Raw genomic sequence first — 57671 nt, 5'->3', positions numbered from 1 at the left:
GCAGCGACGCCCAGCGCCTGCGCCGCCTGCAGCGGCCAGTAAGGATTGCGCAGGATTTCGCGGCCGACCAGCACCAGGTCGGCCTCGCCGTTGGCGACAATGGCCTCGGCCTGCGCCGGTTCGGTAATCAGGCCGACGGCCGCCACCGGCAAACCGGCCTCCTGCCGGATGCGCGTGGCGAACGGCACCTGGAAGCCGGGCCCGGCGGGAATTTTTGCACTCGGAATCAGGCCGCCGGACGAGACATCGACCAGATCGACGCCGTCTTCCTTGAGCAGCCGGCACAGCGCCACCGTCTGCTCGATATCCCAGCCGCCCTCGACCCAGTCGGTCGCCGACAGGCGGATCAGCAACGGCAGTTCCTGCGGCCAGACGGCGCGTACGGCAGCCACCACCTCGCGCGTCAAGCGCACGCGATTGGCAAAGCTACCGCCGTATTCGTCGCCGCGCCGGTTGCTCAGCGGCGACAGGAACTGGTGCAGCAGATAACCGTGCGCGGCATGGATTTCGACCATCCGGAAACCCGCCGTCAACGCCCGCCCTGCCGCCGCGGCAAACGCTGCCACCACGGCGGTGATAGCGGCCGCATCCAGCGCCTGCGGTTCGGCATAGCCCTCGAAAGCGATGGCCGACGGCGCCACCGCCGTCCACCCGCCCGCTTCCGCGCTCAAGGTAGATTGTGCTTCCCAGCCGCGGCCAACGCTGGCCTTGCGCCCGGCGTGCGCCAGCTGGATCGCCGGCACCGCACCCTGGCTCTCGATCAGGCGGGCAAGGCGGGCCAGCGGCCCGATCTGGGCCTCGTTCCACAACCCCAGGTCGCCCGGGCTGATCCGCCCATCCGGCAGCACCGCGCTGGCCTCGACGATCAGCAAGCCGGCACCGCCGACGGCGCGGCAGCCGTAATGCTGCGCGTGCCAATCACCGGCCAGGCCATCGGTGGCGGAATACTGGCACATCGGCGGAATGCCGATGCGGTTGGGCAGGGTCAGGCTGCGCAGCGTCAGCGGTTCAAACAAGGCGGACATCAGGCTTTCCAAAAAATCACGATATACCGGCTCCCTGACCTTCAGCTGGCATTACGTTCCGGCGCCTGACCATTTCAAACAGACAGACTGCAGCGGCGGCACCGACATTGAGCGACTCAACCGCCCCGGGCATGGGAATCCGGACCCGGCGGGCAGCAATCTCGACTAGCGCCGGCCGCACACCGGTGCCTTCTGCGCCGAAGACCCAGGCCAGCGGACCATCAAGCGAGACATCGAACAAGGAGGTCGAATCTGCGAGACAAGTGACCACTGTAACACCGCAATACACGGTCATGAAATGTTCCAGATCAAGTTCTTCATGAACATTCACGACGAAATGCGCGCCCTGCCCCGCCCTCAACACCTTGGGCGACCATGCCGCCGCACAACCCGGAGAGAGCAGTATCTGCCGAACACCTGCCGCCGCCGCAGTGCGTATCAGACTGCCCAGGTTACCCGGATCCTGAACGCCATCGAGCAGAACGGCATCGGCGTGCACATCGGGAGACGCGGCCGGCACGGGGGTTTCGACGATGGCCAGCAGGCCGCTCGGGGTTTCGACGATACCCAGTTCCCGCATCAGGGAATCGGCCAGCACGGTGCAATCCCGTTGGCCGACATAGGCAGCGATCTCGCCACCCGCCAGCGCCGATTCGGCGACCACCAGTTGTTCGACCGGTGCCCGGTGGGTTTCCCAGGCTTCGACCAGATGCAGGCCGTCGAGCAGCGTCTGCCCGGCCTTGCGCCGCTCGCGACCGGACTCGGCCAGGCGCTTCAATTGCTTGAAGAAGGCGTTGTCGCGGGACTGGATCAGTTTCACAGCAGCGACAATTGCCGGGCGACCGGCCCGAAACTCTTGCGATGCACGGGCGAAGCGCCATGGGCTTCGAGCGCGGCGAAATGTGCGGCAGTCGGGTAGCCCATATGCCGGTCGAAGCCGTATTGCGGATAGGTCCGGTGCAATTCCAGCATGCCGGTGTCGCGCACGGTCTTGGCCAGGATCGAAGCAGCGGCAATCGAGGCGATCTTGCCGTCGCCCTGGACCACGGCTTCGGCCGGGATGGCCAGTTTCGGGCAGCGGTTGCCATCGACCATCGCCCGCTCGGGGCTGACCTGCAGGCCGGCGACGGCGCGGGTCATGGCGAGCATGGTGGCGTGCAGGATGTTCAGCGTATCGATTTCCTCGACACTGGCTTCAGCCACGCACCAGGCCAGCGCCTTTTCCCGGATTTCGACAGCCAGGGCAGCACGCTTCTTTTCCGAGAGCTTCTTGGAGTCGTTAAGGCCGTCGATCGGCCGACTCGGGTCAAGGATCACTGCCGCTGCGACGACCGGGCCGGCCAGTGGCCCCCGCCCGGCCTCGTCGATGCCGCAGACCAGGCCCTCGGGGATGATCAGCGCAGGCATTCGATCACCGCCTTGGCGGCTTTTTCGGCAGTGTTCTGGCGCAACTGCAGATGCAGGTCGGTGAACGCCGCCTCAATTGCCGCTGCGTTTTCCTTGTCCTCGTACAGTTTGACCAGCGCCTCGGCGAGATTTTCCGGTGTCGCCTCGTCCTGCAGGATTTCCGGCACCACGAAACGGCCGCACAGGACGTTGGGCAGCCCCACGTAAGGCAGGTAGGCCATACGCTTCATCAACCAGTACGAGAATTTGGCGATCTTGTAGGTGATCACCATCGGCCGTTTGACCAGCGCTGCCTCAAGGGTCGCCGTACCGCTGGCGATCAGCGCCACATCGGCCGCCCCGACAGCATCCTGGGCATGGCCGAAAAGCAGGCGGAACGGAATGTCGGCTGCGTGCTGGCGATAGATCGCGGCCTCGAACTGCAGGCGCGTCTCGCGCGTGGCCAGCGGCACGACAAATACCGCATCGGGTTGAAAGCGCTCGCGGATCAACTTGGCCGTCTGCACGAACAGGTCGCCCATGGCTTCAAGTTCACCGCGACGGCTGCCCGGCAACAGCGCGAAGGTCGGATAATCACGCGGCAACGCCAACTTTTCACGTACTTCCTGACGACTGGTCTTGAGCGGAATGATGTCAGCCAGCGGATGTCCGACATAGCTGACCGGAATACCCGCCTTTTGATACAGCGGCGGCTCCATCGGGAACAGGGCCAGCACGCGCTTGACCGCCTGCCCGATCTTCTTGATCCGCCCACCGCGCCAAGCCCAGATCGACGGACTGACATAGTGCACGGTCGGCACACCGGCCTGCTTCAAGGCGGTCTCGAGGCCGAGATTGAAATCCGGCGCATCGATACCGATGAAGATGTCAGGGCGCAGGTCGAGCAGGCGCTTCTTCAACTGGCGACGAATGCCGGAAATTTCCCGGTAATGCTTGAGCGCATCCCAGTAGCCCATGACCGACAGCTTGCCCATCGGCCACCAGCAATCCATACCCTGCGCCTGCATGCGCGGCCCGCCGATACCGTAGAAAACGGCACCGGGAAGCTGCTGCTTCAGCGCTGCGATCAGGTGGCCGCCCAGCAGGTCGCCGGAGGCTTCGCCCGCCACCAGGGCTATACGAACGGCAGCCGTCATGTCAGCGAATGATGCCCCGCTTGGAAACCGCCAGGAAATCGACGAAGCGCTGGAGGTCCGGTTGGGTCTTGGCTTCTTCGGTCAGCTTGGCCCGCGCTTCCTCAAGCAGCAGGCCGGATTTGTAGATGGTCCGGTAAGCGCGCTTGAGGGCGGTAATGCCATCCGGCGTGAACCCGCGACGCTTCAGACCCTCGACGTTGATGCCATAGGGTTGGGCGGTATTGCCGGCGGCCATCAGGTAAGGCGGCACGTCCTGCAGGATCACGGTACTGACCGCGGTCATCACATGAGCGCCAATCCGGCAGAACTGGTGAACCCCGGTAAAACCACCGAGGATGGCCCAGTCGTCGACGACGACATGGCCAGCCAGCGAGGCATTGTTGGCGAAGGTGCACTTGTTGCCGACCTGGCAATCATGGGCGATATGCACATAGGCCATGATCCAGTTGTCGTCGCCAACCCGGGTCACGCCGGCGTCCTGCACCGTACCGAGGTTGAAGGTACAGAATTCGCGGATGGTGTTGCGGTCACCGATTTCCAGCCGGGTCGGCTCGCCGGCGTATTTCTTGTCCTGCGGCGCTTCACCGAGCGAACAGAACTGGAAGATGCGGTTGTCGCGACCGATCCGGGTGTGCCCGGTGATCACCACATGCGGACCGACAACGGTGTTGTCACCGATCTCGACATTGGGGCCGATGATCGAATAGGCACCAATTTCGACATTGCTCCCCAGCCTGGCGCCGGGATCGACGATGGCGGTCGGATGGATCATCTTACAGGTCCCGCTTGGCGCACATCAGCTTGGCCGAAGCGGCCAGCTGACCATCGACCTTGGCTTCGGCTGTGTACTTCCAGATGCCGCGCATCTGGCGCTCGATGGTGACGAACAGGTCCAGCCTGTCTCCCGGCATCACCGGACGCTTGAAGCGTGCTTCGTCGATACCGGCAAAATAGAACACGTTATCCGGCGACGGTTTTTCTTCCAGCGTCTTGAACGACAGGATGCCAGCCGCCTGGGCCAGGGCTTCCATGATCAACACGCCGGGCATCACCGGGTGATGGGGAAAGTGACCGATGAAGAAAGGTTCGTTGATGGTGACGTTCTTGTAGGCGTGAATGCGCTCACCCGGAACCACCTCGACGACACGGTCGACCAGCAGAAAGGGGTAGCGATGCGGCAGGTGCTCAAGAATCTCATGAATATCCATTTAATCAGTCCCTTATTTCTATTTCTTTAAGTTTTTTCTCAAGTTCTGAAACGCGATCTGCCAACTTCCCCAGACGACGGATGTGCGCAGCATTGTGCACCCAATCGTCGTGAGTATCGAGCGGGAAGACCCCGGTGTACCGCTGCCCCGGTTCGTTGATGCTCTTCATCACCAGCGAACCGGCGGAGATGGTCGTTCCCTCGGCCAGCGAAAGGTGACCGGTGACCATGCCGGCCCCGCCAACCACGCAATGCTCGCCCATGGTCACACTGCCGGCGATACCGACACAACCGGCAAGCACGCTGTTCGGCCCGATCCGGCAATTGTGGGCAATCTGGACCAGGTTATCGATCTTGCAGCCATCGCCGATCAGCGTATCTTCCAGTGCCCCCCGGTCGATGGTGGTGTTGGCACCGATTTCGACGTCGTTACCGATGCGCACGATACCGATCTGGGGAATCTTGACCCAGGATTTACCCTCTGGTGCAAAACCGAAACCATCGGCGCCGATCACGGCACCGGAATGAATGATCACGCGTTCGCCAAGTTCGCAGCCATGATAGACGGTAACGTTCGGGTACAGCATGCTGCCGGCACCGATACGCACGCCATCACCGATCACGCAACCGGCATGGATGACGACACTGTCGCCGAGTTCGACGTTACGGCCGATACAGACCTGAGGCCCGATGGCAACGCTGTCCGGCACGACGGAATCGACAGTTGCGCCCGGATGGACACCACAGAACCCGGCCTGCACCGGATTCAGCAAACTGGCCACCCGCGCATAGTAGGCATAGGGATTGGCGGTAACGATACAGGCGCCGGCATATCCCGCCGCATCGGCTGGCGACAGCAGCACCGCCGCTGCCCGGGTCGTCTGCAACTGGCCGCGATACTTGCGATTGGCGAGAAAGGCGATCTCGCCCTCACCCGCCGCGGCCAGGGTCGACACCTGGAAAATGCGAATATCGCCGTCCCCAAGCACATCGCCGCCCAGCTGGGCGGCGATCTCGGCAAGCGTGAAGGAAATGACCTTCGCCGGTTGCTGCATCACTTACCGTCGGACAGCGCCTTGATGACGCGCTCGGTGATATCCAGACGCGGGCTGACCCAGACCACATCCTGCAGGATCAGGTCGAACTTGTCCGATTCTGCGATCTGCTTGATGGCACGGTTGGCCTTCTCGATCACCGCCGCGTTTTCCTCGTTCTGACGCAGGTTCAGGTCCTCGCGGAACTCGCGCTGACGGCGCTGGAATTCGCGCGACAGATCGCCGAATTCCTTTTCCTTGGCACGACGCTCGGATTCAGCCATCGTCACAGCGTTCTTCTCCAGGGACTCCTGCAGCCCCTGCAACTGCTTGGCCATGCGCTGAAGTTCCTGATCACGACGGGAAAACTCTGTCTCCAGCTTCTTGGCCGCACGCTGCGCTGCCGGAGCATCGCGGAAAATGCGCTGGGTATCAACATAACCCACCTTCAATTCGGCCGCGCTGACAGCCGTCAGGCTCATGGCGGACAACAGGGAGGCAAGAAGGAAAGTTTTGATTTTCAACATGAAACTCCTGATTTAAAAAGTAGTGCCCAACTGGAACTGAAAGGACTCAGTCTCATCGCTGCTCTTCTTGTTGAGCGGTCTGCCAATACTGAACTTCAAAGGCCCGATCGGCGAAATCCAGGCCGCACTCAACCCCGTCGAGTAGCGCAGATCGGATATCGCGAACTTGTCATTGGACGCATAAATCTGGCCAGCATCGAAGAAAACCCCGAGTCTGGCCGATTTTTCGAAGCCAGGCAGGGACCAGAGGAGTTCAGCATTGGCAACAAGTTTACGGTTACCCCCAACCCGATTGCCATCTTCATCAATCGTCTGGGTCGAGCCAAGAGAATTCCCCTTGTAACCGCGAACAGAACCCACACCACCGGCGTAGTAATTCTTGAAGAACGGCAAGCCTTTTCCGGCATAGCCTGATGCATAACCAAGATCGCCGCCCAGCAGCAAGGTAAATTGCTTCGACAGGGGAATGAAATGCTGCAACTGGTAATTCGCCCGATAGTAAGTCAGGTCGCCCCCCGGCAGACCAACCTCCAGGCCTGCGCGTTGATACGTTCCCTTGGACGGGAAGAAGAAACTATTCTTGCTGTCACTGACCCAGGCCAGGGTCAACGGGAAAGAAATATTCGTCTTGCCAAAACTCTCGACATATTTCTCGTAATAATCCGGCGAGTTATCGAACAAATCGATCGTCGTCGTATCCGCTGCGATCCCGACCGACCATGACTGGAACTCATTGATCGGGAACCCGAAACGAATACCGCCACCGGTCGAAGTAGACTTGTAGTTGGCCGTACTCGAAAGCGTACTGGTATCCATCGTGCGGTGATAGATATCGAACCCCTGGCTGACCCCATCGGTCGTGAAATAGGGATTGGTGTACGACAAAGCATATGTCCGACCAGAACTTGCCGAATTGACCTGAATCGATACGTTGTTACCACTACCCATGAAATTGTTCTGAGCGATCGAGCCCGAGACAATGACCTTGTCGGTGCTTGAAGTACCGACACCCAGCATCAGGTTGCCGGTCGGCTTTTCCGTCACTTTGACATTGACATCAAGCTGATCGGATGTTCCCGGCACCGGCGGAGTTTCGACCGCGACATCGGAGAAAAATCCCAAACGGTCGATACGTTCCTTGGAGGCCGTTACCTTGTCAGCATCGTACCAGGCACTTTCCATCTGCCGTATCTCACGGCGAACGACCTCATCACGCGTCTTGGTATTGCCGGTAACATTGACACGCCGGACATAAACACGCTTGCCCGGATCGACGAAGATGGTGAAGTCCACCAGATTCTGTTCGCGATTGATTTCCGGTGCCGCATTAACGTTGGCAAAGGCATAACCCTGGGTCCCCAGGCGGTCACTGATCGCCTTGGTGGACTCGTTCAGTTTTGCCCGGGAAAAAACCTCGCCGGGACGCACCTGAATCAACTTGCGGAAATCAGCCTCCGGCAAAGTCAGGTCGCCGGCCAGTTTGACCGATGACACCCGGAAACGCGCCCCTTCGGTGACATTGAGCGTAATGAAAACGTCCTGCTTGTCCGGCGAGATCGATACCTGCGTGGAATCGACATTGAATTCCAGATAGCCACGATCCAGATAGAAGGACTTCAGCTTCTCAAGGTCAGCCGACAGCTTTTGCCGGGAATACTGGTCATTCTTCGAATACCAGGTCATCCAGCCCGGCGTGGTCAACTCGAACAGGCCGAGCAGTTCCTTTTCCTTGAACGCTTTGGCACCGACGATGTTGATCTGACGAATCTTGGCCGCCTCGCCTTCGACGATATTGAAATTGATGCCGACGCGATTGCGCTCCAGCGGCGTGATCGTCGTCGTGATCTCTGCGGCATACTTGCCGCGCGAAAGATATTGGCGCTTGAGCTCCTGCTCGGCCTTGTCGAGCAGCGAGCGGTCGAAGATGCGGCCGGTGGCGATGCCCACTTCACGCAGCGCCTTGACGATGGCTTCCTTCTCGAATTCCTTCATGCCGACGAAATTCAGCGACGAGATGGCCGGGCGCTCCTGCAGCACAACCACCATGACATCCTTTTCGACCTCGATGCGCACATCCCGGAAGAAACCGGTGGCAAAGAGCGACTTGATGGCCTGCGCAGCCTTGTCGTCGTTCAGTGTGTCGCCGACCTTGACCGGCAAATAGCTGAACACGGTGCCGGCTTCGGTACGCTGGATGCCTTCGACACGGATGTCCTTGACGACGAAAGGCTGGAAAGCCATCGCGGGCAGGGCAAAGAGTCCGGCGATCAGGGCAGGCAACAGGTTTTTTTTCATCGTTAGCCGCCAAAAAGGCGAGTCAGGTCGTTAAAAAATGCGAAAGCCATCAAGGAGAACAAAATGGCCAGACCCAATTGCTGTCCGATGACCATTGCCCGCTCGGAGAGGGGCTTCCGCCTGACGACTTCGATCATATGATACATCAAATGCCCACCGTCCAGCACCGGGATGGGAAGCAGGTTCAGGACCCCCAGGCTGATGCTGACCAGGGCCATGAACTTGACATAATAATCGAGACCGAGCTTCGCCGACTGCCCCGCGTAATCGGCAATGGTCACCGGCCCCGAAAGATTTTTCCAGGAAACTTCGCCGATCAGCATCTTGCCCAGCATGCGCAGGCTGAACAACGACTGCTCGCCGGTTTCGACGACGGCCTTGACCGCCGCCTCGGCAAAGCCGTAACTGACAAAGGTACGCAGTTCGCGCCGGGTTTCCGATGACTCGGCCACACCGACACCGATGCGCCCGATGCGCTGGCCGCCATCGGCAACCAATTCCGGCGTTACCTCAAACGCAAAGACCCTGCCCTGGCGTTCGACTTGCAGAACCAGTCGTTGCCCGGCCGCCTCGCGGACGATCATCACCAGTTCGTGCCAGTTGCCGATGGGCTGCTCATTAATCTGCAAGACCCGGTCGCCGGCCAGCAAACCAGCCTGCGCCGCCGCACCGCCACGACTGACCGAGCCGATGACCGCCGGAATATCCGGGCGATAGAGGCGCAAGCCCAGACGGGACAGCGGATCGCCTTCCCAGCCCTCCTCGCCGACCGCAGCCAGGTAGAGATGGCGAACGGCAATCTCGCCGCGCTCGTTGATCACTTCCAGTTCGACGCGCTCGCTGCCGGCGGCCTTCTGCAAAATTTGCCAGCGCAGGTCGTTCCAGGTTGCCACCGGTTGCCCGTCGATGCGCCGGACTTCCTCGCCGTTTTCGATCCGGGCCATGGCGGCAGGCGTATCGGCAGGCGGCTGGCCAAGCACGGGCAGCAATTCCTGGCTGCCGAGCATGAAAATACCCCAGTACAACAGGATGGCGAGCAGGAAATTGGCCAGCGGGCCGGCGGCAACGATGAAGCTGCGCTTGCCCACGGTCTGCCGGTTGAAGGCACGATGCCGTTCCTCGGGCGCCACCGCCGCCTCGCGCTCGTCGAGCATGCGCACATAACCGCCCAGCGGGAAGGCACTGACCACCCACTCGGTCCCGTCGCGACCGAAACGACGCTGCCACAGGACCTTGCCGAAGCCGACGGAAAAACGCAGGACCTTGACGCCGCACCAGCGCGCCGCGAGGTAATGCCCAAGTTCATGAAAGACGATCAAAACCCCGAGCACCAAAGCGAACGCCGCGAGATAGAACGGCAGATCGCTCATCCCAGGCGCCCCTCGGCAATCATGGTGGTGGCGACTTGGCGCGCCTCGGCGTCAGCCCCGAGCACGTCGTCCAGGCTGCCCTCCGGTCCGGCCGGCAGCGCCGTCAGCACGGCTTCGTTGAGCCGGGCGATGTCGAGGAAAGACAATTTTCCGTCGAGGAAAGCCGCCACCGCCACTTCGTTGGCAGCATTGAGGATGGCCGGCGCCGTACCGCCTTCGCGCAGAACATCGTAGGCCAGCTGCAGACAGCGGAAACGCTCGAAGTCGGGGGCAAAGAAATCCAGCCGGGCGATGCGGAACAGGTCGAGCGGCTCGACCCCGGCAGCAATCCGTTCCGGCCAGGCCATGGCATAAGCGATCGGCGTACGCATGTCCGGCTTGCCCAATTGGGCGACGACCGAACCATCGACATACTGGACCGCCGAATGGATCACGCTCTGCGGATGCACGACCACCTGGATCATGTCCGGCGCGGCGTCGAACAACCAGCGCGCCTCGATGACCTCCAGGCCCTTGTTCATCATGGTCGCCGAATCGACCGAAATCTTGCGCCCCATCACCCAGTTCGGGTGAGCGCAGGCCTGTTCCGGCGTCACCTGTCCGAGTTCGGACAAGGGGGTATTGCGGAACGGGCCACCGGAGGCGGTCAGCAGGATCTTCTCGACCCCGCAGGCGTTCAGGCCACGCGCGAAATCGCCGGGCAAGGCCTGGAAAATCGCATTGTGTTCGCTATCGACCGGCAGCAGGGTCGCGCCATGGCTGCGCACCGCGTGCATGAACAGTTCGCCGGCCATGACCAGCACTTCCTTGTTCGCCAGCATCACCCGCTTGCCGGCCTGCGCTGCCGCCAGCGTCGGGGCCAGACCGGCAGCACCGACGATGGCCGCCATCACGGCATCGACTTCGGGCAGCGACGAGAGCTCGATCTGCGCCGCCACGCCATGACGGACCTCGGTCGGCAGTCCGGCAGCCCGGCAGCGCGCGGCCAGTTCGCCAGCCAGTGCGGCATCGCGCAGCACGGCGAAAGCCGGACGAAATTCGAGACATTGCTCGAACAGCTTGTCGACCTGGGTATGCGCGCACAGCGCGAAGGCCCGGTAACGATCGGGATGACGGCGGATGACATCGAGCGTGCTGACGCCGATGGAGCCGGTCGATCCAAGCACGGTAATGTTCTGTTGCATCATCCGCGATAGAAGAAGAGTAGCCAGGCCAGCGCCGCCACCGGCAAGGTGGAAGTGAGGCTGTCGATGCGGTCGAGCACGCCGCCGTGACCCGGCAGCACATTGCTGCTGTCCTTGATCCCGGCTTTACGCTTGAGCATCGACTCGAACAGGTCGCCGATGATGCTGACCGCCGTCACCAGCAGCAGCGCGGCAACCCATAGCGGCAGGGAAACCCCGGCCATGAAGAAATGACCGATGACGAGCCCATAGACGAGCACGCCGAGGATCGCGCCATAGGCGCCTTCCCAGGTTTTGCCCGGACTGATGCTGGGCGCCAGCTTGCGTTTGCCGAAGCGGCGGCCGGCGAAATAAGCCGCGATATCGGCCATCCAGACAACGGCAAAGACCGCCAGCAGGACAGCGGGACCAACGGCGCGCAACTGCACCATGGCCAGCCAGGTCGGCAGCAGCACGACCGCCCCGACCAGCAGGCCGGAAGCGCCATGCAGCGACCATTTGCCGCGCAGCCAGAAGGGAATGAGCAGCAACCAGAAGAGCGCCGACAGACCATAGAACAGGAACACCCAGGTCTGCGCCGGGGCAAAGCCGGCCGCGCCAATGGCCAGCGGTTCGGTCCAGGCCAGCACGGCGCACAAGGCCGCAGTGACGACACCGAGCAGGACGCGCTGACGATTCTGCCAGCCGAGCAAGGCGCCCCACTCCCAGGCACCGACACCGATGAAGGCGGCGATCAGCCAGGCCCAGGCCATTTGCGGCAACCAGAACAGGCTGGGCAGCAGAACGGCCATCAAGGCCAGCGCCGTGATGACGCGGGTTTTAAGCATTGCTGTCGCCCGTCAGTTGCTCGCTGGTCCGGCCAAAGCGCCGCTCGCGTTGCTGGTAGGAGGTGATCGCCTTGCCGAATTCGGCAGTATCGAAATCCGGCCACAGGGTGGGCGTGAAATAGAACTCGGTGTAAGCCAGTTGCCAGAGCAGGAAATTACTGATCCGCTCCTCGCCGCCGGTACGGATGAAGAGATCGGGCTCCGGTGCGAAATTCATCGACAGATACGGCTCGATATCGGCCTCGCTCCATTGACCGGCCTGGTCCGGCTGCGCCAGTGCCATCCGGTTCACCGCCTGCATGATGTCCCAGCGTCCGCCGTAGTTGGCGGCGATGGTCAGATCAAGGCTGGTATTGCCGGCGGTACTCTCCTCAGCCTGGCGGATCAGTACCTGCAGACGCGGCTCGAACCGGGACAGATCGCCAATCACGCGCAACCGTACGCCATTGCGATGGAGTTTTTCGACTTCCTGCTCCAGCGCCTTGACGAACAGCTGCATCAACAGCGTGACTTCTTCCTGCGGGCGCCGCCAGTTCTCCGACGAGAAAGCGAACAGGGTCAGGTAGCGGACGCCGCGTTCGAGGCAGGCGCGAACCATCTCCCGCACCAGTTCGACCCCCTTGACGTGCCCGGCAACACGCGGCAGAAAACGTTTTTTCGCCCAGCGGCCGTTGCCATCCATGATGACAGCAACGTGCGCGGGAACGGCAGCAACCTGCGGAAGATCCCGCGTCGAACTGGAGAACAGGGCCATGCAGCCGCTACGTCAGATCTGCATCAGCTCGGCCTCTTTGGCGGCGAGCATCTTGTCGACTTCGGCAATGTATTTGTCGGTGAGCTTCTGTACGTCATCCTGGGCACGACGCTCGTCGTCCTCGGGAATCTCGCCCTTCTTCAGCGCATCCTTGAGGTGGGTGTTGGCATCGCGACGCAGGTTGCGGATCGCCACCTTGGCACCCTCGCCTTCGTTCTTGACGACCTTGATCATTTCCTTGCGCCGCTCTTCGGTCAGCGCCGGCATCGGCACGCGGATCAGGTCGCCCTGCGAGGCCGGATTCAGACCGAGGTCGGAATCGCGAATCGCCTTCTCGACCTTCTGCACCATGTTCTTTTCCCACGGCTGGACACCCAGCGTACGGGCATCGACCAGGGTGATGTTGGCAACCTGGTTCACCGGCACCGGCGAGCCGTAGTAATCGACCATCACATGGTCAAGCAGGCCGGTGTGGGCACGGCCGGTACGGATCTTCAGCAGGTCGTTCTTGAGCGCCTCGAGCGACTTCTGCATCTTCGCTTCGGCGGTTTTCTTGAGTTCGGCAATCATCTGTCTCTCCCTCAGCAGTAGACCAGCGTGCCCTCATCCTCACCGCAGACCACGCGCTTCAGCGCGCCGGCCTTGAAGATGGAAAACACGTTGATCGGCAGTTTCTGGTCGCGGCACAGTGCGAACGCAGTCGCATCCATTACCGCGAGGTTTTGCGAGATCGCATCGTTGAAGCTGATCTTGTCGTAGCGCGTAGCCGAGGCGTCCTTTTTCGGGTCGGCGGTATAGATACCGTCGACCTTGGTCGCCTTGAGCACGATTTCCGCGCCAATTTCCGACCCGCGCAAGGCTGCGGCGGTATCGGTCGTGAAGAAGGGGTTGCCGGTACCAGCACCGAAAATCACCACCTTGCCTTCTTCGAGATAGCGGATCGCCTTGCCCCGGATATAGGGCTCGACCACCTGCTCGATATTCAGGGCCGACTGCACACGGGCATTCAGACCGGCTTGACGCATTGCGTCGGACAGCGCCATGGCGTTCATCACCGTGGCCAGCATGCCCATGTAATCCGCAGTGGCGCGATCCATCCCGGTGGCCGTACCGGCCATCCCGCGGAAGATGTTGCCACCGCCGATCACGACGCCGATTTCCACCCCAAGATCCGCAACCGCCTTGATCTCGGCGCAGACTTCCGCGATCACCTGCGGATTGATGCCATAGGCGTCGTTGCCCATCAGGGCTTCGCCAGAGAGTTTCAGCAGGATGCGTTTGTACTTGGGTGTGGTCATCGGCGATTCCTTTACGGAAGATTACTTCTTGGCAGCAGCGGCAGCGGCCTGGGCAGCGACTTCAGCAGCGAAGTCGTCAACCTTCTTCTCGATGCCTTCGCCGACCATGAACAGCGTGAAGCTGGCCACCGAAGCGCCCTTCTGCTTCAGCAGTTGTTCGATCGTCTGCTTGCCGTCTTCAGCCTTGACGAAGACCTGGCCCAGCAGGGTCACGTCCTTCAGGTACTTCTGGACGGTACCTTCGGCGATCTTTTCCAGCATCGCTTCCGGCTTGCCGGCTTCGCGGGCCTTTTCGATGGCAACGCGACGCTCGGTGTCGAGCAGTTCGGCGGAAACACCGGAGGCATCCAGCGACTTCGGCTTGGAAGCAGCGATGTGCATGGCCAGATCCTTGCCTAGCTGCTCGTCGCCGCCGACCAGGTCAACCAGCACGCCGACCTTGGCGCCACCGTGGATATAGGAAACCAGCTTGCCCTTGGCTTCGCAACGGACGAAGCGGCGGATGCTCATGTTTTCACCGATCTTGCCGACCAGCGCGGTGCGGGTCGATTCGACGGTGCCTTCGCCCATCGGCAGGGCCGACAGAGCAGCCACGTCGGCCGGGTTCTTGTCAGCGACCAGCGCGGCAGAGCCGTTGGCCAGTGCGATGAAGTCGTCGTTCTTGGCAACGAAGTCGGTTTCCGAATTGACTTCGATGATGGCACCGGTCTTGCCGTCAGCGGAGATGCTGACTGCCACGATACCTTCTGCTGCGATACGGGCAGCGGCCTTGGAAGCCTTGTTGCCCAGCTTGACGCGGAGGATTTCCTCGGCCTTGGCCATGTCGCCATCGGCTTCGGTCAGCGCCTTCTTGCATTCCATCATCGGTGCGTCGGTCTTGCCGCGCAGCTCTGCCACCATACCTGCGGTAATTGCCGCCATACTTGTTTCTCCTGAGCTTATGAGACAGGCGGAGCCTGAGGCCCCGCCGTTACAGCCTTATTTATTCAGCCGCTTCTTCGACTTCGACGAACTCGTCGTCACCGCCGGCAACGATTTCCTGAACAGCCATGCTGCGGCCTTCGAGGATGGCATCGGCCACGCCGCGGGCGTACAGCTGAATGGCGCGGGAAGAGTCGTCGTTACCCGGGATGATGTAATTCACACCTTCCGGCGAGTGGTTGGTATCGACCACGCCGATGACCGGGATGCCGAGCTTTTCGGCTTCGGTGATGGCGATCTTGTGGTAGCCGACGTCGATGACGAAGATGGCATCCGGCAGGCCGGCCATATCCTTGATGCCGCCGATGGACTTCTGCAGCTTTTCGAGTTCGCGACGGAAGGTCAGGGCTTCCTTCTTGGACATCTTTTCCAGATCACCGGCTTCGACAGCCAGTTCCATGTCCTTGAGGCGCTTGATCGAGGTCTTGACCGTCTTGAAGTTGGTCAGCATGCCGCCCAGCCAGCGCTGGTCAACACACGGGGCGCCGGCGCGTGCCGCTTCTTCGGCAACGATTTCGCGAGCCTGGCGCTTGGTGCCAACGAACAGGATGTTGCCACGGTTGGCCGACAGCTTCTTCACGAAAGCAATGGCTTCGTTGTACTTGGCCAGGGTCTTTTCGAGGTTGACGATGTGAATCTTGTTACGGGCACCGAAGATGTACGGGGCCATCTTGGGGGACCAGAAACGGGTCTGGTGGCCGAAGTGGACACCGGCTTCCAGCATTTCGCGCATGGTTACGGACATTGTAAAACTCCTTTAAGGGTTGAACCGCCACCCGCCGGCAACGCCCGTCATTATTAGGTTTTGACGGACACCCTTAATCGGCGGATGTGAGGGATGGACGACGCGCACCGTGCGCCCCGCCATTTTTCCGGACAGACTCGACCGGGAAAACTGGACGATTATAGCAGCTAATTCGCCCCGCATGAAGGCCTGACACGCCAAGCGGGCTTCACCGCGCCGATCACGACAGACAGCAACTCAGCATGCGCTCGAGGTAAGGCTGCCAATCCGGCATGTGCAGGCCGAGTTCCGCCTCCAGCAAGGAACAATCGAGTCGCGAATTGGCCGGGCGCCGGGCCGGTGTCGGGTAATCGACGGTACCGATAGCGCGAATTGCCGCAGCGTCGACGCGCAATTCCTCGCCCATGGCCCGCGCCGTCTCGACGATCCGACAGGCAAAGGCATGCCAGCTGACGGGATTGGCCGCCGCCAGGTGATACAGGCGATTTTCCCCGGCCGCCATCTGGCGCCCGAGATCGAGACGCACCAGCGCCGCCGCCGTGACGTCGGCGATCAGCGCCGCCGGCGTCGGCGAACCGACCTGATCGGCAACCACGCCCAGCGAATCGCGCTCGCGCGCCAGCCGCAGGATGGTCTTGACGAAATTCCCGCCATGCTCGCCGAACACCCAACTGGTGCGAAAAATCAGCGACTTGCCGGCGAGCGCAACGATCGCTTCCTCGCCGGCCAGCTTGCTTTGCCCATAAACCCCTTGCGGCGCCGTGGCGTCGCTTTCGACGTAAGCCCCCGGCTTGCTGCCATCGAACACGTAATCGGTCGAGTAATGCACCAGCAGCGCACCGCATGCCAGCGCCGCTTCAGCAAGAATACCCGGCGCCCGGGCATTGACCGCATAGGCCGTATCGGCATCCGATTCCGCCTTGTCCACGGCGGTATAGGCCGAGGCATTGACGATCACCGACGGCTGCACCTCGGCAACCAGCGAACGGATCCGGTCCGCATCGGTCAGGTCGCACTGCGCCCGGCCGCAGGCCACCACCTCGCCCAGCGGCGCCAAGGCGCGCTGCAATTGCCAACCGACCTGACCATCCTTGCCCAACACCATTATCGACATGGCCTGCTCCATGCAAAAACCCCGCGCAGTATGCCATTTCCCGCGCCACCGGCTTTGCGAAACGGGGGGCATCATTTATCCTTGCCTTCTCCCAACGCACCAAGAACAGCCATGAGCATCACCATCAAGACGCCTGAAGAAATCGAAAAAATGCGCGTCGCCGGCCGCCTCGCCGCCGAGGTCCTCGACTATATCGAACCCTTCGTCAAACCCGGGGTCACCACCGAAGAACTCGACAAGCTCTGTCACGACTACATGGTCGACGTCCAGAACTGCATTCCGGCGCCACTCAACTACGCACCATCGGGCTACGACCCCTACCCCAAGTCGATCTGCACCTCGATCAACCAGCAGGTCTGCCATGGTGTGCCGAGCGACCGCGCCCTGAAGAACGGCGACATCATCAATCTCGACATCACCACGATCAAGGACGGTTATCACGGCGACACCAGCCGCATGTTCATCGTCGGCGAAGGGTCGATTCAGGCCAAACGCCTGTGCGAAATCACCTTCGAATGCCTGTGGCTGGGCATTTCGGTGGTGCGCCCCGGCGCCCGCCTCGGCGACATCGGCGCCATCATCCAGAAGCACGCGGAAAAGAACGGCTACTCGGTCGTCCGCGAATTCTGCGGCCACGGCATCGGCGCCAAGTTTCACGAAGACCCGCAGGTCGTCCATTACGGCAAGGCCGGCACCGGCGTTGAATTACTCCCGGGCATGATGTTCACCATCGAACCGATGATCAACGCCGGCAAAGCCGCCATCCGCGAAATGCCGGACGGCTGGACCATCGTTACCAAGGACCGCAGTCTGTCGGCGCAGTGGGAACACACCCTGCTGGTCACCGACACCGGCTATGAGGTCATGACGCTTTCCGCCGGCGCACGCCCGAAACCCGACTGGATTGCCTGATGGACATCGACGTCGCCGCACTGCGCAACGAACTCAAGGCCCGCCAGGCTGCCCTGCAGGCGCGCTACCTGCAAGATAACGACGCCGAAGCCCTGCTCCGCCAGCGCTGCGCCGATGTCGATGAAATCCTCTGTCGCCTGTGGGCCGATTTTTCTTTCCCGGCCTCGATCGCCCTCGCGGCCGTTGGCGGTTACGGGCGCGGCGAGCTCTACCCGGCCTCCGACATCGACCTGCTGATCCTGCTGCCGCAAGACGCCAGCGCCAGCACGGAAGCCAAGCTGGAGCGCCTGGTCGGCTGTTTCTGGGACATTGGCCTGGAAATCGGCCACAGCGTGCGCACCATCCCGGAATGTCTGAACGAAGCCGCCAATGACATCACCGTCCAGAGCGCGCTGCTCGAAGCGCGGCTGCTGACCGGCAGCGAAAAGCTGTTCACCACCTTCCGTCGCCGCCTGTTCGGCAACCTCGACCCGCTGCATTTTTTCGAAGCCAAGCGGCTCGAGCAACAGGATCGCTACCTGCGCTTCAACGAAACGCCGTACAGCCTGGAACCGAACATCAAGGAATCGCCTGGCGGCCTGCGCGACCTGCAGGTGATCTTCTGGATCGCCAAGGCGGCCGGCTACGGTGGCACTTGGGATGAGCTCGGTGCCGATGGCATCATGTCGCAGGAAGGCGTCGCTTTCGGCAAGCAGTTCGAGGATTTCCTGCGCCACCTGCGCATCCGCCTGCACTTCCTGGCCGGCCGCCGTGAAGATCGGCTGCTGTTCGATTACCAGGAGCGCCTGGCCCATCGCTATGGTTTCGTCGACAACGAAACCAAGCGCGCCTCCGAACAACTGATGCAGGCCTATTACCGGAACGCCAAGGGCCTGACGCTGCTCAACACCATCGTCCTGCAGAACATGGGCGCCGCGCTGGCGCCGGAAAACCTGCAGCGTCCGCAGCCCTTCGACGAGCACTTCCAGATCGTCGGCAACCTGCTCGACGTCTGCGACGAGCGCCTGTTCGAACGAGAACCCGGGCTGATCCTCGACGCCTTCCTGATCATGCAGGAAAACCCGGAGCTGCAGGGCATGACCGCGCCGACCCTGCGCGCGATCTGGGTCGCCCGCGATCAGATTGATGAGGCCTTCCGCGCCGACCCGGCCAACCGGACGATGTTCCTCAAGCTGCTGCAGAGCGAGCGCGGCATCGTCCATGAATTCCGGCGCATGAACCAGCTCGACATTCTCGGCGCCTACCTGCCGAACTTCGGGCGCATCGTCGGCCAGATGCAGCACGACCTGTTCCACGTCTATACCGTCGACCAACACATCCTGCAGGTCCTGCGCAATCTGCGTCGGTTCACGATGAGCGAGTTCGCCCACGAATACCCGCTGTGCTCGCGCATCATCAACGAGTTCGAACGCCCCTGGCTGCTCTACATCGCTGCCCTCTTCCACGATATCGCCAAGGGCCGGGGTGGCGACCACTCGGTCAAGGGCACCGTCGATGCACGCGAATTCTGCGAGAACCACGGACTGTCGAAGGACGATACCGAACTGGTCGTCTGGCTGGTCCGCCAGCATCTGGTGATGTCGCAGATCGCCCAGAAGGAAGACCTCAGCGACCCCGAGGTGATCGGCAACTTTGCCGGGCTGGTCGGCGACGTCCGCCACCTGCAGGCGCTTTACCTGCTCACCCACGCCGACATCCGCGGCACCAGCCCCAAGGTCTGGAACCAGTGGAAGGGCAAGCTGCTCGCCGACCTCTACCAGCAGACGCTGCACTTCCTGGCGCAGGATGAAGCACCGGTCGCCCACGGCATCATCGCCGAACGCCAGGCTGAAGCCATGCGCCTGCTGCGTTTCTTCGCGCTCTCCGACACCGTTCACGAGCGCCTGTGGAAGCAACTCGACACGGTCTATTTCCTGCGCCATTCGGCCGAGGAAATTGCCTGGCACACGCGCTCGCTGCACTACCGCATCTACAACAACCAGCCGGTGGTCCGGGCCCGTTTGTGGCAGGAAGGCGTCGGCCTGCAGGTGATGGTGTACACCCAGGATCAGCCCGACCTGTTTGCCCGTCTGGTCGGCTTCTTCGCCCGCGCCGGCTACAGCATCGTCGATGCCAAGATCCACACCACCGCCCACGGCTACGCCCTGGACAGCTTCATTCTGCTCGACGTGGAAAAGCGCGACCACAACCGGGAAATGCTCGCCTACATCGAGCACGAGCTCGAAGACCGCCTGCTCCGCCAGTTGCCGCCGGAAGTCCCGTCAGCCGGCCGCCTGTCGCGCCAGGTCAAGCACTTCCCGATCAAGCCCGAAGTCAGCATCCGTGGCGACGAAAAGGGGACGCACTTCGTGCTCAACCTGACCGCGGCCGACCGACCCGGCCTGCTCTACACCATCGCCAGAACGTTGGCCGAGCACGGCGCCGAGTTGCACACCGCCAAGATCGCCACCCTCGGCGAGCGTGCCGAGGACGTTTTCCTGATCAGCGGCGGCGACTTGCGCGATACCAATCAGCGCATCCGCCTGGAAACCGAGTTGATCGAGCGGATGAAGGTCTGAGGCAACGCCTCAGACCGACATGCCCATCGGCGGACAGGCCGCCTCGCAACCGACCACGCGTTCGATGATGCTGCGCACGCGGCCCATGGCCTCCTGCAGCACATGCTCCAGGCTTTCGAAACGGATGCCGTGGCTGCTGCTGCCGCGCCCGGCACCATGATTGGCAACCACACTGATGGCCGCGTAAGGCAGGCCGAGCTCGCGCGCCAGTACAGCTTCCGGCATGCCGGTCATGCCGACGATGTCGGCCCCGTCGCGCTCCAGGCGATTGATTTCCGCCGCCGTCTCCAGGCGTGGCCCCTGGGTCGCCGCGTACACCGCCCCCTGCTTGATCTCGATACCCAGTGCCGCAGCAGCTTCGACGATGCGTTGCGACAGCGGTGCATCGTAGGGATCGGTGAAATCGACATGGGTTACCGGCGAACCCACGCCGTCGAAGAAAGTCGACTTGCGGCCCCAGGTGTAATCGATGATCTGGTCGGGAACGACGATATCGCCCGGATTGAGGTCGGCGCGGATGCTGCCGACCGAAGCCACCGAAATGATGCCGCGCACCTGGTGGTGATGCAGGGCCCACAGGTTGGCCCGGTAATTGACCATGTGCGGCGGGATGCTGTGACCGTAGCCGTGGCGCGGCAGAAAGACTGCCGGGCGACCGCAGATCTGGCCGAAGACCAGAGCGCCGGAAGGTTCGCCAAAGGGCGTGCGCACCACTTCGCGATGAGAAACGTCGAGATTGGACAGGGTCGTCAGACCGCTGCCGCCAATGATAGCCAACATGTCATGTACTCCGGATCGCCAGCAGGGAAGCCAGCGTAGGCACCACGTGCTTGAGTGCAGGGTGCGGTTTGGCAAGCTGGGCGACATTGCCGCCCAGCTTGCGATAAATGGCGTTGTTGCGATTGGCCGAAAACGGCAGACCGCTGAACGTGCGTTCGAGATGATAGCGGACCAGGGTATCGCGACCGATGTCCTTGGCCTGCCAGGGGATCGCCGTACGATCAACGATGTGCAGGGCACGCACCCCGGGCAGACTGGCCGCCAGACCGGCAACCGCCCGATGCAGGCGTTCGCGATAGGCGGCAACAGCCTGTCCGCCATCGCTGGCGCTGGCACCGGTGACTTCAGCCGGCGCCCCCATCAGCCAGCAGACCACGCAATCCGGCGCAAAAGCCTCGATGGCGGCACGCTGCGCGGCGTCGAGCGCCTCGACATCGGCCTGCAGCAACGTGGCCGCATCGCCCACCCGTTGCCGGGTCAGTGCCAGGCATTCCGGCAAGGTATCGATGGCCAGCACCGCCAGTCCGCGCGCGACCAGCGCCTGCGTGGCAAACCCCACGCCGCAGCCGATTTCCAGCACACGAGCGCCAGGCACCAGCCCGGCCATCCAGTCGTAATCTCCATGACGGGCGTAGGTTTGCCCCTCGTCTTCCCAGTAAGCGATGAATTCGGCGACGCTACGCCCGCTCATGCCCCTTCCTTCTTGGCGTGAATCGCCGGCAGGTTGCGCCAGGTGCCCCCCGCATCCATGCCGAAACCGAAAACGAAGCGGTCGGGCACGGTCAGGCCGACGAAATCCGCCACCAACGGTTTGTTCCGGCCATTGAGCTTGTCGGCGAAGACCGCCGTCAGCACCTCGGCCGCGCCAAGGCGCAGCAGGCTTTCCTTGACTGCCGCCAGGGTCACACCTTCGTCGAGAATGTCATCGACGACCAGCACGCTGCGCCCCTTGACCGGCGCCCACGGCGCGCTGCGCCAGGAGATCTTGCCGCCCTGGGTTTCCGGCCCGTAGCGGGTGGCGTGCAGGTAATCGAAGTCCAGCGGGAAATCCAGACGGGTCAGCAACTGGCCGCAAAAGACCACGCCACCGGTCATCACGCACAGGACCAGCGGATACTTGTCGGCCAGCCGCGCGCGAATGTCCGCTGCCACCCGGTCAACCGCCGCCTGGACGGTCTGCGCGTCGTGAATGACCTCAGAGTCGGCCAACATGGCTTGTGCTTTCTGGATATCCATCATGTCTCCCTGTTCTTGTTCAGATAAGCGGTGAAATCGCCCCCGACTTCCGGGTGGCGCTGGCCGAATACCACGGTTGCCTGCAGGTAACCGAGTTTCGACCCACAATCGTAGCGCACGCCGTCGTAGCGGTGCGCCAATACCTGTTCTTCCGAAAGCAGCGAGGCGATGCCATCGGTCAGTTGAATCTCGCCACCGGCGCCCGGCTTGATCTTTTCCAGATGCTCGAAAATACGCGGCGTCAGGATGTAACGCCCGACCACCGCCAGCGTGGACGGCGCCTCTTCCGGCTTGGGCTTCTCGACGATGGCATTGACCTGTTCCAGACGGTCGGCCACCTTGCGTGCATCGACGATGCCATAGCTGCGCGTGTCGGCGCGCGGCACATCCTGAACCCCCAGCACCGAACAACGATAGTAGTCATAGACATCCGACATCTGCTTCATCACCGGCGTGTCGCCGTCGAGCAGGTCGTCGGCCAGGATCACCGCAAATGGCTCATCGCCGATCACCGGCTTGGCGCACAGCACGGCGTGACCGAGGCCGAGCGCTTCCTGCTGGCGAATGTAGATGCAGTTGATGTCGCGCGGGATCATGTTGCGGACGAACTCGAGCATCTCCGTCTTGCCGCGTGCTTCCAGTTCCGACTCCAGTTCGTAGGCCTTGTCGAAATGATCCTCGATCGCCCGCTTGGAGCGGCCGGTGACAAAGATCATGTCGGTAATCCCGGCCGCCACGGCCTCCTCGACCGCATACTGGATCAGCGGCTTGTCCACGATGGGCAGCATTTCCTTGGGGCTGGCCTTGGTCGCCGGCAGGAAACGCGTTCCCATGCCGGCGACGGGGAATACTGCTTTACGGACTCTAGTCATTCTTGCTCTCCCTGCTTCAACAATTCGATCAATGCTGCCTCGTCAATCACGGCAACGCCAAGCTCGCGCGCCTTGTCGAGCTTGCTGCCGGCTTCCTCGCCGGCGACCACGTAGTCGGTCTTCTTCGATACCGAGCCGGCCACCTTGCCGCCAGCCGCTTCGATCATCGCTTTGGCGTCGTCACGTTTCAGGGTCGGCAGCGTACCAGTCAGCACCAGCGTCTTGCCGGCCAGCGGCGCCGGTCCGGCAAGCACCGCGCCTTGCGGCATGGCGGCCAGCAGTTCTTCTCGACGGCGGGCCACACCGGCCAGCAGACCACGTCTGCCCGACTGGTTCAGCCACTCAAACAAGGCGCTGATCACTTCACCGGGCAAACCGGCCACCGATAACGCCGCCGCATCGATGCTGCCATCGGCAAGCGCGCCGCCGTCGGCCACAGCCGCCAATTGGGCAGCGCGTTTGGCGGTCAGCTTCGGCACGGCCAGCGCTGCATAGATTTCGGCCCAGGCCAGGCGTTCGGCCAGGCCGGGATGCGGCGGATGTTCATCATTGGGCGCGACGCCGGCAGCGAGCAAGGCATCGACCGCATCGAGGTTGCGCTGCTCGGCAAAGAAATCGGCAATCGCTGCCGCCACCGTCGCGCCGATGTCGGGCAGCACGGACAGCAGCGGCGCCGGCGCGCGGCGCACCCGGTCCAGGCTGCCCAGCCAGTCGGCCAGCGTCTTGGCAGTGGTCTCGCCGACGTGGCGGATGCCCAGCGCGAACAGCAGTCGGGCGAGTTTCGGCGTTTTGCTGGCGGCAATGCCGGCGAGCAGGTTCTCGGCCCAGCGCGTCGGCGTCTGCCCGGCCTTGACCGTTTCCGGGACGGTGCCGTCTTTCTCGTCGGCGCGCCGCTTCATTTCCAGCAGGTCGGCCAGCGTCAGCTTGTACAGATCGGCAACGCCGTGCACGTAGTCGAATTCAACCAGGCGCTCGACGTAACGGTCGCCCAGGCCTTCGATATCCATCATCCGGCGACCGGCGAAATGCAGGATCGCCTGGATGCGCTGGGCGCTGCACGAGAAACCACCGGAACAGCGGGTCACCGCCTCGCCCGGCTCACGCACCGTGTGCGCACCGCACACCGGACAGGCAGCCGGCATCATGAACGGCTGGGCAGCGGCCGGCCGGCGCTCGGCGATGACACCGACGACTTCCGGGATGACATCGCCGGCACGGCGCACGATCACCGTGTCGCCAACGCAAATGCCGCCCTTGCGCTCGACCTCGTCGGCGTTGTGCAGGGTCGCATTGGTCACCGTCACCCCGCCGACAAACACCGGCTTCAGGCGCGCCACCGGCGTCAGCGCGCCGGTGCGGCCGACCTGGATGTCGATGGCCTCGACCACGGTCGATGCTTCCTGCGGCGGATACTTGTGCGCCACCGCCCAGCGCGGCTCGCGCGAGCGGAAACCGAGGCGACGCTGCAGTTCCAGGTCATTGACCTTGTACACCACGCCGTCGATGTCGAACGGCAGGCTGTCGCGCAATTCGGCGATGCGCCGGTGGAAACCGGCCAGCGCCTCGCCGCCCGCCAACACCGCACGATGCTCGCACACCGGCAGGCCGAAGGCAGCCAGCGCATCGAGCAGACCGCCATGCGTTGGCGGCTGCTGCCAGCCGTCTACCGCACCGATACCGTAGGCGAAGAACTTCAGTGGCCGGCTGGCGGCGATGGCCGGATCGAGCTGGCGAACGCTGCCGGCAGCGGCGTTGCGCGGGTTGACCAAGGTCTTGTCGCCGCGCGCCGCAGCGGCGGCGTTATAGGCGTCAAGATCGCCCCGACACATGTACACCTCGCCGCGCACTTCCAGCACGGGCGGTGCTTCACCGCGCAGGCGCAACGGAATCTGGCCGATGGTGCGCAGGTTCTGGGTCACGTCCTCGCCGGTCGTGCCGTCGCCGCGCGTTGCACCGCGCACCAGCACGCCGTTTTCGTAACGCAGGCTGACGGCCAGACCGTCGAATTTCAGTTCGGCCGTGTAATCGATGGCCGGCGCCCCCTCACCGAGATCCAGCTCGCGCCGGATGCGGGCGTCGAAATTGAGCGCGCCGCTGGATTCGGTATCGGTCTCGGTCTGGATCGACAGCATGGCCACGTCGTGCACCACCGGCGCGAACTGCGCCAGCGGCTTGCCGCCAACGCGCAGGGTCGGCGAATCCGCCGTCGCCAGCGCCGGATGCTCGGCTTCCAGTGCTTGCAGCTCGCGGAACAGCGCGTCGTAATCGGCATCCGGGATGGTCGGTGCATCGAGGACGTAATACGCGTGGTTGTGACGTTCCAGTTCTGCACGCAGCCAGGCTGCGCGCTCGACGACTTCCGGTGACAGCATCACGAGAACAGGCGCAGGGCTTGCGGCGAACCGGCCGGCAGGCCGAAGGACTGCATGGTGGCCTGCGGCTTGCCGATGAACTCGCGACGGATGTGATCGAGCTGGGCATCGCCCAGCGGCTGACGGTTGTCATCGACCAGCGTGCCCTGCAGCGTTTCGGCAAAGCGGCGGGCCTGTTCGACCATCTGCTGGAAGACTCGCTCGCCGTGATCGACGCGCGGCACGTCGAGCAGGAAAGTCAGGCCGTGGGTGGTCATGGTGCGCAGGGTATCGGCGGCAAAACCCGCGCTTTCATAATTCTGCAGGCTGAACTGGGCGCGGCCATCGTCATCGTGACGGGTGAACATGCCGTCGAGGCCGAGCACCATGCCGGCAGCTTCCGCCAGGGCGCGAATCTTGGTGCCCGGGAAAGGCTGGCCGCGGCTGACCAGGTTGAGGCCGATTTCCAGATCGACGGCGGCGCAGAAACGGTCAATCTCCGCCGCCTGGTCGAGCACCCGGCTCGTCGGCATGTCGGCCACCGCCATCAGCTCGTCGGCCAGCGCCTGCATGGCACCGGTGAAAACCGCCAGGTCGCCGTCGGACACCGGCCCCAGGCGGTTGACCAGTTGCAGGCCGATGCGCAGACGGCGTACCGGAATTTCGTTATCGGAACGCAAACGTATCCACTCGCGGGCGCGTTCGTTGTAGGCGACGAAATGCACCGGCCGGGACACCCGCTGCAGCACGTCGCGCTGCGATTGCAGGATCTGGCGCGACGAAACCGGCTCGACCAGTTCCATCGAGACGATGAATTCGAGGCGCGGATCGAGCAATTCGGCAGGTACCGGCTCGGGTGCCGGGGCTTCTTCATGCGCAGCAAAAACCGGCGGGGCAACGGCCGGTTCGCGCACCGGCGGCGGCATGACCGGCGCTTCGACGGCCTTCGCTTCAAACACCGGCTCGGCAACCGGTTCGGGAGCCGGCTCGACGACGGGCTCGGGCATCGATACTTCGGGCAGTTCCGGCACCGACGTCTCGACCGTCGGCGGCAGATCCCAGGGCGGAATGTCTTCAGGTTCGGCCTCAACAGGTGCCGCATTCGTCGCGTACCGGGATTCGTCCTCGTCGGCCGGCGGCGCAAAAACCGGCTCGACCCGTTCGATCTCGCTTACCGCCGCTGCCGGCCTGATCGTCGGTTTGAGCAGGACGTCGTCGTGCTCGGGGCGAAGGACCGATTCGGCCACCTTGCGATGCCGGTACTCCTGCCATTTGTTATATGCCACGACCCCCGCAATGGCGAGTCCGCCCAACCCGATCAGTCCGTATTGAAGTTCAGTCACGCATCCCTCATCTTCAAGGCTTCTTCGATATCCACTTCCACCACGCGCGAGACGCCGCTTTCCTGCATGGTGACGCCGACCAGTTGCTCGGCCATTTCCATCGCGATTTTATTATGGGAAATGAACAGGAACTGTGTTGCTCCCGACATTTTCTTGACCATACTGCAGAAACGCTCGGTATTGCTGTCATCCAGCGGCGCATCGACCTCGTCGAGCAAGCAGAACGGCGCCGGGTTCAACTGGAACATGGAGAATACCAGCGCAATCGCCGTCAGCGCCTTTTCACCGCCGGAAAGCAGGTGAATCGTTGAATTCTTCTTGCCCGGCGGCTGGGCGATGACCTGTACGCCAGCGTCGAGGATTTCCTCGCCGGTCATCACCAGTTCGGCCCGACCGCCGCCGAACAGCTCGGGGAAGAGTTTGCCGAAATGGCTGTTGACCGTATCGAAAGTGTTCTTCAGCAGGTCGCGCGTTTCGCGGTCGATGCGGCGGATGGCGTTTTCCAGGGTTTCCATCGCCTCATTCAGGTCGGCCGCCTGCATGTCGAGGTAGCCCTTGCGCTCGGTCGCCGTTTCCAGTTCCTGCAGCGCCGCCAGGTTGACCGCGCCCAGTTCGGCGATGGCGTTGCCGAGGCGGGTGATTTCGCCCTGCAGCGATGACGGCCGCGCCTCGCCCAACAAGGGCAACAAAGCCGCCTCGTCAGCGCCGGCTTCGAGCAACTGCATGGCGAACTGCTCGGCATTGAGCGCCGCCGCCTGTTCCTTCAACTTGAGGTCGCCGATCCGGGTACGCAGCGGCTCCAGCCCCTGCTCGATCTTCATGCGCTGCTCTTCGAGCCCACGCAGCGCATTGGTCGCCGCTTCCAGCGCATCGCGCTTGCCGGCCAGCGCCTGCTCGGCGGCAACGCGGGTGGCCAACGCCTGCTGCAACTGTTCTTCCATGACATCGGCCGGCGCCGCCTCGACCTGGTCGGCACAGGCCGCACGGTCGCGCTCGATGCGCGTCAGTTCGCGCTGCGCCAGCGCCTGCTGGGCAAAGATGTCCTGCAGCTTGCCGTCGGCTTCGCGGGCCGAGAACTGGGCCTCGCGCAGCGCCCGGTCGAGGTCGGCGTTGCGTTCGCGTTCGGCGCGCACGGCACGCTCGCATTCATCCAGGCGCGACTGCGCACCGGCCACCAGCACGCGGATGCGGCTCAAACCGTCGCGGATTTCCTCGATCCGTTCGTCGGCAGCCATTTCGCGCTCGCGCTCGCCCTCTTCTTCCTCGGCCAGTTCGGCGAGCTGTTCGGCGATGCGCTCCTTCTGCTCGTTATAACGGGCCAGCGCCTGGCTCAGCTTGAGCACTTCCAGCTGCACGTGATGCACGCGCTGCTGGCGGTCGGTGACGTACTGGCGCGTCTCGTCGATTTCTTCCTGCTTGTCGGCGTACTGCTCGTCGAACATTTCCGCCTGTTCGCGCAGGTTTTCGCTTTTTTCCTCGGCCAGCGCGATGCCCTCGGCCAGCGCCTCGATCTCGCGCTGGCGTTCGAGCAGGCCGTGCTCGCCCTGATCCGGCGCGAAGAAGGTCAGGCTGCTGCGGGTCAGCAGATCGCCGCCCCGGGTGACGACGGCACCGGCCGGCGCCAGCGATTCGCGCAAGGCCAGCGCCTCGGCCAGGGTTTCGGCGGCGAGCACCCCGCCCAACCAGTCGGCCAGCGCGCTGCGCACCCGCGCATCGTCGCAGCGCACGCGGGCAAGCAGGCTGTCCGGCGCGACGGCATCAGTTTCTGCACCGCCCAGCATGACCGCCAGGCGACCATCCGGCCGGTCATGCAGCCACTCGGCCAGACGGGCCGGATCGTCGCAGGCAATCGCCGACAGGCGCTCGCGCAACACCGCTTCGACCGCCTCTTCCCAGCCGGCCTCGACATGGATCTGCTGCCACAATGCCGGCGCCTCGGCCAAGCCGTGGCGCTGCAGCCATTCGGGCAACTTGCCGCTACCGGCGGTTTTCGCCTGCATCTGTTCGAGCGCGGCGCGGCGTGCCTGACCGGCCGCCAGCTCGCGCTCCAGCCGCTGCAGTTCGCCCTGCACGGCCTTGCGCCTGGCTTCGAGTTGCGGCATTTCCTCCTGCAACTGCTGCAAGTGCTCCTGGTCGCCAGCGAGTTCCTCGCGCAGCAATTCCAGCTCTTCTTCCTTCTCGGCCAGCGCCATTTCGTCGGGTGCATCGCCGAAAGTCTCGTCGCGCAGGCGTTCGCGGCGCTGGATGATGGCCTGCAGCGAACGCTGGGCGTGCGCCTTGTGGGTCTGCTCGACTTCCAGCTTCTGCTCGCCGTTGGTCGTGCGCGTTTTCAGCCGCTGCAATTCCTCCAGCGCCTGCGCATGGTCTTCCTCGACCTGCGGCGCCAGGTTCATCTGCGCATGCAGGCGTTCCTCGGCTTCCTCGACGCGCAAGCGGGTAATTTCCTGGGTTTCTTCCCAGCTTTCCCGATCGACGGCAAGTTTCTCGGCCGTTTGCGTCCAGTGCGCCAGTTCGTCTTCCAGTTGCACCAGCCGGGCTTCAAGCTGGCTGCGCGATTCGCGGCGGTGGCGGATTTCCGCCTCTAGCCGGGCGACTTCGGCATTGGCCGCGTACATCTCGCTCTGCGCGTTGTGCAGGGCGTCGCCGGCAGCGAAATGGGCTTCGCGGGTTTCCTCGGCGCGCGCCTCGGTTTCGCGCAGCGCGGCGCTCTGCGCTTCAAGTTCGGTTGTCGTCCGCTCGACATCGAGCGCCAGGCGCTGACGCTCGGCCTCGGCTTCGCGCTTCTTCAGCAGCCACAGCAGTTGCTGCTTCTGCACCAGTTGCTCGTTGAGCGCGTGATAGCGGCGGGCAACCTCGGCCTGCGATGCCAAACGTTCGATCTGATGGCCGAGTTCCTCGCGGATATCCTCGACGCGCAGCAGGTTCTCGCGGGTATCTTCAAGACGCCCCTGGGTTTCCTTGCGCCGCTCCTTGTAGCGGGTGACGCCGGCCGCTTCTTCGAGGAAGACGCGCAAGTCGTCGGGACGCGCCTCGATGATGCGCGAGATCATGCCCTGACCGATGATTGCGTAGGCACGCGGCCCCAGCCCGGTACCCAGGAATAGATCGGTGATGTCCTTGCGCCGGACCTTCAGGTTGTTGATGAAGTAATCCGACTGTCCCTGCCGGGTCAGCACGCGTTTGACCGACAGTTCGGCGTACTGCGACCACTGGCCCATGGCCCGGCCGAGCGAATTGTCGAAAATCAGTTCGACGGAGGCGCGCGACACCGGCTTCCTGTTGGTCGAGCCGTTGAAGATCACGTCCATCATCGACTCGCCGCGCAATTCCGAGGCTTTCGACTCGCCCAGCACCCAGCGCACGGCGTCCATGATGTTCGACTTGCCGCACCCGTTCGGCCCGACGACGCCAACCAGTTGCCCAGGCAGGGACACCGTGGTCGGATCGACGAAGGACTTGAAGCCGGCGAGTTTGAGTTTGGTCAGGCGCATGCGCGGTCACAGGCGGGACGACATGCCCGCCACATTGGGGGCCGTATGATAGCATCGTCGCCGCGCTGGCCCTTGCCTGCCGCCTGCCCGGTTTTCAGGAATCGGTCGCTTCTTCTGCTGCCAACTTCTCTCCGTAACGTTCGGAAATGAGATTTTCGACGCCCCGGGTCAGTTCATGCCCGGACAGACGCTGACCGAGACCACGCACCGCCGTCATGAATTCGCCTTCGTCGAACCCCGCTGCCGTGGCCATCGTCAGCCACCAGGAACGCTGCGGGGAGACGGTGACTTCCGGCATTTCCAGACCGGATGCCGCCCAGCGTTCCCGCCAGACAGCCGATACCGACTCCACGTTGACGTCGATGAACTTGGTCTCGTCCGCTGCCACGGACTCGGTCGCCGGCAGCAAATCGGGATTTTCGCGACCCAGGCGGGCCATCGCGTTGCTGATGTCGAACTCCCGCTGTACATCGGCTTCGCTCATCGGCGATTTCCAGCCCAGCATCTGCACTCGCATGCTCAGATTCATCAGCAAATTGAAACGGGCTGACTGTTCGGTGTTCATGTTGGCATGCCCATCGGCGGACAGGCTGCGCATTTCCTCGCGAAAGCCGTCCAGCAAGGCCTGATTCTCCGGCAACAGCGGCAATCCCAGCGGCCCTTCTCCGCCCAAAGCGCCCTGGGCCTTGTTCGCCGCCAGGCGACTCATGGCCTCATCGATCACATCCGCCGGGAAATCCTTGGTGAACCACTCGGTGACCGCCTGCGGCAACGGTATGCCGGTCGTTTTTGCCGCTGCCTCGCTTTTCAATGCTTCGCGGGCTGCCGATGAAATGCTTACGCTGTCGGTAGCGTTCGTAGCCGACACCGCCGCCGGCCCGGCCGTCGCTGTACGCTGCGCAGCCTGGCTGCGAAACAACTCGGCACTCCCCTGAACACGTGAAATCGAAAACATGGGCCAACTCCGCAACATGCAATGGTGATGCTCGCACTAAGCAAGTGGCACGCCATACGCAAAACCAACTTCTGCTCAGGCATACGCCAGTACAAGTAGAAAAATCCGCCAAAGCTATTAAATATATTACTTTGGTAGTAGCATCATGAATAACAATAATCAACCGGCCCACGGCCCGGTGAACAGCATGAACGCCCTATCTGCGGATTCCAGTTCGGTCATTGATGCACTGACCGCACATGTTGCATTAATTGATGGCGACGGAGAAATCCTTGCGGTCAATCTGGCTTGGCGGCACTTCTACGATAGCAATGGCTGCCATCTTCCGAACTACGGGCTGGGTTGCAATTACCTGGAACTGCTCGCACCGCTGGCTGCCCAGGCAGAAAATCCGGCCGCCTCCGAAGACAACAGAATTGCCAGGGCTGTCCTCGAAGGACTGCGCAGCGTCCTCGACGGAAGCGCGACGCGTTTTCAGCTCGAATATCCCTGCCATGCCCCGCACGAACAGCGCTGGTTCCTGCTGACGGTAACGCCATTTGCCCCTGGATACCGGATCCGCGCCGTGGTTTCGCATGAGAACATCACAGCGCTCAAGCAGGCCGAGGAGCGGACTCGCATGCAGGCCTTGCGGGTTGCCGGATCGTTCGCCAGCACTGTTGAATCAATTGCTCTGGCCATCGAGAAACGCGATCCATACACCGCCGGCCATCAGCGTCAGGTTGCCGCTCTCGCCGGTGAAATCGGCCGCATCATGGGGCTGAGCGAAGAACGCCGATTCGGCCTGCACCTGGGCGCCAGCATCCATGACATCGGCAAGATATCGGTACCCGCCGAAATCCTCAACCGCCCCGGCGTGCTCAGCGAACCGGAGTTTTCCATCATTCGCCAGCACGCCCAGACTGGCTACGAAATCCTGCGCGGCATCGATTTTCCCTGGCCGATCGCCGATATCGTCCAGCAACACCATGAGCGGCTTGATGGCAGTGGTTACCCGTTGGGACTGCATGCCGAGGAAATCTGCCTGGAGGCCCGGATCGTTGCCGTTGCCGACGTCTTTGACGCGATCATTTCACATCGCCCCTATCGACCCGGGCACGCCTTGCACGAAGCGATCGAAGAATTGCAGCGCGGCCGTGGAAAGATTTACGACTCGACGGTGGTCGATGCCGGCATGCAGTTCTTTACCGAGGTATCACCCGAGTGGCATCGACTGCACAGGGAAACCAACTTGCCGATCCCCACACTGCAGCTTTGACAGACACCCCACTGCGGGCAACACGCCCTCACTGTCTGGCGGATTTCGGTGATAATTGCGTTTTTGGACCGTGCAGCAATTCTCCTGTGAATCCCCATCTCGCCCAACTCCAGCCCTACCCCTTCGAAAAGCTGCGCGCACTGTTCGCCGGTGTCACCCCGAACCCGCAGTACAAGGAAATCAAACTGTCCATCGGCGAGCCGCAACACGCGACGCCGCAGTTCATCATGGACGCGCTGCACGCCAACCTGCTCGGCTTGGCGAACTACCCGACGACCCAGGGCATTCCGGCGCTGCGACACGCGATCTATGACTGGTGCAACCGTCGTTACGGCATCGAGGTTGATCCGGAAAGCGAAATCCTGCCGGTCAACGGTTCGCGCGAAGCACTGTTCTCCTTCGCCCAGACGGTGATTGACCCGACCCGGGCCGGCGGCACGCCCATCGTCGTCAGCCCCAACCCGTTCTACCAGATATACGAAGGCGCGGCCTACCTGGCCGGCGCCGAGCCGCGCTTCCTCAACAACCTGCCGGACAACGGCTTCGCCTTCGACTACGGCCAGCTCTCCGACGCCGAATGGGCGCGCGTGCAACTGTTCTACGTCTGCTCGCCGGGCAACCCGACCGGCAAGGTGCTGTCGCTGGCCGACTGGAAGACGCTGTTTGAACTGTCCGACAAATACGGCTTCATCATCGCCTCCGACGAGTGTTACTCGGAAATCTACTTCGACGAAGCCAACCCGCCGATCGGTGGCCTGCAGGCCGCCAAGCTGCTCGGCCGCAGCTTTGACCGCCTGGTGATGTTCTCCAGCCTGTCGAAGCGCTCCAACGTACCGGGCATGCGCTCGGGCTTCGTCGCCGGCGACGCGCAGATCCTGAAGAAATTCCTGCTCTACCGCACCTACCACGGCTGCGCCATGCCCCCCCCGATCCAGGCCGCCTCGGTTGCCGCCTGGAACGACGAGGCGCACGTGCTCGACAACCGCAACCAGTACCGCGAGAAGTTCGCCACCTGCACGCCGCTGATCAGCGAAGTGCTCGGCACCGGCATGCCCGACGCCAGCTTCTACCTGTGGGCGAAGACCCCCATCGCCGATACCGAGTTCGCCCGTGGGCTGCTCGAACACTATAATGTCGTGGCCTTGCCCGGCAGCTTCCTCGCCCGCGAATCGCAGGGCGTCAACCCGGGCGCCAATTTCATCCGCATCGCACTGGTCGCCGGGCTCGACGAATGCCTGGAAGCCAGCCGCCGCATCCGTGAATTCACCCAACAACTTTGAGAGAGAAAAAACACATGAGCCATCCGCTGCAAGCCACCATCGACGAACTCTGGGAAAAGCGCACCGAACTGACGACCCAATCCGCCGACGCGATCAAGATCATCGAATCGGTGATCGCCGACCTGGATGCCGGCAAGCTGCGCATCGCCGAGAAGGTCAATGGCGAATGGATCGTCAACCAGTGGGCCAAGAAGGCCGTGCTGCTGTCCTTCCGCACCCGCGACAACCGCGTCCAGAAGGCCGGCGACATCAACTTCTACGACAAGGTCGACACCAAGTTCCAGGGCTGGACCGAAGAACAGTTCAAGGCCGGCGGCTTCCGCGTCGTGCCGGGCGCATTCGCGCGCAAGGGCGCCTTCATCGCCAAGAACGCGGTGCTCATGCCGTCCTACGTGAACATCGGCGCCTACGTCGATGAAGGCACCATGGTCGACACCTGGGCCACCGTCGGTTCCTGCGCGCAGATCGGCAAGAACGTACACCTCTCCGGCGGCGTTGGCATCGGCGGCGTGCTTGAGCCGATCCAGGCCGGCCCGGTGATCATCGAAGACAACTGCTTCATCGGCGCTCGTTCGGAAGTCGTCGAAGGCGTCGTCGTCGGCGAGAACTCGGTGATCTCGATGGGCGTGTACATCGGCCAGAGCACCCCGATCTACGACCGCGAAACCGGCGAAATCACTTACGGCAAGATCCCCCCGGGCTCGGTCGTCATCTCCGGCTCGCTGCCCAAGGACGGCGGCAAGTACAGCCTCTACGCCGCCATCATCGTCAAGAAGGTCGACGCGCAAACCCGCTCGAAGACCAGCATCAACGAACTGCTGCGCGCCTAAACCCCTCTCCGCGAAGGTCTTGCCATGATCCTCGACAAACTGTTCCAGCTGATGTCGGAAAAGCAGGCGTCGGATATTTTCATCTCCGCCGGCACGCCGATCCACATCAAGATCCAGGGAACGACCATGCCGGTCAATCAGCAGATCATGCTGCCCGACATGATCGAGAAGATCGCCTACGAACTGATGTCGCCGGATCAGGCCAAGACCTTCGAAGCCAACAACGAGATGAACCTCTCGTTCGGCGTGCCGCAAGTCGGCAACTTCCGGATCAACATCTTCCGCCAGCGCGGCTCGATCGGCATCGTCGTACGCTTCATCCTCGGCAACATCCCGCCGCTCGACACACTCGGCCTGCCGCCACTGCTCGGCGAGCTGATCATGGAAAAGCGCGGGCTGATCCTGATTGTCGGCGCCACCGGCTCGGGCAAGTCGACGACCATCGCCTCGATGCTCGATTACCGCAACTCGACGCGCACCGGTCACATCCTGACCGTCGAAGACCCGATCGAATTCCTGTTCAAGCACAAGAAATCCATCGTCAACCAGCGCGAAATCGGCATGGACACACACGACTGGGGTACGGCGCTGAAGAACGCGATGCGCCAGGCGCCCGACTGCATCCTGATCGGTGAAATCCGCGACCGCGACACCATGCAGGCGGCGATTTCCTACGCCCAGACCGGCCACCTGTGCCTGGCCACGCTGCACGCCAACAACTCCTACCACGCGCTCAACCGGATCATCAGCTTCTTCCCGCTGGAGAACCGGCCGGCGCTGTTCCTCGACCTGTCGGTGGCCTTGCGCGCCATCGTCTCCCAGCGCCTGGTCAAGAAACCCGACGGCAAACGTCTGCCGACCTGCGAAATCATGCTCAACACGCGCCACATCAGCGAGCTGATCGAGCGCGGCGAAGTCCAGGGCATCAAGGACGCGATGGAGCAGACACTGGCGCCGGGATCGCAGACTTTCGAGCAGGATCTTTTCCGCCTTTACCACGAAGGCACGATCACCCTCGACGAAGCCCTGGCCAATGCCGATTCGCCGACCAACCTGTCGTGGCTGATCAACAACTCCGAATTCAATTCCGGCAACAGCAAGGAAGAGAAGAAGCCCGACATCAGCCTGGAATTCGACAGCACCAACGAAGGCGGCGCCTCGTTCAAGGAATTCCAGCTCAGCCTCGCCGACGACGAAGACAATCCCTGATGACTGATACCACGCTCGACCTGGCACGCCAGATCATGGCCTGCCCGTCCGTCACGCCCAACGATGCGGGCTGCATGGACATCCTCGGCGCCCGCCTGGCCGCCATCGGCTTTTCGCTCGAATGGCTGGATCGCAACGGCACCCGCAACCTCTGGGCACGCCGCGGCACGAGCGCACCGCTGTTCGTCTTCGCCGGCCACACCGACGTCGTCCCGACCGGCCCGCTGGAAAGATGGACCAGCCCCCCGTTCGCCCCGGAAATTCGTGACGGCAAGCTCTACGGCCGTGGCGCCGCCGACATGAAGACCGGCGTCGCCGCCTCGGTCACGGCGGTTGAAGCTTTTGTCGCCGCGCATCCGGACCACCCCGCGTCGCTCGCCTTCCTGCTCACCTCCGACGAGGAAGGCGATGCCAACGACGGCACCGTCGCCGTCACCGAAGCCCTGCAGGCGCGTGGCGAACATCTCGACTACTGCATCATCGGCGAGCCGACCTCGGTCAACACGCTCGGCGACATGATCAAGAACGGCCGGCGCGGCTCGCTCTCCGGCGTACTCAACGTCAAGGGCATCCAGTGCCACATCGCCTACCCGGAGAAAGGCCGCAACCCGATCCACCAGGCCGCCCCTGCCATCGCCGAACTGGCAGCGACCGAGTGGGATCAGGGCAACGAATACTTCCCGCCGACCACCTGGCAGATTTCCAACATCCACGGCGGCACCGGTGCGACCAACGTCATTCCCGGGCAACTGGAAATCAAGTTCAATTTCCGTTTCTCCACCGCCAGCACGCCGGAAGGCCTGCAGCAGCGCCTGTGCGCCATCCTTGACAGTCACGGGCTGGAATACGAGATCAAATGGACGCTCGGCGCCCGCCCCTTCCTGACCGGTCGCGGTCCGCTGGCTGACGCGGCGATCGAGGCGATCCGCAGCGTTTGCGGCATCGAAACCGAACTATCGACCACCGGCGGCACCTCCGACGGCCGCTTCATCGCGCCGATCTGCGGCCAGTTGCTGGAAATCGGCCCGTCCAACGCGACCAGCCACAAGATCGACGAATGCATCGCCGTCGACGCCCCCGCGCAACTCTCGGCGATCTACCGCCGCATCCTGGAAAAGATTCTGCTCGCATGACCGCCGCCGCCAAAACCGAACTGATCACCGTCCGCGACTTCATCCGCTACGCGGTCAGCCGCTTCAACGCCGCCCAGCTGTTCTTCGGCCACGGCAGCGACAACGCCTGGGACGAAGCGGTATATCTCACGCTGCACGCTTTACACCTGCCGCTCGACCGCCTCGAACCCTTCCTCGACGCGCGTCTGCTGCCCGAAGAACGCACCCGCCTGCTCGACCTCTACACCCACCGCTGCCAGGACCGCCTGCCGGCCGCCTACCTGACCCACGAAGCCTGGCTCGGCGAAGACCGTTTCTACGTCGACGAGCGCGTCATCGTGCCGCGCTCCTTCATCGCCGAACTGCTCGACGAGCAGCTGACGCCCTGGGTCGCCGACCCGTGGGCGGTCGAAAACGCGCTCGACCTGTGCACCGGCTCCGGCTGCCTGGCGATCAAGCTGGCGCTCAACTTCCCCAACGCCCGGGTCGATGCCGTCGACCTGTCGAAAGATGCGCTGGCCGTCGCCGAACGCAACATCGCCGACTATCACCTGGGCGAGCGTATACATCCGGTCCATTCCGACGCCTTCACGGCGCTGGCTGGCCGCCGCTACGACCTGATCATCTCCAACCCGCCCTACGTCGATGCCGAATCGGTCGACGCGCTGCCGCCGGAATACCTGCACGAGCCGGAAATGGCACTCGGTTCGGGTGACGACGGCCTCGACTTCACCCGCATCATCCTCGCCGAAGCGAAAAAGCACCTGAGCGAAGACGGCATCCTCGTCGTCGAAATCGGCCACAACCGCGACGCGCTTGAAGCCGCCTACCCCGACCTGCCCTTCACCTGGCTCGACACCGCCGCTGGCGACGAATACGTATTCATGCTCAACGCAGCTGACCTGCCAGACTAAGACGCAGGCTTGAAACTCTACGAACTCCCCAGCCCGTTCGAGATCGAGACCGGCACGGTCATGATGCTTGAACCGGCCTGGGCGCGGGCCGGCGAATTGCGCGCCCAGTTGCTCGACGAAAGCTACCCCAAGCCCTTCGTCATCGACGACGGCAAGTCGCGCTACCTCTACTTCAACGTCCGCCTGATGCAGAGCGAGATGGCGCTCAAAGCGCCGCACGATCTGGCGCTGCGCTACACGCAGAAAATGATGGGCTTCCTGCTCTTCCATCCGCGTCCCAAGCGCATCGCCTTGATCGGCCTGGGCGGCGGCTCGATCGTCAAGTTCTGCCACCGCCGCCTGCCCGGCGTCCACATCACCGCCGTTGAGCTCGACCCCGACGTGATCGCGCTGCGCGATGCCTTCTTCGTCCCTCCCGACGATGAACGCCTGCAGATCATCGAAGGCGACGGCGCCGCCTTCATCGAGCACACCGAACAAGGCATCGACGCGCTGCTGGTCGATGCCTTCGACCGCACCGGCTTCGCCCCGGCGCTGGCCAACCGCCAGTTCTTCGAGAACGCTTACACCAAGCTCTCCGGCAACGGCGTGCTGGTGGTCAACCTGGCCGGCGACAAGGAAAGTTACGCCGGGCTGATCGGCGAGGCGATGCACGTCTTCGACGACCAGGTGATCGTCATTTCGGTGCCCGACGACGGCAACCACATCCTCTACGCGTTCAAGGAAAAGTACTTCGAACCGCGCTGGCGCTGGCTGCACAACCATGCCAAGGAATTGCGCGCCCGCCTCGGCCTCGACTTCCCGGCCTTCGCGCAGAAGATGGAACGCTCGTCCAAGCTCGGCTTTGCCCGGCGCGAGGCGATCCGCGGGCGCTGAAGCTTACGCCGGCTGCAGATTGCAGGAAAACCGGAACGCCGAAAAAACCGGCGAATCGACATACTTCACTGCTTGCTCGTGCTCGTCGCGGAAAGCCGCCTGGATGTCGACGATTTCCTCGCGACAAGCGATCAGGGCTTCGACGCAGCGCGGATCAAGCTTCCAGGTCGCCATCTTGCGCAATACGGCGAATGCCTCCTCGTTCGACCAGGCTTCCTTGTACGAGCGCCTGGAGGTCAAGGCGTCGAACACGTCGGCCACGGCCACGATGCGCGCTTCAATCGGAATATCCTCGCCGATCAGACCATAGGGGTAACCGCTACCGTCATAGTTCTCGTGGTGACACTCGGCAATATGGCAGACGAGGTCGGCATAGCCGAATTCCTCAAGGCCGAAGTTGCCGAGCATGGATTCGATCATTTCCCGTCCCTTGGTCGTATGCGTCTTCATGACCGCCATCTCGCCCGCGGTCAGCTTGCCGGGCTTGCGCAGGATTTCATCGGGAATGGCGATCTTGCCGATGTCGTGCATCGGCGCAAACCAGAACACCGCCTCGACGAATTCATCGTCCAGACGATAATCCCGGGCCACCGCATTGGCGATCAATCGGGAGAATCTCGCCATACGTGCCAGATGCGCCCCGGTTTCCGGGTCCTTGTGCCCGGAAAAGCAGGTTGCCGTCCGCAAAGCCCCCAGCAGCACCTGCACCTGCTTCAATTCCATGTTGACCAGCAGGGAAACCAGGCGGGCGATCATGTCCAGATACGGCAATGACGACTCGTCAAACACCCCGGCCTGGCGGGAGTTGAAGAAGACGAAGCCGCCCAGCTGGGCGTTCTGGTAAATCGGCACCGTATAGCTTGCCTGGTAGCCGTGGGTCTCCAGTTTGCGTGCATGGGTTTTCCGGCTTCGCGCAAACACGGACATGTCGTTGATGACCCGGGGTTTGCCATCGAGCGAAATGCGGTACAGGGATTTCGCATCCCGCAAACGGCATTGGTAATTGCCCAGCGGATTCTCGCCCTCCGTGCTGTGGGCGAATGTCTGCAACATGTCGTCCTGCGGATCGTAGACCGCGATCCCGATGCGATGAACGAATTCGCAACGCTGCCGCAACACGCGATGCAGGAAGCCGATCTTCTCCGACATCGTCAGTTTCTCGTTCAGCCGGTTCAACAGATCCTGATGTTCGCACACCGAATTCTTTTTCATGGGCACCTCCGCTAGATGCCTCCACTGTAATCACCCCCCAGGGGCGAGTCATCACCCCGTGGGGTGATATTCACGAAGCCGTAAAAATATATAATTCAATCGCTTACACAACCAGGACCGAGAAAAAGAAAAGCACCATGGGCATCCACCATACGGGCAATGCAGAAATCGATCAGCAACACAGCATCCTCGAGAACATGGTCGAGCAGCTCGCCAGTTTCTGCAGTGAAAGCACGCCGCTGTCACAGCCGGTTTGCGCCCATTGCCCGCCTGGCCGCCAAACCGAATGCGGCAACAGCCTGGCCAGCCTGACCGGGGAACTGGGCGCCTTCCTGATCGGCCACGCAACCTACGAAGAAAAGATGATGGAGCTGCTGCCCGACACCCCGGTGTGCCAGGCCCACATCAAGGCGCACAAGGCGGCCCATGAAGGCATTGCCCGGCAACTGAAGCGGCTGGCCTTGCAGGTGCAAAGCGAACCGCCTTACGAAGCCAGCCTGTTCCTGCAGAAGCTCACTGGTGAATGGCTGGGCAATCACTCATCGCTGTTCGACAATCGCCTCGTTCGTCTGGGCAAGACCGAAGCACCGGAAATCGATTTCGACGCCGAGCTGGTGGTCATGCTCGATCAGCACGTCTTTCCCAATCGCCCGACCACCGGATCGCGCGCTGAAGCTGCCGCGACGCAACGTCAGCGCGTCGAAATCGTCGGCCGCTTCGAATCGCTGACCGCATCCCAGCGCAAGGTCTTCTGGCTGGTCGTCAACGGCCGCAAGAATGCCGAGATTGCCGAAGAACTGGGCATTTCCGTCAACACCGTCAAAACCCACCGCAGCGTGATCTTCCAGAAATTCGAAGTCAGCTCGGTCGTCGAATTGCTGCAGAAGACCGACATCCTGCGTCAGGCCAACGACAAGCAGCGGAAAGCGCCACTCAGCCGCCGCTGATCTCGCCCAGGATCGCCCGCAGCAGGCGCCAGCAGCGTTCCACCGTGGCCACCTCGACCCGCTCGCCGGGGGCGTGCGCGCCGTGGATGGTCGGGCCGAAGGAAACGATGTCGAGGCCCGGGTATTGGGCGCCGATCAGCCCGCACTCAAGGCCGGCGTGGATCACCTGGACTGTCGAATCACCACCGAAATCGCGCTTGAACACCGCCTGGCAGGTTTGCAGCAGGGCCGAATCCGGGTTCGGCTGCCAGCCCGGGTACTGGCCGGATTTTTCGGCAGCGGTGCCGGACAGCGCAAACAGGCTGACAATCTCGTCGGCCAGCGCATCGGCCGCGCGGTCGACCAGCGAGCGGACCATGAAATTGGCGTAGCCGGCGTCCGGTGTCAGTTCGACGATACCGAGGTTGTTCGAGGTTTCGACGACGCCAGCCACCTGCCGGCTGAAACGCTTCACGCCATGCGGCGCGGCATGCAGCGACGCCAGCCAGGTGAATTGCTCGGCGCCGGCCATGACCGCATCCGCCGTCGCCGCTTGCGCGCTCAGGGCAATGCCGTCGTCCACACCGCGCAGCAGTTCGCGCAACGCCGCCTGCTGCTGCGCCAGCCAGGCCTCCAGGCCGTCGGCTTCGGGCAGCGCCAGCACGGCGAAGGCCTCGCGCGGCAGGGCGTTGCGCGCCGAGCCACCATGCAGCGACACCAGCCGGTAAGGCATGACGCCGGCCAGGTCGTGCAGCACGCCGACCAGCAGCTTGATCGCGTTGCCACGTTCCTCGTGGATATCGACGCCGGAATGCCCGCCGCGCAGGCCATTCAACGCGATCCGGCGCACCGTCCAGCCGGCCGGCAGCGGTTCGGACTCACCGTCGCGGCGCACATCGACATCGAGCCCGCCAGCACAGCCAAGATAGAACTCGCCCCAGGCCTCGGTATCCAGGTTGAGCATCAGCGACGCATCGAGCAAGCCCGGCGCCAGACCACGGGCACCGCCCATGCCGGCTTCCTCATCAATGGTCAGCAACGCTTCCAGCGGCCCGTGGCGCAGCGTTTGATCTTCCAGCGCGGCCAGGATCAGCGCCACGCCGATGCCGTTGTCGGCGCCCAGCGTCGTCTTCTCCGCAATCAGCCAGCCATCGCGCAGCACCGGCTGGATCGCATCGCGGGAGAAATCGTGATCGCTGTCGGCATTCTTCTGGCAGACCATGTCCAGGTGCGCCTGCAGGACCACGGTCGGGGCATTTTCGCAACCGGGCGTCGCCGGCTTTTTCAGGATCAGGTTGCCGGCACCATCGACCCGCGCAGTCAGCGACCTTGCCCGCGCCCAGGCCAGCAATTTGTCGCGCAGTGCCGCCTCCTGCTTCGAGGCGCGCGGTGTCGCGCAGAGCAAGGCGAAATGGCGCCACACGGCAGCGGGATCGAGTCCGGCAATCAAATCGGCAGTCATGGTCTATCCGGCAGAAAAGGCGGCAGCTTACCGAAAGCCTGCGCCGACGTCATTCGCTCGGGCGTCGCCGCCCTTGCCCGCCGCCTGACGGCAGCGCACCGGCGCACCAGGCCATGGCCATGATCACCACCAGGGTCAGCGCATTGGCCGGAATCTGCAGGTTGAAATCGACCCAGCTATGAATGATCAGTGCCACCATCGCCATCAGGGAACCGAAGGCGATGCCGCGCGGCAGACTGGATCGGCGCTTGACCAGCACCCGCACCCCGGCGGCCAGCGTCAGCGCAACGAAAGCCCCGAGCAGGCCCAGCCCCGGCAGGCCGAAATCGGCGGCAATCTCGACGTAATCGTTGTGCGCATGATCGAAATACCCCTCACGCGGCGTCCGGTAGCGCAGGTAAGTCCCGTAGAAACTCCCCGCCCCGGTGCCCAGCACCGGGAAATCCTGCACCATGTCCATCGCATGCCGGGCCGCGTCCAGGCGCAATTCGACCGATTCCTCGCGCCCCTCGCCCTCAATGGTCATCGAAGTTTCCTGAACCCGGCTGACCACCTTCTCCAGACCCACCCAGGTGCCGATCACCACCACGTCGATGATGATCAGGCTGGCGATCAGCGCCACCGCCTTCGGCGCCGTCTTGCGCGACAACACGATATACAAGAGGCCAACCACGATCAGCGCGGCAAAGAAACCGCCGTTGCCCATCCGCGACCGCGTCAGCACCAGGGCAATGACCATGATCACCAGCATCAGGCGCAACAGCATCTTCGGGCTGAGCATGAAATCGATGGCCCCACGCATGCGGCTGCGCCAGTGGCGGCTGCCGCTGCTGTCATCGCCCAGGCGGGCCAGCATCAGACCGATGCCTACCGACAGGCATAACTCCATGTAACCCGCCATGTGGTTGTGATAGACGAACAAGCCCTTGACCCGATCGTGGATCAGATCCGAGAAAAACAGCGTGTACTTGGCACCGAACGAAAACAGCAGCGCACCGATGATTGCCTGGAACACACCGCTGCCGACAATGACCAGCGCCAGCAGGTCAAGGCGACGATGGCTGCGTATCGTCAGCAGGGCCACCACGAAAACCGCCCAGTAGGCAAAGGACAGCGCCGCGAAGAACTGCGTCTGGTAGGGATCCAGCGTGAACCGCGGCGGCCCGACGCCGTCCCAGACCGCCAGCGCCTCCGGCGACAGCGCACCGATCACCCCGGCCGGCCACGGAAAAATCTGTATCCAAGGAATCAGCACGAACAGGCCCAGCAGCACGATCGGCCAGCGCAAGGGCCGCAAACGCTCGGCCATCGCCGCCGCATGATTGCGCCAGGCAAACAAGGCACCGCCCAGCAAGAGCACCGCCCAGACAATCACGATACCGGCAGCAAAAGTCCGGTTACTGCCCAGCGGCAAGGGAATCCAGCACAACAGGCCAAGCAGCCCGTAAAAAACCCATTGATCGCGGACGGAATCGGAGGAACGGTAAGACACGGCAGGAGATTCAGGCATCGGCGGCAGGGCAATGGGAAAGGCAGCTAGTGTAGTAAGCCGATGGAATACAGACAAGGGATTTTCAGCGCCCGTCGGGCCCGCCACCGATATTCGCCAGGGATGAGCAAGCCTTGTCAGAGACATCATTTTCTTCGCAAGCACCACGCGCAAAGACAACAAAAAGAGTGTTGCTTTTTCATTTTATTTGATTATCATGGCACTCGATTCGCGTTCTGCGCGTTTTAGTAAATAAAGCGACAGTGATTGCAGAAATGCGCCAAGAATTACCCCATCCCGGGGCAATACCCGCCATCAACTTGGCATTTTCAATCGTTAAAGGAGTAGCAACATGGCAATTCAAGAGCTTAGCAAGACCGAAATCGAAGCAGTTTCCGGCGGCATCCTGGATCTGGGTGGCCTGCTTGGTGGCGTTCTGAACCCGGTTCTCGGCCTGGTTGGCGGCCTGCTGACCCCGGTTGTCGGCCTGGTTCAGGGTCTGGTTGGCACCGTGACCGGCCTGCTGGGCGGTCTGCTCGGCGGTCTGCTGGGTAATTCCTGCCGCTAAGACGCCAGGAAAACGGGGCGGGCCCCTGAACACGACCTCCTCCCGCCCCGTCAGCCCGCGTTTCTGATCCGCCAGACCTGGGCTGATCAAAACCGGGTTCAGTTTCCCCCACGCGCCCCTCGCGCAGGCCGGCCCTCATCAAACAGGGCAGTCTTTCCCTCAAAGCAGAAGTTGCAGCATGGCCTCGCAGCCCCTATTCAGACAAGCGGCCCTTGAGGCCCAGAAGCCGAAATCCTTCGGCGACATCCTGCTCATCCGCCCTCTCAGTTACCGGATACTGAGCATCGTCGCGGCAATCTGCGCCCTGTCGATCGTGCTGTTATTCACCTTTGGCAGCTATACCAAGCGCAGCAGCGTAAGCGGACACCTGGTCCCGAACGGCGGTCTGCTACGCGTTTATGCAGCGCAAGCCGGCATCATCCAGGAAAAGCGGGTGAGCGAAGGACAGCGCGTCCGTGCCGGCGAAATACTTTTCCTGCTATCGAGCGAGCGGCAAAGCAGCACCCTGGAATCAGTACAGGCCAGCATCAGCGAGCAACTGGGATCGCGCCAGGAATCCCTGGAAAGGGAACTGGAGCGGACGAGCCGCCTGCAACAGGAAGAACAGGATGGGCTGCGGCGCCAGATCCAGGCCCTCCAGGCGGAACTTGAAAAAGTCGACAGCCTGCTCGACGGCCAACGGGCGCGTGTCGGACTGGCCGACGAAACCAGCCGCCGTTACCAGTCCCTGCTTGAACAGGATTACATCTCGCGCGAGCAACAGCAACAAAAGCACGAGGAATGGCTCGATCAGCAAGCACGACTGAAGAGCATCGAGCGCGAGCAGATTGCCCTGCGTCGCGAGTTGGCCATGCGCCAGGAAAATCTTGGTGCACTGCGCCTCAAGCAGCAGAACCAGCTGGCCCAGATCGAACGCTACATCTCCAGCACCAGCCAGGAATTGAGCGAGAACGAGGGACGCCGAATGATCGCCATTACCGCCCCGGTCGACGGAGTAGCCACTGCGGTCGTAGGCGAACTGGGCCAGATGGCCGATGCCCGGCGCCCGCTGTTGAGCGTGGTCCCAGCCGACAGCCGCCTCGAAGCACAGCTCTATGCGCCAAGTCGGGCCGTCGGTTTCGTCAAGCCGGGGGCCTCGGTACGTCTGCGTTACCAGGCCTACCCATATCAGAAATTCGGCCACGCCGAGGGCCAGGTCGTTTCAGTCGCGAGAACAGCACTACCGGCTGGCGAAATTTCCGCCCTGCTCCCTGCCGGCGTTGAAAACCAGACCCACGAACCGCTGTACCTGATTACCGTGGCCCTGACCGCGCAAACCATCCGGGCTTACGGCGAAGAACACCCGCTGCAGGCCGGCATGCTGCTGGAAGCCGATGTGCTGCAGGAAACGCGCCGTCTCTATGAATGGGTGCTGGAACCCCTGTTCAGCCTGACCGGAAAACTCTGACCGGTATTCAACGACCATTAGCCCCAGGCCAGCAATGTCCTTTCTAGAAAACCTATCCTTCGGCCTGCGCCGCAAGCTGCCGCAAATCCTGCAAACGGAGGCCACCGAATGCGGCCTGGCCAGCATCGCCATGGTTGCCGGCTATCACGGCCTGCGCACCGACCTGGCCACGCTCCGCCGCCTGTTCCTGGTCTCGATCAAGGGCAGCACGCTGGGGCACCTGATGCAGATGGCGCAGTCGCTGAACCTCGCCACCCGCCCGATCAAGCTCGACCTTGAAGATCTGCCGCAGCTGCGCCTGCCCTGCATCCTGCACTGGAACTTCAATCACTTTGTCGTACTCAAGGAGGTCGACCGCAACACGGTGACCATTCACGACCCGGCCTTTGGCGTGCGCAAGCTGAAGCTCGACGAGGTTTCCGGTCAGTTCACCGGCGTCGCGCTGGAGCTATGGCCGAATACCGAGTTCAAGGCCGTCACCTTGAAGCAACGGGTCCGGCTGCGCCAGTTGATGGGGCACGTTACCGGCCTCTATCGCTCGCTCGGCCAGATCCTGCTGCTTGCCGTCTCGCTCGAAGTCTTTGCCCTGGTCAGCCCGTTTTTCCTCCAGTGGGTCATCGATAACGTCATCGTCTCCGGCGACCGGGATCTCCTGAGTACGCTGGCCATCGGATTCGGTTTGCTGATGCTGATGCAACAGGGCATTTCGGCACTGCGCTCGTGGGTCATCATGCATATGTCGACGACCCTGAACATCCAGTGGCGGGCGAATGTGTTCACCCATTTGCTGCGTCTGCCGGTCGAGTATTTCGAGAAACGCCACCTGGGCGATGTCGTCTCCCGTTTCAGTTCGATCGATGTCATCCAGAAAACGCTGACCACCGCTTTTGTCGAAGGCATTCTCGATGGTGCGATGACCATCGTGACCTTGATCGTGATGTTCATCTACAGCCCGCCGCTGGCGTGGATCGCGGTCGGCGCCATGGTGCTCTACGGCATAGTCCGCTGGCTCTGGTACCGACCGTTGCGCAACGCCACCGAAGAACAGATCATCCATGCAGCCAAGCAACAGAGCCATTTTCTCGAAACCGTACGCGGTGTTCGCAGCATCAAGCTGTTTCAGCGCCAGGAGGAAAGACGCTCGACCTGGCTGAGCCTGCTCGTCGACCAGATCAATGCCGATCTGCGCAACCAGAAACTGCAGATTTTCTATCGCCTGGCCAACGGCCTGCTGTTCGGTGTGGAACGCATCCTCGTCATCTGGCTCGGCGCCAAGCTCATTCTTGACGGGCACTTTACCGTCGGCGCACTGATGGCGTTCAGCGCCTACAAGGATCAGTTCGACTCACGCGTCAGCGCCCTGATCGACAAGCTGGTCGAAATCAAGATGCTGCAACTGCAGGGCGAACGTCTGGCCGATATCGTCTTCGCGACCCCGGAAAGCCATGCCGAAAAATCGATTTCAACGCCCGGAAGCCACGGCACGCCGGAAGCCTCCATCGAGCTGAAGGCGCTTCGCTACCGCTACGCCGATGGCGAACCGTGGGTACTCGACGGCATCGACCTGACCGTACATCCGGGCGAATCGATCGCCATCATCGGCCCCTCGGGCTGTGGCAAATCCACCCTGATCAGCACCATGCTCGGCATCCGGACTCCGACCGAAGGCGATGTCCTGATCGGTGGCAGCAGCGTCAATCAGGTCGGTATCGGCGCCCTGCGCGAGATGGTCGGTACCGTTCTTCAGGATGACGTCCTGTTTGCCGGATCGATCGCCGACAACATCAGCTTCTTCGACCATCATCCCGAGCCCGACCGCATCGAGGAATGTGCAAAGCTTGCCGCCATTCACGACGAGATCATGGAAATGCCGATGGGTTACAACACCCTGATCGGAGACATGGGCACCGCGCTTTCCGGTGGTCAGAAGCAGCGCGTCCTGCTGGCGCGGGCCATGTACAAACGGCCGAGCATCCTGTTCCTCGACGAGGCGACCAGCCACCTCGATATTTCCTGCGAAAAACGGGTCAACACCGCAATCAAGGGACTGAACATCACCCGCATCATCGTCGCCCATCGTCCGGAAACCATTGCCAGCGCAGACCGGGTGGTCATTCTCGACCAGGGGCGGATCATCCGCGACATCCCGGCCAGCGAGCTCGATCTCGAGCGTATCGCCCGAGGTGGGCAATGGTAGGAAAAACTGCATGGCGGATCGGCTGCCTGTTTGGCTGCCTGCTGCTTGCGTGCTCCGGGCTTGCCCGCGCCAATCCCCCTGACCTGCTCCTGACCGAAAGCCGCCTGCCACCCTCCGCACTGCCTCTGCTTGATGATGACACGCCCATCATCTGCGCATTCGACGAACCCAAGGGCAGCCTGCAACTGCACGAGGCCATCGAACGCGCCCTGTGCCAGAGTCCGCAGAGCCGGGCTGCCTGGGCTCAGGCGAAAATCCAGGCAGCCCAGCTCGGGGTTGCCAGATCCGCCTATCTGCCGAACCTGAGCGCCAACTTCGGCTATCTGGCCCAGACGACCAGCAATACCTACGAAAAACCCTACGATGTGCTGGACGCCAAAACCCAGCCACGCACCCGCACCGCCAGTCTCAAACTCAGCTGGACCATTGCCGACACCGGCTTGCGCCGGGCGAATGTGGAACAGGCAGCGGCCTTGCTGGATGCGGCCAACGCCAGCCACGATCAGACAATTCAGCGCACCTTGCTGGAAACGGCACAGCGCTATTTCGATGTACAGACCGCACAGGCCGTACTCCGTGCCAGCGAAGAAGCCGAAAACTCCGCCCGGAAAAACCTGGAGGCAACGACTGCCAAACATGCCGCCGGTGCCGGCGCGCTGACCGACAAACTGCAAGCTGCCGTCGCCCTGTCGGATGCCCGGCTCAAACGGGTCAGCGCTCAGGGCGAACTGGAGAATGCCACCGGCAGCCTGGCCACGGCCATTGGTCTGTCCCCGAAGACCCGCCTGCTCCTGCCGGAAAGGACCCAGAAACTGCCCGAAACCGGCATCGGCACCAGTATCGACGACCTGTTCGAGGAAGCCGGCAGCCATCACCCCGCGCTGCAAGCCGCCCGCGCCGAACTGAACGCCGCCCGGGCCCGGGTTCGGGCCGTTCGTGCCGAAGGCAGGCCGGTGCTCGGATTTTCTGCCGAGGCCAGCGAACGCCGGCAGGACAAGCACATTCCCATTTCCGGCTATCCAGCCACCGGTGCAGTCTTTCGCGACAACGTCGTCGGCATGCAGTTGAGCATTCCGCTATTCGAGGGCTTTGGGCGCGGCTACAAGGTTCGTGCCGCCAACAGTCAGGTTGAACAACTGCAGGCCGAGCTGGAAAAGATGGAGCAACAGGTCATGCTCGACGTCTGGAAAAGCTACCAGGCACTCAATACCCGGAAGGCCCATATCGAAGCCGCCCAGACCCTGCTCGACAGCGCGCGTCGTTCCTATGAAGTCGCCGAAGGACGATTTCGCGCCGGCGTCGGCAACATCCTCGAACTGCTGAGCGCCCAGAGTGCCGTGGCCAATGCCGAGCAGCGCCGGATCGAGGCGCTTTCCGGCTGGCTCAGCGCCCGCCTGCAACTGGCGGCGAGTACCGGCAAACTCGGCATGTGGGCGATACGCTAAGCGTTTGCCAGGGCGAATGCCTGATCGACGCAAACGCGATTCCGGCCAGTCCGCTTGGCCTCGTACATCGCTGCATCGGCGCGCCGGAGAATGCCATCAACAGTCTCGCCATGGGCCCCTGAGAACAAGGTCAGGCCAATACTCGGCGTGCTGTCGTACTCATGACGGCCCAGTTGATAGCTCACCCCCAGATTGCGCAGTACCTTGTTGGCCACGGTCATGGCGTCTTTCATGGCCATGGCGGCATCCGCCGACAACTGCGGCAGCATGATGACGAACTCGTCACCGCCGAGACGGGCCGCCGTGTCCATTTTCCGGACAGCGCCCGACAAGCGGCGAGCCACCTCGATCAGCAGCATGTCGCCGTGATCATGGCCCAGGGTGTCGTTGAGCGTCTTGAAACGATCCATATCGATGAACATCAGCGCCCCCAGCGTCGCATTGCGGCGATTCTGCTCGATCGCCTGGACCAGGCGATCAATCAGCAAGCGGCGATTGGGGAGGCCGGTCAAGGTATCGAACAGGGCCAGACGGCGATACTCTTCCTCGATCCGCTTTTTCTCCGAAACATCCTGCAACGCCCCGACCATGCGCAAGGGGGAGCCATCGGCCGCACGCTCGACGACTTTGCCGCGTGCCTGCACCCAGACATCCCAGCCATCGACGTGACGGACACGGTACTCGGCAAAAAACGGCTGATCGTTGACCAGGCATTCGTGCAGCAGGCGTTCAACCTCGGGCCGGTCATCCGGATTGATCATGGCCAGCACCTCGGCCACCGGGTGATTGGCTGTTTCCTCGCCCAGACCGAACAAGCGGCACCAGGCAGCGTTATGCCGAACGATCGGCTCCTGGACGGCCCAGTCCCAGATACCTTCGCCGGTCGCATCCATGACATGGCGCAAGCGCTCTTCGCTCTCGCGAAGTTTCAACTCAGCCTGCTTGCGCGCCTCGACATTGCGATAGGTGCCAATGATCATCTCGGCACCGCTGAACTTGCCGTGGATATTGAACCAGGTCCACGTCCCGCCGAGGCGCCGCAGGCGAACATCGATTTCGAACGCCGGCTTGAGACCGGACAAATAGTCGCGACTGGCTTCGCTCACGGCAGGTACATCATCGGGGTGGCAAACCTCCCGCCAATCCTTGAACTCGAGCGCCTTGACCTGCCCATCGACAGTCAAGGGCTGGCTCCAGGCAGAAGCAATTCTTACCCCGCCATCCAGATTCCATGACCACAGCCCCTGATCGGCCCCGGCCAGGGCCAGCGACAACAAACGCTGCAAACGGACCCGGTGCAGGATGTTGGCGATTCTGAGACGAACCAGATTCGGCTTGAACGGCTTGGTGATGTAATCGTCCGCCCCGAGTTCCAGGGCGCTGCATTCGTTGGTCAGATCATCCATGGCCGTCAGGAAGATGACCGGCGTCCCCTCGAAGGATGGCAGTTCCTTGAGCCGTTTCAAGGTCTCGAAGCCATCCATGTCCGGCATCATCAGATCAAGCATGACGAGATCGAACTGACGTTGACGAAAGGCATCAAGCGCCGCCTGCCCCGATTCAACGGGAACGATCTCGTAATCGATCCCCAAGGTCAGTTCGAGCAACTGAAGAATGGCCGGCGTGTCATCCACCGCCAGTATCGACGCCTTCGCTTCATCCAGCAGATGTGACTCAAGTCGCACGACACACCTCAAAACGAACTATTCGTTTAAATATGATACCTCGCTTCATCGATAGTGATACGCAAAATTCCAGGCATGCAAACGCTCCACCGCCACACAAACAAACCGAAAAACAGAAAATAAATCATTTTTACAACAACTTAAACAAACAACGGCCAAATATTTCGCTGCCAATGCGATCGAGCGCAGCGGTAGAACGAGCCGCCATGAATGCAAAAACAACGCAAAACGCGAAATGAAAATGCTTGGTTAATTTGATTTTATCGTATAATTTGATATAACAGCTTGCATAAGCCCCCCTGCCCATCCAGGGCACATCAAATTCGGTGCGAGGAATCAAGTCATGTCACAAACCAACCCTATCGCCCAGGTGGTCTCGCTGAACGGCAGCGCATTTGCCATCACGAAAAATGGATCCAGCCGGCAACTCAAGGCCGGTGACAGGCTCCTCCCCGGCGAAACAGTCGTCACCGGCGCCAACGCCGATATCGTTCTGGCCGCGAACGACGGCCGCGAGATCCGGCTTGGCAACAGTCAGACCGTCGTCTTCGACAATGAGGTCGCCGGCACCAGCTCGCCGGACGATAGCGCCATACGCACCGGCAGCGACGGCTTCCGCCAGATCACCCAGGCCCTGGCCAGCAATGCACCGCTCGACGAACTGCTGGACGAAGAAGCACCGGCCGCAGGGCAAGCAGGCGCCACCAGCGAAGGCGGTCACAGCTTCATCGAATTCGCACGCATCCTGGAGGAAATCGGCGGCGCGGCAACGGCCTACAATTTCGGAACGGGCGACCGATCCGGCCTCGCGCTCTCGGATGAGGCAGTGCTCTCAGCTGGAAACTTGCTTCCGGACGACAACACACCGCCCAACGGCGGCGCTGCTCCCCGGGTCATCATTGTTGAAGATGCCAACAACGACGGCTTCATCAACCGCGCCGAAGCCAATGGCAATGCCGATGTAAGAGTCGAGTTCAATCGCGACCTGGTCGATGTCGGCGATACCGTACGCGTCTCGGACGGCACGATCGTCCGCGATATCGTGATCAATGCCGCCGACAAGGCCAATGGCTACATCACCACCGATTTTCCCATCCCGCCGCATGGCAGCGTGCTGGTCGTCGACGCTTACCTGATCGACCCGGCCGGCAATGCCTCGGAACGCGGCAGCGCAGCGGCAAAGATCGACACCAGCAACCTGCAGGGACTGGTCGTCACCATCACCGAGGACATCAATGGCGATGGCTACATCAACAAGGCGGAATTGCAGGGCAAGGTCGACGTTGAATTCACCCTGCCGCCGGAAGCGATTGCCGGCGATCTGCTGACCATCTGGGCGACCGGGCATTCGACGATCACCATCGAACTGACCCAGGCCCATATCGATGCAGGCCGCGTGGAAATCGAACTCGATCCGCCCGGCAATGGCAGCAAGCTCGAAGTTCGCGCCCAGGTCAGCGACCCGGCCGGAAATCTGTCCAATGAGGCCAGCGCTGCCGCCATCATCGAAACCAGCGACATCGGTGCGCCACGCGTCACCCTGCTGGACGACCTCAATCGCGACGGCTACATCAATGCGGCCGAGCTTCAAGGCGACATCGATGCCCGCATCGGCCTGCCCTCCGGCGCCCGCGCCGGAGAATGGCTGTTCGTCAGCGTCAATGGCAACGCCCGCCTGCCGATCCTGCTGACCCAGCAGGATATCCGCAACGGTCACGTCGATATCGGAGGCATTCCAAATCCCGGCGATGGGCAAACCGTCACGGTCACCGCCTTCATCCGTGACCTGGCCGGCAACACCAGCCCCACCGGCGAAGCTTCGGCCATCATCGACACCACCGTGTTCAGCGGCCTGAGCGTTGCCATCACCGAAGACCGCAATGGCGATGGTTTCATCAACCGGGAAGAACTGCGCGACAACGACATCGATGTCCGGGTAACGCTTCCTGCCGGTGCAGCCGTCGGGGATTCGCTGACGGTGTCCGGCAGCGGCAATGTCGACCAGGTGTTCACGCTGACCGCAGCCGACATCGCCGCCGGTCACCTCGACGTCAAATTCAACCCCACGGCGGACGACACGACCTTTGTCACAACCGCCACGATCCGCGACATTGCCGGCAATTCCGCCGGACCGGCCGAAGCCAGCGCCCGCCTGATGCTGGGCGAACCGGGAGCGCCCCAGGTCTTCATCCTTGAGGACAGGAACAGTGACGGCTGGATCAACGCCGCCGAATTGCAGGGAAAGATCGACGTCAGCATCACCCTCCCCCCGACCATCCGCGCCGGCGATCAACTGCTGGTCACCGTCAACGGTCAGGTGCTCGCCCCCATCGTCATGACCCAGAGCGACGTGATTCGTGGCAGCGTGGCATTTGAGTTCGACAACCCGGGTGAAGGTCAGAGAATCGACGTCTCCGCACAGGTCCGCGACCCGGCCGGCAATCTTGGCAAGGTCGGACATGCCGGCGCCACCATCGACACCCTGGCGCCCAACGGAGGCAATGCCCCGCTGGTCGAAATCACCGAGGATGCAAACGGTGACGGCCGGATCAGCGCTGCCGAACTGAACGGCGAAGTGGACGTTCAGGTTCGCTTCGATGGCGACAAGGTGGATATCGGCGACATCGTTGTCGTCACTTCCAGCCAACTGACCCGGGAAATCCAGATCACCGCCGCCGACAAGCAAGCCGGCTTCGTCACCACCCATTTCCCGCCCCAGGCGCACGGCACCACGATTACCGTCGAGGCCGAAATCCGCGATCCGGCCGGTAACACGACGCCACGCGGCGAAGCGCAAGCGCTTTTCTGGACCAACCTGATCATTGTCGATGCCGAAGTCAGTGTCTCGGAAGAAGGCTTGCGCCACGGCATTCCGGACCGCGAGGGCAATCCGCACGACAACACCGATGAACCGACTGCCAGCGGCACCATCGGCATCGTCAACGGCAACGCCACGCTATCCCTGTGCCTTGCCCCGCCGAGCCAGGCGCTCTATTCCGGTGGCGTCCAGATTGTCTGGTCGGGGGCGGGAACCGAAGACTCCCCGCTCGTCGGTCGTGCCGGCGCGCTCGGTCCGGAAGTCATCTGCGCCAGGATCGACAGCCAGGGAAATTATGAAGTCCGCCTGCTGAAACCCATCGATCACCCAAGCGGCAACGGTGAAAACATCGAAAGCCTGCAATTCACGATCCGGGCAAACGACGGCAGCCAGCAAAGCGAAACCAGCCTGACGGTGCACATCGAGGACGACGCGCCGCTGGCCAACAACCAGGCGATCCGGATCGGCGATGGCGACGGTGTCGATACCAACCTGATGATCATGCTCGACCTCTCCGCCAGCATGAATCAGCGCACCGGCGTCAAGGACCTGGCCGGCCAGGAATTGAGCCGACTGGATCTGGCCAAGATCGCCATCCGCGACCTGCTCGACCGCTACGACGCGCTGGGCGACGTCAAGGTTCGTCTGGTGGTCTTCGGCAACGACGGACATGCACTGGGCGAACGCTGGCTGACCATCGACGAGGCACGCCTGCTGCTCGCCGGCCTGGAAGCCGGAAATGAAGCTTCGAACTACGACGCCGCCCTGGCCACAGCCAAGCTGGCGTTTGCCAGCGACGGCAAAATCGCCAGCGGGCAGAATGTCTCGTACTTCTTCTCCGATGGCGAACCGACCATCGACAGCAGCGGACATCCCTTCAACTATCCGGGACAGTTCGACCCCTTCCTCGGCGACGGCATCGACCGGGACGAGGAATGCGCCTGGCGCCAGTTCCTCAACGACAACGACATGACCTCGCAGGCCATCGGTGTCGGTCCACGTTCCATCATCATCCCCAACCAGCTCAACCCGATTGCCTGGGACGGTCAGGCAGAATCCGACCTGAACGGCTACTGGATTGGCGATTTCAACGAAATGGCCTGCGTCTTCGCGGCGACAGTCAGCGGCCCGACCACGCTCAGCGGCAGCCTCGGAGGCTTCGGTGCGGACGGCGGGCATGTCGCCGCGCTCGCCATCGGCGGTTACCTCTTTGCCTATGACGCGCAGGCCAACACCATCGCCGTCAGCGGCACTTCGGCGACGGTCAGCGGCTATCAATTCGACCCGGTCACCCGGACACTGACCGTGCAGACCACCGCCGGCGAAACCATCCGCATCGGCCTTTGCGATGGCAGCTATCAATACCACGTCGCCGAAGCGCCTCCTCGCGGCAGCACGACCCAGGTCGAATTCATCCTGGTCGACAACGATGGCGACCAGGCCACCGGCTCGTTGCAGTTCATCGGCACCGGCACACCATCGACCGTCAATGTCGCCCCGGTCACCGGCATCGAAACCAGCAACAACCTGCTCGGCATCATCGGGCTCGATGCCCTCGACCTGATCGATCTGGGAACACGCACGCGCTTCACCGCCGTCGATGCCAACAACAATATCGCCAAGCTGGAAATTTCCTACCGCTCGCTGATCAACCTCGGCCCCTACCACCTGAAGGCCTCGCATGCGCTGGCCGACGAACTGGGGCTGAATCTCGCGATCATCAACAATCCGGGTCTGCTCGGTCTGATCCTGCCCAGTTCGACCCTGGTCATCACGGCCAAGGATGGCGGCACCATCGACAACCTGGCATTGAACGAGCTTCTCGGCACCGTGCATTACGAGCAGTCGCTGCTCGACGTCAGCGTTCTCAGCGCCACCAGCATCACTGCCACCGACAGCAATGGACTGAGCAGCACCAGCAGCGTCGGTTCGCTGGCAGAAGTCGGTCTGCTCAGCACCCCGGATCAGAACGGACGGATCATCGAAGGCTCGTCACAGGACGACACGCTGACCGCCACCCAGGAAGGCAGCCGCCTCTACGGCCATGACGGCAACGATGTGCTCATCGGCAGCGATGGCAGCGACCTGTTGCGAGGTGGCGCCGGTGACGACGCGCTTCACGCTGGCAACGGCAACGATCTGTTGATCGGCGGCAAGGGCAACGACCTGCTCTGGGGCGGCGATGGCAGCGATGTTTTCCGCTGGGAATTCGGTGATCAGGGCACGGTAGACACACCCGCCATCGACCGGATCATGGATTTCAACCTGCACGCCCCGGTTGGTGCTGGCGGCGACATCATCGATCTGCGGGATCTGCTGCAAGGCGAGTACCACGACGGTTTCGCGCCCGGCAATCTGACGCAATACCTGCATTTCGAAACCACCGCCAGCGGCACGACCATCCATATCAACCCACTCGGCAATGGGGCCGCGGTCACGCAGCAAATCGTCATCGAGGGTGTCGATTTCAGTGAAGGCGGTCAATTCACCGGTAATAGCCAAATCATCCAGAACTTGCTCCAGCAGGGAAAACTGCTGGTCGATTAAGCCATCTTCACAAGGGAGAAACAGCATGGACAAAGTACTGATCTGCACCACCGGCCAGGACATCCGCGACCTTCGCGATCGCATGGGGATGAAACAGTCCGACTTCTGGAAACGCATCCTGGTCACCCAGTCCGGGGGATCACGCTATGAAACGGGGCGAACCATTCCCAAACAGGTCTTGCTGCTGATCCATCTTGCCTACGGCGAGACCAAGGGCGCCGAACGCCTGCTCAAGGAACTGCGTAACGGAAAATCCGTGGAAACCCTGCAGAATATTTCTGGCAAGCCGCGCATCCGTCGCGCCAAACCGTCTGCTTCGCTGCACATGGGAGCCGCCTGAATCATGAAAATGGCCATCCTCCCTTTCCTCATCGGCAGCCTGTTTGCCAGCGTCGCGCAGGCTCAGGAAACCGGTACGCAACAAGTGCACGACGCCCTGCGCGAGATTGCCCAGCAAGCGGTGCTGAAGAGCCCGGAAGTGACGACCAAGTGGCGTAACTACAAGGCGGCCGACGAGGAAATCGGGGTGGCACGCGGTGGCTATTTTCCGCGGGTAGACCTGACTGCGGGCGCTGGCCGCGAGAGTCTGAAGACGCCGCCGACGAATACCAAGGACAACTACACCCGCCAGGGCTACGCGCTGACCCTGAACCAGATGGTGTTCGACGGGTTTGCCACGCGCAGCGAGGTTCGCAAACTCGACAAGGCGCGTCTGGTCCGTTACTACGAATTGCTCGAAGCCTCCGAGAACGTCGCTCTGGAAGCCAGCCGCGCCTATCTCGATGTGCTGCGCTACCGTTTCCTGGTCGATCTCGCCGAAGACAACTACATCCGCCACAAGGCCACGCACGAGCAACTGAAGGTGCGTACGGCATCGGGCGTCGGGCGTCGCGTCGATCTGGAGCAAGCCGGCAGCCGTCTGGCCCTGGCCGAAGTCAATCTGACCACCGAAACCGCCAACCTGCACGACGTGTCGGCACGCTATCAGCGTCTG

The 57671-nt window shown here is 62.4% G+C and carries 47 protein-coding genes (1 of these 47 running past the window's edge); 17 read left to right on the top strand and 30 right to left on the bottom strand.

Translation table 11 applies throughout. The features are described from left to right. From G471_RS0111535 to rfbD, 18 genes are all read right to left on the bottom strand, one after another. Positions 1-1025 carry the 5' portion of an NADH:flavin oxidoreductase/NADH oxidase gene (locus G471_RS0111535; RefSeq protein ID WP_028995473.1) on the bottom strand. It extends 40 nt beyond the left edge of the window, so only the first 1025 of its 1065 coding nucleotides appear in the window; its start codon is at positions 1023-1025; its stop codon lies off the left edge, out of view. A 16-nt stretch (positions 1026-1041) separates the two neighbouring features. Continuing rightward, the gene (locus G471_RS17520) at positions 1042-1845 is read right to left on the bottom strand and encodes a TrmH family RNA methyltransferase (RefSeq protein ID WP_051295455.1); all 804 of its coding nucleotides are present in this window, start codon (positions 1843-1845) and stop codon (positions 1042-1044) included. Beyond that, positions 1842-2432 (bottom strand): ribonuclease HII, encoded by a 591-nt coding sequence (gene rnhB / locus G471_RS0111525; protein WP_028995472.1) that lies wholly within the window; start codon positions 2430-2432, stop codon positions 1842-1844. The genes G471_RS17520 and rnhB overlap by 4 nt, the downstream gene beginning before the upstream one ends. Next, positions 2420-3568 carry a lipid-A-disaccharide synthase gene (gene lpxB / locus G471_RS0111520; protein ID WP_028995471.1) on the bottom strand — a complete coding sequence of 383 codons (1149 nt, stop codon included), beginning with the start codon at positions 3566-3568 and terminating at the stop codon, positions 2420-2422. Before lpxB ends, rnhB begins: the two co-directional genes overlap by 13 nt. A gap of 1 nt (position 3569) precedes the next feature. Next, positions 3570-4340, bottom strand: coding sequence for an acyl-ACP--UDP-N-acetylglucosamine O-acyltransferase (gene lpxA / locus G471_RS0111515; protein WP_028995470.1), 771 nt, complete (start codon positions 4338-4340; stop codon positions 3570-3572). Between the two features lies 1 nt (position 4341). Beyond that, the gene (gene fabZ / locus G471_RS0111510) at positions 4342-4776 is read right to left on the bottom strand and encodes a 3-hydroxyacyl-ACP dehydratase FabZ (RefSeq protein WP_028995469.1); all 435 of its coding nucleotides are present in this window, start codon (positions 4774-4776) and stop codon (positions 4342-4344) included. A 4-nt stretch (positions 4777-4780) separates the two neighbouring features. Next, positions 4781-5830 (bottom strand): UDP-3-O-(3-hydroxymyristoyl)glucosamine N-acyltransferase, encoded by a 1050-nt coding sequence (gene lpxD, locus G471_RS0111505; RefSeq protein ID WP_028995468.1) that lies wholly within the window; start codon positions 5828-5830, stop codon positions 4781-4783. After that, positions 5830-6336: an OmpH/Skp family outer membrane protein gene (locus G471_RS0111500; protein WP_043421568.1), complete on the bottom strand. Its 507-nt coding sequence runs from the start codon at positions 6334-6336 to the stop codon at positions 5830-5832. The genes lpxD and G471_RS0111500 overlap by 1 nt, the downstream gene beginning before the upstream one ends. A gap of 12 nt (positions 6337-6348) precedes the next feature. Next, the gene (gene bamA, locus G471_RS0111495; RefSeq protein WP_028995466.1) at positions 6349-8631 is read right to left on the bottom strand and encodes an outer membrane protein assembly factor BamA; all 2283 of its coding nucleotides are present in this window, start codon (positions 8629-8631) and stop codon (positions 6349-6351) included. A 2-nt stretch (positions 8632-8633) separates the two neighbouring features. Further along, positions 8634-10001: an RIP metalloprotease RseP gene (rseP, locus tag G471_RS0111490; protein ID WP_028995465.1), complete on the bottom strand. Its 1368-nt coding sequence runs from the start codon at positions 9999-10001 to the stop codon at positions 8634-8636. Further along, positions 9998-11188 carry a 1-deoxy-D-xylulose-5-phosphate reductoisomerase gene (ispC, locus tag G471_RS0111485; RefSeq protein ID WP_043421567.1) on the bottom strand — a complete coding sequence of 397 codons (1191 nt, stop codon included), beginning with the start codon at positions 11186-11188 and terminating at the stop codon, positions 9998-10000. Before ispC ends, rseP begins: the two co-directional genes overlap by 4 nt. Continuing rightward, positions 11185-12012: a phosphatidate cytidylyltransferase gene (locus tag G471_RS0111480; RefSeq protein WP_028995463.1), complete on the bottom strand. Its 828-nt coding sequence runs from the start codon at positions 12010-12012 to the stop codon at positions 11185-11187. The genes ispC and G471_RS0111480 overlap by 4 nt, the downstream gene beginning before the upstream one ends. After that, positions 12005-12766, bottom strand: coding sequence for a polyprenyl diphosphate synthase (gene uppS / locus G471_RS0111475; RefSeq protein ID WP_028995462.1), 762 nt, complete (start codon positions 12764-12766; stop codon positions 12005-12007). Before uppS ends, G471_RS0111480 begins: the two co-directional genes overlap by 8 nt. A 12-nt stretch (positions 12767-12778) precedes the next feature. Then, positions 12779-13336, bottom strand: coding sequence for a ribosome recycling factor (gene frr / locus G471_RS0111470; RefSeq protein ID WP_028995461.1), 558 nt, complete (start codon positions 13334-13336; stop codon positions 12779-12781). A gap of 11 nt (positions 13337-13347) precedes the next feature. Next, a complete protein-coding gene (pyrH, locus tag G471_RS0111465; RefSeq protein ID WP_028995460.1) occupies positions 13348-14064 on the bottom strand; it encodes a UMP kinase in 717 nt (238 codons plus the stop codon). 21 nt (positions 14065-14085) lie between these two features. Then, a complete protein-coding gene (gene tsf, locus G471_RS0111460) occupies positions 14086-14985 on the bottom strand; it encodes a translation elongation factor Ts (protein WP_028995459.1) in 900 nt (299 codons plus the stop codon). 61 nt (positions 14986-15046) lie between these two features. Beyond that, a complete protein-coding gene (gene rpsB / locus G471_RS0111455; protein ID WP_028995458.1) occupies positions 15047-15790 on the bottom strand; it encodes a 30S ribosomal protein S2 in 744 nt (247 codons plus the stop codon). A gap of 220 nt (positions 15791-16010) precedes the next feature. Then, positions 16011-16904 carry a dTDP-4-dehydrorhamnose reductase gene (gene rfbD, locus G471_RS0111450; protein WP_211226424.1) on the bottom strand — a complete coding sequence of 298 codons (894 nt, stop codon included), beginning with the start codon at positions 16902-16904 and terminating at the stop codon, positions 16011-16013. A 111-nt stretch (positions 16905-17015) separates the two neighbouring features. On the opposite strand from rfbD, the gene map reads away from it, so the two are divergent. Both map and G471_RS0111440 read left to right on the top strand, forming a co-directional pair. Next, positions 17016-17816, top strand: coding sequence for a type I methionyl aminopeptidase (gene map / locus G471_RS0111445; protein ID WP_028995456.1), 801 nt, complete (start codon positions 17016-17018; stop codon positions 17814-17816). Continuing rightward, a complete protein-coding gene (locus tag G471_RS0111440; protein ID WP_028995455.1) occupies positions 17816-20374 on the top strand; it encodes a [protein-PII] uridylyltransferase in 2559 nt (852 codons plus the stop codon). Before map ends, G471_RS0111440 begins: the two co-directional genes overlap by 1 nt. 9 nt (positions 20375-20383) lie before the next feature. On the opposite strand, the gene G471_RS0111435 is transcribed toward G471_RS0111440, so the two are convergent. The 8 genes from G471_RS0111435 to G471_RS0111395 all read right to left on the bottom strand — a co-directional run bounded on the left by G471_RS0111435 (position 20384) and on the right by G471_RS0111395 (position 31402). Continuing rightward, on the bottom strand, positions 20384-21154 hold the full coding sequence (locus G471_RS0111435) for an S-methyl-5'-thioinosine phosphorylase (RefSeq protein WP_028995454.1): 771 nt from the start codon (positions 21152-21154) through the stop codon (positions 20384-20386). A gap of 1 nt (position 21155) precedes the next feature. Next, a complete protein-coding gene (locus G471_RS0111430; RefSeq protein WP_028995453.1) occupies positions 21156-21845 on the bottom strand; it encodes a class I SAM-dependent methyltransferase in 690 nt (229 codons plus the stop codon). Then, entirely contained in the window at positions 21842-22366 is a 525-nt protein-coding gene (locus G471_RS0111425; RefSeq protein WP_245580553.1) for a hypoxanthine-guanine phosphoribosyltransferase, read from the bottom strand. Before G471_RS0111425 ends, G471_RS0111430 begins: the two co-directional genes overlap by 4 nt. Before the next feature lie 23 nt (positions 22367-22389). Beyond that, positions 22390-23262: a UTP--glucose-1-phosphate uridylyltransferase GalU gene (gene galU, locus G471_RS0111420; protein WP_028995451.1), complete on the bottom strand. Its 873-nt coding sequence runs from the start codon at positions 23260-23262 to the stop codon at positions 22390-22392. Further along, positions 23259-25634: an NAD-dependent DNA ligase LigA gene (ligA, locus tag G471_RS17515; RefSeq protein WP_043421563.1), complete on the bottom strand. Its 2376-nt coding sequence runs from the start codon at positions 25632-25634 to the stop codon at positions 23259-23261. The genes galU and ligA overlap by 4 nt, the downstream gene beginning before the upstream one ends. Next, positions 25634-26956, bottom strand: coding sequence for a cell division protein ZipA C-terminal FtsZ-binding domain-containing protein (locus G471_RS0111405; protein ID WP_028995450.1), 1323 nt, complete (start codon positions 26954-26956; stop codon positions 25634-25636). Before G471_RS0111405 ends, ligA begins: the two co-directional genes overlap by 1 nt. Continuing rightward, complete coding sequence (gene smc, locus G471_RS0111400) at positions 26953-30447, bottom strand: chromosome segregation protein SMC (protein ID WP_028995449.1); 3495 nt, start codon at positions 30445-30447, stop codon at positions 26953-26955. Before smc ends, G471_RS0111405 begins: the two co-directional genes overlap by 4 nt. Before the next feature lie 94 nt (positions 30448-30541). Beyond that, positions 30542-31402, bottom strand: a complete 861-nt coding sequence (locus G471_RS0111395; RefSeq protein ID WP_157272513.1) for a hypothetical protein — start codon at positions 31400-31402, stop codon at positions 30542-30544. A gap of 187 nt (positions 31403-31589) precedes the next feature. Here G471_RS0111395 and G471_RS18400 point away from each other — a divergent pair, with 187 nt between their 5' ends. The 7 genes from G471_RS18400 to G471_RS0111360 all read left to right on the top strand — a co-directional run bounded on the left by G471_RS18400 (position 31590) and on the right by G471_RS0111360 (position 38881). Continuing rightward, a complete protein-coding gene (locus G471_RS18400) occupies positions 31590-32660 on the top strand; it encodes an HD-GYP domain-containing protein (RefSeq protein ID WP_051295527.1) in 1071 nt (356 codons plus the stop codon). 86 nt (positions 32661-32746) lie between these two features. Continuing rightward, positions 32747-33940 (top strand): succinyldiaminopimelate transaminase, encoded by a 1194-nt coding sequence (gene dapC, locus G471_RS0111385; RefSeq protein WP_028995447.1) that lies wholly within the window; start codon positions 32747-32749, stop codon positions 33938-33940. A gap of 14 nt (positions 33941-33954) precedes the next feature. Next, positions 33955-34770 carry a 2,3,4,5-tetrahydropyridine-2,6-dicarboxylate N-succinyltransferase gene (dapD, locus tag G471_RS0111380; protein WP_028995446.1) on the top strand — a complete coding sequence of 272 codons (816 nt, stop codon included), beginning with the start codon at positions 33955-33957 and terminating at the stop codon, positions 34768-34770. Between the two features lie 24 nt (positions 34771-34794). Then, positions 34795-35979 (top strand): PilT/PilU family type 4a pilus ATPase, encoded by a 1185-nt coding sequence (locus G471_RS0111375; RefSeq protein WP_028995445.1) that lies wholly within the window; start codon positions 34795-34797, stop codon positions 35977-35979. After that, positions 35979-37112, top strand: coding sequence for a succinyl-diaminopimelate desuccinylase (dapE, locus tag G471_RS0111370; RefSeq protein ID WP_028995444.1), 1134 nt, complete (start codon positions 35979-35981; stop codon positions 37110-37112). Before G471_RS0111375 ends, dapE begins: the two co-directional genes overlap by 1 nt. Continuing rightward, on the top strand, positions 37109-38005 hold the full coding sequence (gene prmB / locus G471_RS0111365; RefSeq protein ID WP_028995443.1) for a 50S ribosomal protein L3 N(5)-glutamine methyltransferase: 897 nt from the start codon (positions 37109-37111) through the stop codon (positions 38003-38005). Before dapE ends, prmB begins: the two co-directional genes overlap by 4 nt. Positions 38006-38014: 9 nt before the next feature. Further along, positions 38015-38881 (top strand): spermine/spermidine synthase domain-containing protein, encoded by an 867-nt coding sequence (locus G471_RS0111360; protein WP_028995442.1) that lies wholly within the window; start codon positions 38015-38017, stop codon positions 38879-38881. A 3-nt stretch (positions 38882-38884) separates the two neighbouring features. On the opposite strand, the gene G471_RS17505 is transcribed toward G471_RS0111360, so the two are convergent. Continuing rightward, entirely contained in the window at positions 38885-40093 is a 1209-nt protein-coding gene (locus G471_RS17505; protein WP_081700239.1) for an HD domain-containing phosphohydrolase, read from the bottom strand. Between the two features lie 137 nt (positions 40094-40230). Between G471_RS17505 and G471_RS18395 the strand changes: the two genes are divergently transcribed. After that, positions 40231-41040: a LuxR C-terminal-related transcriptional regulator gene (locus tag G471_RS18395; protein WP_028995441.1), complete on the top strand. Its 810-nt coding sequence runs from the start codon at positions 40231-40233 to the stop codon at positions 41038-41040. Here the strand turns inward: G471_RS18395 and G471_RS0111345 are convergent. Both G471_RS0111345 and G471_RS17495 read right to left on the bottom strand, forming a co-directional pair. Beyond that, positions 41027-42481: an aminoacyl-histidine dipeptidase gene (locus G471_RS0111345; protein ID WP_028995440.1), complete on the bottom strand. Its 1455-nt coding sequence runs from the start codon at positions 42479-42481 to the stop codon at positions 41027-41029. The genes G471_RS18395 and G471_RS0111345 overlap by 14 nt on opposite strands. A gap of 49 nt (positions 42482-42530) precedes the next feature. Then, positions 42531-43973 (bottom strand): O-antigen ligase family protein, encoded by a 1443-nt coding sequence (locus G471_RS17495; RefSeq protein WP_051295453.1) that lies wholly within the window; start codon positions 43971-43973, stop codon positions 42531-42533. 349 nt (positions 43974-44322) lie between these two features. Between G471_RS17495 and G471_RS0111335 the strand changes: the two genes are divergently transcribed. The 4 genes from G471_RS0111335 (at position 44323) to G471_RS17490 (ending at position 49627) form a co-directional block, all read left to right on the top strand. Next, on the top strand, positions 44323-44538 hold the full coding sequence (locus G471_RS0111335; protein WP_028995439.1) for a hypothetical protein: 216 nt from the start codon (positions 44323-44325) through the stop codon (positions 44536-44538). Positions 44539-44716: 178 nt separating this feature from the next. After that, positions 44717-45985 carry an HlyD family secretion protein gene (locus G471_RS0111330; protein WP_028995438.1) on the top strand — a complete coding sequence of 423 codons (1269 nt, stop codon included), beginning with the start codon at positions 44717-44719 and terminating at the stop codon, positions 45983-45985. A 34-nt stretch (positions 45986-46019) separates the two neighbouring features. Beyond that, positions 46020-48182 (top strand): peptidase domain-containing ABC transporter, encoded by a 2163-nt coding sequence (locus G471_RS0111325; protein ID WP_028995437.1) that lies wholly within the window; start codon positions 46020-46022, stop codon positions 48180-48182. Beyond that, positions 48176-49627 (top strand): TolC family protein, encoded by a 1452-nt coding sequence (locus G471_RS17490; protein ID WP_051295452.1) that lies wholly within the window; start codon positions 48176-48178, stop codon positions 49625-49627. The genes G471_RS0111325 and G471_RS17490 overlap by 7 nt, the downstream gene beginning before the upstream one ends. Here the strand turns inward: G471_RS17490 and G471_RS17485 are convergent. Continuing rightward, positions 49624-51312 carry a two-component system response regulator gene (locus G471_RS17485; RefSeq protein WP_051295451.1) on the bottom strand — a complete coding sequence of 563 codons (1689 nt, stop codon included), beginning with the start codon at positions 51310-51312 and terminating at the stop codon, positions 49624-49626. The two genes, G471_RS17490 and G471_RS17485, sit on opposite strands and share 4 nt — an antisense overlap. A gap of 343 nt (positions 51313-51655) precedes the next feature. Here G471_RS17485 and G471_RS19575 point away from each other — a divergent pair, with 343 nt between their 5' ends. The 3 genes from G471_RS19575 to G471_RS0111300 form a co-directional block, all read left to right on the top strand. Beyond that, entirely contained in the window at positions 51656-56677 is a 5022-nt protein-coding gene (locus G471_RS19575; protein WP_028995436.1) for a retention module-containing protein, read from the top strand. A 25-nt stretch (positions 56678-56702) separates the two neighbouring features. Beyond that, positions 56703-57017, top strand: coding sequence for a helix-turn-helix domain-containing protein (locus G471_RS19410; protein ID WP_211226423.1), 315 nt, complete (start codon positions 56703-56705; stop codon positions 57015-57017). Between the two features lie 3 nt (positions 57018-57020). After that, on the top strand, positions 57021-57671 hold a 651-nt coding region (locus G471_RS0111300; RefSeq protein ID WP_043421561.1), incomplete at its 3' end, for a TolC family protein.

Source organism: Azonexus hydrophilus DSM 23864 (assembly GCF_000429605.1).
Taxonomy (GTDB): Bacteria; Pseudomonadota; Gammaproteobacteria; order Burkholderiales; family Rhodocyclaceae; genus Azonexus; species Azonexus hydrophilus.
The sequence above is the reverse complement of the archived record's forward strand: the minus strand, read 5'-3'. Positions and strand labels throughout refer to the sequence as shown.

Excerpts from the sequence above, each read along its gene's own strand:
- G471_RS18395 (WP_028995441.1), top strand. The coding sequence starts at position 40,231 with ATGGGCATCCACCATACGGGCAATGCAGAAATCGATCAGCAACACAGC.
- prmB (WP_028995443.1), top strand. The coding sequence starts at position 37,109 with ATGACCGCCGCCGCCAAAACCGAACTGATCACCGTCCGCGACTTCATC.
- dapE (WP_028995444.1), top strand. The coding sequence starts at position 35,979 with ATGACTGATACCACGCTCGACCTGGCACGCCAGATCATGGCCTGCCCG.
- G471_RS0111375 (WP_028995445.1), top strand. The coding sequence starts at position 34,795 with ATGATCCTCGACAAACTGTTCCAGCTGATGTCGGAAAAGCAGGCGTCG.
- G471_RS0111430 (WP_028995453.1), bottom strand. The coding sequence starts at position 21,845 with ATGAGCGGGCGTAGCGTCGCCGAATTCATCGCTTACTGGGAAGACGAG.
- G471_RS0111395 (WP_157272513.1), bottom strand. The coding sequence starts at position 31,402 with ATGTTTTCGATTTCACGTGTTCAGGGGAGTGCCGAGTTGTTTCGCAGC.
- G471_RS19575 (WP_028995436.1), top strand. The coding sequence starts at position 51,656 with ATGTCACAAACCAACCCTATCGCCCAGGTGGTCTCGCTGAACGGCAGC.
- G471_RS0111500 (WP_043421568.1), bottom strand. The coding sequence starts at position 6,336 with ATGTTGAAAATCAAAACTTTCCTTCTTGCCTCCCTGTTGTCCGCCATG.
- G471_RS0111425 (WP_245580553.1), bottom strand. The coding sequence starts at position 22,366 with ATGTTGGCCGACTCTGAGGTCATTCACGACGCGCAGACCGTCCAGGCG.
- rpsB (WP_028995458.1), bottom strand. The coding sequence starts at position 15,790 with ATGTCCGTAACCATGCGCGAAATGCTGGAAGCCGGTGTCCACTTCGGC.
- G471_RS17505 (WP_081700239.1), bottom strand. The coding sequence starts at position 40,093 with ATGAAAAAGAATTCGGTGTGCGAACATCAGGATCTGTTGAACCGGCTG.
- rseP (WP_028995465.1), bottom strand. The coding sequence starts at position 10,001 with ATGAGCGATCTGCCGTTCTATCTCGCGGCGTTCGCTTTGGTGCTCGGG.
- galU (WP_028995451.1), bottom strand. The coding sequence starts at position 23,262 with ATGACTAGAGTCCGTAAAGCAGTATTCCCCGTCGCCGGCATGGGAACG.
- G471_RS0111480 (WP_028995463.1), bottom strand. The coding sequence starts at position 12,012 with ATGCTTAAAACCCGCGTCATCACGGCGCTGGCCTTGATGGCCGTTCTG.
- dapD (WP_028995446.1), top strand. The coding sequence starts at position 33,955 with ATGAGCCATCCGCTGCAAGCCACCATCGACGAACTCTGGGAAAAGCGC.
- fabZ (WP_028995469.1), bottom strand. The coding sequence starts at position 4,776 with ATGGATATTCATGAGATTCTTGAGCACCTGCCGCATCGCTACCCCTTT.
- uppS (WP_028995462.1), bottom strand. The coding sequence starts at position 12,766 with ATGGCCCTGTTCTCCAGTTCGACGCGGGATCTTCCGCAGGTTGCTGCC.
- smc (WP_028995449.1), bottom strand. The coding sequence starts at position 30,447 with ATGCGCCTGACCAAACTCAAACTCGCCGGCTTCAAGTCCTTCGTCGAT.
- frr (WP_028995461.1), bottom strand. The coding sequence starts at position 13,336 with ATGATTGCCGAACTCAAGAAAACCGCCGAAGCGAAGATGCAGAAGTCG.
- rfbD (WP_211226424.1), bottom strand. The coding sequence starts at position 16,904 with ATGTCGATAATGGTGTTGGGCAAGGATGGTCAGGTCGGTTGGCAATTG.
- lpxB (WP_028995471.1), bottom strand. The coding sequence starts at position 3,568 with ATGACGGCTGCCGTTCGTATAGCCCTGGTGGCGGGCGAAGCCTCCGGC.
- pyrH (WP_028995460.1), bottom strand. The coding sequence starts at position 14,064 with ATGACCACACCCAAGTACAAACGCATCCTGCTGAAACTCTCTGGCGAA.
- ispC (WP_043421567.1), bottom strand. The coding sequence starts at position 11,188 with ATGATGCAACAGAACATTACCGTGCTTGGATCGACCGGCTCCATCGGC.
- G471_RS0111330 (WP_028995438.1), top strand. The coding sequence starts at position 44,717 with ATGGCCTCGCAGCCCCTATTCAGACAAGCGGCCCTTGAGGCCCAGAAG.
- map (WP_028995456.1), top strand. The coding sequence starts at position 17,016 with ATGAGCATCACCATCAAGACGCCTGAAGAAATCGAAAAAATGCGCGTC.
- lpxD (WP_028995468.1), bottom strand. The coding sequence starts at position 5,830 with ATGCAGCAACCGGCGAAGGTCATTTCCTTCACGCTTGCCGAGATCGCC.
- bamA (WP_028995466.1), bottom strand. The coding sequence starts at position 8,631 with ATGAAAAAAAACCTGTTGCCTGCCCTGATCGCCGGACTCTTTGCCCTG.
- G471_RS0111335 (WP_028995439.1), top strand. The coding sequence starts at position 44,323 with ATGGCAATTCAAGAGCTTAGCAAGACCGAAATCGAAGCAGTTTCCGGC.
- G471_RS0111435 (WP_028995454.1), bottom strand. The coding sequence starts at position 21,154 with ATGTTGGCTATCATTGGCGGCAGCGGTCTGACGACCCTGTCCAATCTC.
- G471_RS0111325 (WP_028995437.1), top strand. The coding sequence starts at position 46,020 with ATGTCCTTTCTAGAAAACCTATCCTTCGGCCTGCGCCGCAAGCTGCCG.
- G471_RS0111440 (WP_028995455.1), top strand. The coding sequence starts at position 17,816 with ATGGACATCGACGTCGCCGCACTGCGCAACGAACTCAAGGCCCGCCAG.
- G471_RS19410 (WP_211226423.1), top strand. The coding sequence starts at position 56,703 with ATGGACAAAGTACTGATCTGCACCACCGGCCAGGACATCCGCGACCTT.
- lpxA (WP_028995470.1), bottom strand. The coding sequence starts at position 4,340 with ATGATCCATCCGACCGCCATCGTCGATCCCGGCGCCAGGCTGGGGAGC.
- G471_RS17490 (WP_051295452.1), top strand. The coding sequence starts at position 48,176 with ATGGTAGGAAAAACTGCATGGCGGATCGGCTGCCTGTTTGGCTGCCTG.
- rnhB (WP_028995472.1), bottom strand. The coding sequence starts at position 2,432 with ATGCCTGCGCTGATCATCCCCGAGGGCCTGGTCTGCGGCATCGACGAG.
- tsf (WP_028995459.1), bottom strand. The coding sequence starts at position 14,985 with ATGGCGGCAATTACCGCAGGTATGGTGGCAGAGCTGCGCGGCAAGACC.
- G471_RS0111345 (WP_028995440.1), bottom strand. The coding sequence starts at position 42,481 with ATGACTGCCGATTTGATTGCCGGACTCGATCCCGCTGCCGTGTGGCGC.
- G471_RS18400 (WP_051295527.1), top strand. The coding sequence starts at position 31,590 with ATGAACGCCCTATCTGCGGATTCCAGTTCGGTCATTGATGCACTGACC.
- ligA (WP_043421563.1), bottom strand. The coding sequence starts at position 25,634 with ATGCTGTCACCGGAAGTCGTCGAGCGCGCAGCCTGGCTGCGTGCAGAA.